56 protein-coding genes, 2 tRNA genes and 1 riboswitch (2 of these 59 running past the window's edge) are annotated in these 56,118 nt (G+C 60.0%); of the genes, 27 read left to right on the top strand and 31 right to left on the bottom strand.

Annotated features, from left to right (window positions below; all coding sequences use genetic code 11):
* A protein-coding gene (locus ACM64M_RS03675; protein WP_416227274.1) for a hypothetical protein crosses the window boundary here: on the bottom strand, positions 1-284 show its 5' portion. 130 nt of this gene lie to the left of the window's left edge; only the first 284 of its 414 coding nucleotides appear in the window; it begins with the start codon at positions 282-284; the stop codon falls past the left edge of the window.
* A gap of 156 nt (positions 285-440) precedes the next feature.
* On the opposite strand from ACM64M_RS03675, the gene ACM64M_RS03670 reads away from it, so the two are divergent.
* The 6 genes from ACM64M_RS03670 to mmsB are packed head-to-tail and all read left to right on the top strand — an operon-like array spanning position 441 to position 5,138.
* Positions 441-1,586, top strand: coding sequence for an acyl-CoA dehydrogenase family protein (locus ACM64M_RS03670; RefSeq protein WP_416227273.1), 1,146 nt, complete (start codon positions 441-443; stop codon positions 1,584-1,586).
* Positions 1,583-2,029 (top strand): hypothetical protein, encoded by a 447-nt coding sequence (locus ACM64M_RS03665; RefSeq protein ID WP_416227272.1) that lies wholly within the window; start codon positions 1,583-1,585, stop codon positions 2,027-2,029. The genes ACM64M_RS03670 and ACM64M_RS03665 overlap by 4 nt, the downstream gene beginning before the upstream one ends.
* Positions 2,026-2,427 carry a VOC family protein gene (locus ACM64M_RS03660; protein WP_416227271.1) on the top strand — a complete coding sequence of 134 codons (402 nt, stop codon included), beginning with the start codon at positions 2,026-2,028 and terminating at the stop codon, positions 2,425-2,427. The genes ACM64M_RS03665 and ACM64M_RS03660 overlap by 4 nt, the downstream gene beginning before the upstream one ends.
* Positions 2,424-3,479 carry an enoyl-CoA hydratase/isomerase family protein gene (locus ACM64M_RS03655; RefSeq protein WP_416227270.1) on the top strand — a complete coding sequence of 352 codons (1,056 nt, stop codon included), beginning with the start codon at positions 2,424-2,426 and terminating at the stop codon, positions 3,477-3,479. The genes ACM64M_RS03660 and ACM64M_RS03655 overlap by 4 nt, the downstream gene beginning before the upstream one ends.
* Entirely contained in the window at positions 3,476-4,270 is a 795-nt protein-coding gene (locus tag ACM64M_RS03650; RefSeq protein WP_416227269.1) for an enoyl-CoA hydratase-related protein, read from the top strand. Before ACM64M_RS03655 ends, ACM64M_RS03650 begins: the two co-directional genes overlap by 4 nt.
* A gap of 1 nt (position 4,271) precedes the next feature.
* Positions 4,272-5,138 carry a 3-hydroxyisobutyrate dehydrogenase gene (gene mmsB, locus ACM64M_RS03645; RefSeq protein ID WP_416227268.1) on the top strand — a complete coding sequence of 289 codons (867 nt, stop codon included), beginning with the start codon at positions 4,272-4,274 and terminating at the stop codon, positions 5,136-5,138.
* Here the strand turns inward: mmsB and ACM64M_RS03640 are convergent.
* A complete protein-coding gene (locus ACM64M_RS03640; RefSeq protein ID WP_416227267.1) occupies positions 5,125-5,850 on the bottom strand; it encodes a hypothetical protein in 726 nt (241 codons plus the stop codon). The two genes, mmsB and ACM64M_RS03640, sit on opposite strands and share 14 nt — an antisense overlap.
* A 93-nt stretch (positions 5,851-5,943) precedes the next feature.
* On the opposite strand from ACM64M_RS03640, the gene ACM64M_RS03635 reads away from it, so the two are divergent.
* Together ACM64M_RS03635 and ACM64M_RS03630 are read left to right on the top strand one after the other, a co-directional pair.
* Positions 5,944-6,756, top strand: a complete 813-nt coding sequence (locus tag ACM64M_RS03635; protein ID WP_416227266.1) for a hypothetical protein — start codon at positions 5,944-5,946, stop codon at positions 6,754-6,756.
* A 21-nt stretch (positions 6,757-6,777) separates the two neighbouring features.
* The gene (locus tag ACM64M_RS03630; protein ID WP_416227265.1) at positions 6,778-8,094 is read left to right on the top strand and encodes a lipopolysaccharide biosynthesis protein; all 1,317 of its coding nucleotides are present in this window, start codon (positions 6,778-6,780) and stop codon (positions 8,092-8,094) included.
* Here the strand turns inward: ACM64M_RS03630 and gcvPB are convergent.
* From gcvPB to ACM64M_RS03555, 15 genes are all read right to left on the bottom strand, one after another.
* Positions 8,091-9,674: an aminomethyl-transferring glycine dehydrogenase subunit GcvPB gene (gene gcvPB, locus ACM64M_RS03625; RefSeq protein ID WP_416227264.1), complete on the bottom strand. Its 1,584-nt coding sequence runs from the start codon at positions 9,672-9,674 to the stop codon at positions 8,091-8,093. The two genes, ACM64M_RS03630 and gcvPB, sit on opposite strands and share 4 nt — an antisense overlap.
* Positions 9,671-11,047 carry an aminomethyl-transferring glycine dehydrogenase subunit GcvPA gene (gene gcvPA, locus ACM64M_RS03620; RefSeq protein WP_416227263.1) on the bottom strand — a complete coding sequence of 459 codons (1,377 nt, stop codon included), beginning with the start codon at positions 11,045-11,047 and terminating at the stop codon, positions 9,671-9,673. Before gcvPA ends, gcvPB begins: the two co-directional genes overlap by 4 nt.
* Before the next feature lie 48 nt (positions 11,048-11,095).
* Positions 11,096-11,467, bottom strand: coding sequence for a glycine cleavage system protein GcvH (gcvH, locus tag ACM64M_RS03615; RefSeq protein WP_416227262.1), 372 nt, complete (start codon positions 11,465-11,467; stop codon positions 11,096-11,098).
* 4 nt (positions 11,468-11,471) lie between these two features.
* Positions 11,472-12,620 (bottom strand): glycine cleavage system aminomethyltransferase GcvT, encoded by a 1,149-nt coding sequence (gcvT, locus tag ACM64M_RS03610; protein WP_416227261.1) that lies wholly within the window; start codon positions 12,618-12,620, stop codon positions 11,472-11,474.
* Between the two features lie 188 nt (positions 12,621-12,808).
* Positions 12,809-12,909, bottom strand: a riboswitch (glycine riboswitch).
* A gap of 110 nt (positions 12,910-13,019) precedes the next feature.
* Positions 13,020-13,388, bottom strand: coding sequence for a hypothetical protein (locus tag ACM64M_RS03605; RefSeq protein WP_416227260.1), 369 nt, complete (start codon positions 13,386-13,388; stop codon positions 13,020-13,022).
* A gap of 13 nt (positions 13,389-13,401) precedes the next feature.
* Entirely contained in the window at positions 13,402-14,187 is a 786-nt protein-coding gene (locus ACM64M_RS03600; RefSeq protein ID WP_416227259.1) for a hypothetical protein, read from the bottom strand.
* 8 nt (positions 14,188-14,195) lie between these two features.
* On the bottom strand, positions 14,196-14,837 hold the full coding sequence (locus ACM64M_RS03595) for a hypothetical protein (protein ID WP_416227258.1): 642 nt from the start codon (positions 14,835-14,837) through the stop codon (positions 14,196-14,198).
* Between the two features lie 127 nt (positions 14,838-14,964).
* A complete protein-coding gene (locus ACM64M_RS03590; RefSeq protein WP_416227257.1) occupies positions 14,965-17,025 on the bottom strand; it encodes a beta strand repeat-containing protein in 2,061 nt (686 codons plus the stop codon).
* Positions 17,026-17,140: 115 nt separating this feature from the next.
* Positions 17,141-18,196, bottom strand: a complete 1,056-nt coding sequence (locus ACM64M_RS03585; protein WP_416227256.1) for a hypothetical protein — start codon at positions 18,194-18,196, stop codon at positions 17,141-17,143.
* 396 nt (positions 18,197-18,592) lie between these two features.
* Entirely contained in the window at positions 18,593-19,561 is a 969-nt protein-coding gene (locus ACM64M_RS03580; RefSeq protein ID WP_416227255.1) for a CsgG/HfaB family protein, read from the bottom strand.
* A complete protein-coding gene (locus tag ACM64M_RS03575) occupies positions 19,561-19,983 on the bottom strand; it encodes a curli assembly protein CsgF (protein WP_416227254.1) in 423 nt (140 codons plus the stop codon). Before ACM64M_RS03575 ends, ACM64M_RS03580 begins: the two co-directional genes overlap by 1 nt.
* Before the next feature lie 267 nt (positions 19,984-20,250).
* Positions 20,251-22,920, bottom strand: coding sequence for a methionine synthase (gene metH / locus ACM64M_RS03570; protein ID WP_416227253.1), 2,670 nt, complete (start codon positions 22,918-22,920; stop codon positions 20,251-20,253).
* Between the two features lie 39 nt (positions 22,921-22,959).
* A complete protein-coding gene (locus ACM64M_RS03565; RefSeq protein WP_416227252.1) occupies positions 22,960-24,003 on the bottom strand; it encodes a homocysteine S-methyltransferase family protein in 1,044 nt (347 codons plus the stop codon).
* Positions 24,000-24,929, bottom strand: a complete 930-nt coding sequence (gene metF, locus ACM64M_RS03560) for a methylenetetrahydrofolate reductase [NAD(P)H] (RefSeq protein WP_416227251.1) — start codon at positions 24,927-24,929, stop codon at positions 24,000-24,002. Before metF ends, ACM64M_RS03565 begins: the two co-directional genes overlap by 4 nt.
* Positions 24,926-25,939: an ArsR/SmtB family transcription factor gene (locus tag ACM64M_RS03555; protein WP_416227250.1), complete on the bottom strand. Its 1,014-nt coding sequence runs from the start codon at positions 25,937-25,939 to the stop codon at positions 24,926-24,928. The genes metF and ACM64M_RS03555 overlap by 4 nt, the downstream gene beginning before the upstream one ends.
* 117 nt (positions 25,940-26,056) lie before the next feature.
* Here ACM64M_RS03555 and ACM64M_RS03550 point away from each other — a divergent pair, with 117 nt between their 5' ends.
* From ACM64M_RS03550 to ACM64M_RS03535, 4 genes are read left to right on the top strand one after another with little or no spacing between them, the layout of a single operon-like run.
* Positions 26,057-27,964 (top strand): beta-galactosidase, encoded by a 1,908-nt coding sequence (locus ACM64M_RS03550; protein ID WP_416227249.1) that lies wholly within the window; start codon positions 26,057-26,059, stop codon positions 27,962-27,964.
* Positions 27,961-29,040 (top strand): Gfo/Idh/MocA family protein, encoded by a 1,080-nt coding sequence (locus ACM64M_RS03545; protein ID WP_416227248.1) that lies wholly within the window; start codon positions 27,961-27,963, stop codon positions 29,038-29,040. The genes ACM64M_RS03550 and ACM64M_RS03545 overlap by 4 nt, the downstream gene beginning before the upstream one ends.
* Before the next feature lies 1 nt (position 29,041).
* Positions 29,042-29,998, top strand: a complete 957-nt coding sequence (locus tag ACM64M_RS03540; RefSeq protein WP_416227247.1) for an aldo/keto reductase — start codon at positions 29,042-29,044, stop codon at positions 29,996-29,998.
* Positions 29,991-30,914, top strand: a complete 924-nt coding sequence (locus ACM64M_RS03535) for a TauD/TfdA family dioxygenase (RefSeq protein ID WP_416227246.1) — start codon at positions 29,991-29,993, stop codon at positions 30,912-30,914. Before ACM64M_RS03540 ends, ACM64M_RS03535 begins: the two co-directional genes overlap by 8 nt.
* Here the strand turns inward: ACM64M_RS03535 and ACM64M_RS03530 are convergent.
* From ACM64M_RS03530 to ACM64M_RS03515, 4 genes are all read right to left on the bottom strand, one after another.
* A complete protein-coding gene (locus tag ACM64M_RS03530) occupies positions 30,911-32,620 on the bottom strand; it encodes a solute:sodium symporter family transporter (RefSeq protein WP_416227245.1) in 1,710 nt (569 codons plus the stop codon). The two genes, ACM64M_RS03535 and ACM64M_RS03530, sit on opposite strands and share 4 nt — an antisense overlap.
* Entirely contained in the window at positions 32,617-33,585 is a 969-nt protein-coding gene (locus tag ACM64M_RS03525; protein WP_416227244.1) for an NAD(P)H-binding protein, read from the bottom strand. Before ACM64M_RS03525 ends, ACM64M_RS03530 begins: the two co-directional genes overlap by 4 nt.
* 78 nt (positions 33,586-33,663) lie before the next feature.
* Positions 33,664-33,739, bottom strand: a tRNA-Thr gene (locus tag ACM64M_RS03520).
* A gap of 27 nt (positions 33,740-33,766) precedes the next feature.
* A tRNA-Cys gene (locus tag ACM64M_RS03515) sits at positions 33,767-33,840 on the bottom strand.
* Positions 33,841-34,012: 172 nt separating this feature from the next.
* Between ACM64M_RS03515 and ACM64M_RS03510 the strand changes: the two genes are divergently transcribed.
* The gene (locus ACM64M_RS03510) at positions 34,013-34,792 is read left to right on the top strand and encodes an acyl-CoA thioesterase (RefSeq protein WP_416227243.1); all 780 of its coding nucleotides are present in this window, start codon (positions 34,013-34,015) and stop codon (positions 34,790-34,792) included.
* Positions 34,793-34,795: 3 nt separating this feature from the next.
* On the opposite strand, the gene ACM64M_RS03505 is transcribed toward ACM64M_RS03510, so the two are convergent.
* From ACM64M_RS03505 to ACM64M_RS03475, 7 genes are all read right to left on the bottom strand, one after another.
* Entirely contained in the window at positions 34,796-35,617 is an 822-nt protein-coding gene (locus ACM64M_RS03505) for a crotonase/enoyl-CoA hydratase family protein (RefSeq protein WP_416227242.1), read from the bottom strand.
* 107 nt (positions 35,618-35,724) lie between these two features.
* Positions 35,725-36,117, bottom strand: coding sequence for a winged helix-turn-helix domain-containing protein (locus tag ACM64M_RS03500; RefSeq protein WP_416227241.1), 393 nt, complete (start codon positions 36,115-36,117; stop codon positions 35,725-35,727).
* Complete coding sequence (locus ACM64M_RS03495; protein ID WP_416227240.1) at positions 36,114-36,536, bottom strand: JAB domain-containing protein; 423 nt, start codon at positions 36,534-36,536, stop codon at positions 36,114-36,116. The genes ACM64M_RS03500 and ACM64M_RS03495 overlap by 4 nt, the downstream gene beginning before the upstream one ends.
* A complete protein-coding gene (locus ACM64M_RS03490; RefSeq protein ID WP_416227239.1) occupies positions 36,533-37,102 on the bottom strand; it encodes a hypothetical protein in 570 nt (189 codons plus the stop codon). The genes ACM64M_RS03495 and ACM64M_RS03490 overlap by 4 nt, the downstream gene beginning before the upstream one ends.
* Before the next feature lie 10 nt (positions 37,103-37,112).
* Positions 37,113-37,460, bottom strand: coding sequence for a hypothetical protein (locus ACM64M_RS03485; protein WP_416227238.1), 348 nt, complete (start codon positions 37,458-37,460; stop codon positions 37,113-37,115).
* A 31-nt stretch (positions 37,461-37,491) separates the two neighbouring features.
* On the bottom strand, positions 37,492-38,091 hold the full coding sequence (locus ACM64M_RS03480; protein ID WP_416227237.1) for a helix-turn-helix transcriptional regulator: 600 nt from the start codon (positions 38,089-38,091) through the stop codon (positions 37,492-37,494).
* Between the two features lie 122 nt (positions 38,092-38,213).
* Positions 38,214-39,413: an LL-diaminopimelate aminotransferase gene (locus tag ACM64M_RS03475; protein WP_416227236.1), complete on the bottom strand. Its 1,200-nt coding sequence runs from the start codon at positions 39,411-39,413 to the stop codon at positions 38,214-38,216.
* A gap of 265 nt (positions 39,414-39,678) precedes the next feature.
* On the opposite strand from ACM64M_RS03475, the gene ACM64M_RS03470 reads away from it, so the two are divergent.
* From ACM64M_RS03470 to ACM64M_RS03440, 7 genes are all read left to right on the top strand, one after another.
* Positions 39,679-41,580, top strand: a complete 1,902-nt coding sequence (locus ACM64M_RS03470) for a PHA/PHB synthase family protein (RefSeq protein WP_416227235.1) — start codon at positions 39,679-39,681, stop codon at positions 41,578-41,580.
* A 322-nt stretch (positions 41,581-41,902) separates the two neighbouring features.
* On the top strand, positions 41,903-42,574 hold the full coding sequence (locus ACM64M_RS03465; protein WP_416227234.1) for a phasin family protein: 672 nt from the start codon (positions 41,903-41,905) through the stop codon (positions 42,572-42,574).
* A gap of 290 nt (positions 42,575-42,864) precedes the next feature.
* Entirely contained in the window at positions 42,865-43,206 is a 342-nt protein-coding gene (gene clpS / locus ACM64M_RS03460) for an ATP-dependent Clp protease adapter ClpS (protein WP_416227360.1), read from the top strand.
* Positions 43,185-43,712, top strand: a complete 528-nt coding sequence (locus tag ACM64M_RS03455; protein ID WP_416227233.1) for a DUF427 domain-containing protein — start codon at positions 43,185-43,187, stop codon at positions 43,710-43,712. Before clpS ends, ACM64M_RS03455 begins: the two co-directional genes overlap by 22 nt.
* Before the next feature lie 103 nt (positions 43,713-43,815).
* On the top strand, positions 43,816-45,054 hold the full coding sequence (locus ACM64M_RS03450; RefSeq protein WP_416227359.1) for an LptF/LptG family permease: 1,239 nt from the start codon (positions 43,816-43,818) through the stop codon (positions 45,052-45,054).
* Positions 45,055-45,085: 31 nt separating this feature from the next.
* On the top strand, positions 45,086-46,183 hold the full coding sequence (gene lptG / locus ACM64M_RS03445) for an LPS export ABC transporter permease LptG (protein WP_416227232.1): 1,098 nt from the start codon (positions 45,086-45,088) through the stop codon (positions 46,181-46,183).
* Positions 46,180-46,716, top strand: coding sequence for a GNAT family N-acetyltransferase (locus ACM64M_RS03440; protein WP_416227231.1), 537 nt, complete (start codon positions 46,180-46,182; stop codon positions 46,714-46,716). Before lptG ends, ACM64M_RS03440 begins: the two co-directional genes overlap by 4 nt.
* On the opposite strand, the gene ACM64M_RS03435 is transcribed toward ACM64M_RS03440, so the two are convergent.
* Positions 46,713-47,813, bottom strand: coding sequence for a fatty acid desaturase family protein (locus ACM64M_RS03435; protein ID WP_416227230.1), 1,101 nt, complete (start codon positions 47,811-47,813; stop codon positions 46,713-46,715). The genes ACM64M_RS03440 and ACM64M_RS03435 overlap by 4 nt on opposite strands.
* Positions 47,814-47,987: 174 nt before the next feature.
* On the opposite strand from ACM64M_RS03435, the gene ACM64M_RS03430 reads away from it, so the two are divergent.
* The 3 genes from ACM64M_RS03430 (at position 47,988) to ACM64M_RS03420 (ending at position 50,702) form a co-directional block, all read left to right on the top strand.
* Positions 47,988-49,163 (top strand): N-acetyltransferase, encoded by a 1,176-nt coding sequence (locus ACM64M_RS03430; RefSeq protein WP_416227229.1) that lies wholly within the window; start codon positions 47,988-47,990, stop codon positions 49,161-49,163.
* 48 nt (positions 49,164-49,211) lie between these two features.
* Positions 49,212-49,628 (top strand): response regulator transcription factor, encoded by a 417-nt coding sequence (locus ACM64M_RS03425; protein WP_416227228.1) that lies wholly within the window; start codon positions 49,212-49,214, stop codon positions 49,626-49,628.
* A 273-nt stretch (positions 49,629-49,901) separates the two neighbouring features.
* Positions 49,902-50,702: a response regulator gene (locus ACM64M_RS03420; RefSeq protein ID WP_416227227.1), complete on the top strand. Its 801-nt coding sequence runs from the start codon at positions 49,902-49,904 to the stop codon at positions 50,700-50,702.
* A 4-nt stretch (positions 50,703-50,706) separates the two neighbouring features.
* Here ACM64M_RS03420 and ACM64M_RS03415 read toward each other — a convergent pair whose 3' ends face one another.
* Positions 50,707-52,395 carry a CHASE domain-containing protein gene (locus ACM64M_RS03415; protein ID WP_416227226.1) on the bottom strand — a complete coding sequence of 563 codons (1,689 nt, stop codon included), beginning with the start codon at positions 52,393-52,395 and terminating at the stop codon, positions 50,707-50,709.
* A 249-nt stretch (positions 52,396-52,644) separates the two neighbouring features.
* On the opposite strand from ACM64M_RS03415, the gene ACM64M_RS03410 reads away from it, so the two are divergent.
* From ACM64M_RS03410 to ACM64M_RS03400, 3 genes are all read left to right on the top strand, one after another.
* Complete coding sequence (locus ACM64M_RS03410) at positions 52,645-52,857, top strand: NepR family anti-sigma factor (RefSeq protein ID WP_416227225.1); 213 nt, start codon at positions 52,645-52,647, stop codon at positions 52,855-52,857.
* Entirely contained in the window at positions 52,854-53,480 is a 627-nt protein-coding gene (locus tag ACM64M_RS03405) for a sigma-70 family RNA polymerase sigma factor (protein WP_416227358.1), read from the top strand. The genes ACM64M_RS03410 and ACM64M_RS03405 overlap by 4 nt, the downstream gene beginning before the upstream one ends.
* Positions 53,481-53,558: 78 nt before the next feature.
* Entirely contained in the window at positions 53,559-54,734 is a 1,176-nt protein-coding gene (locus ACM64M_RS03400) for an AI-2E family transporter (RefSeq protein ID WP_416227224.1), read from the top strand.
* Here ACM64M_RS03400 and ACM64M_RS03395 read toward each other — a convergent pair.
* Positions 54,731-55,990: a dicarboxylate/amino acid:cation symporter gene (locus ACM64M_RS03395; protein WP_416227223.1), complete on the bottom strand. Its 1,260-nt coding sequence runs from the start codon at positions 55,988-55,990 to the stop codon at positions 54,731-54,733. The two genes, ACM64M_RS03400 and ACM64M_RS03395, sit on opposite strands and share 4 nt — an antisense overlap.
* Before the next feature lie 116 nt (positions 55,991-56,106).
* On the opposite strand from ACM64M_RS03395, the gene glmM reads away from it, so the two are divergent.
* Positions 56,107-56,118, top strand: partial view of a phosphoglucosamine mutase gene (glmM, locus tag ACM64M_RS03390; RefSeq protein ID WP_416227222.1) — the start only. The gene runs 1,326 nt beyond the window's last position; 12 of the gene's 1,338 nt are visible here — the first part of the coding sequence; its start codon is at positions 56,107-56,109; its stop codon lies off the right edge, out of view.

Here is a 56,118-nt window from a genome sequence, read left to right as displayed (position 1 = left end):
GCGTCGCTATCGGCAACCAGAACCGCTGGCAGCGCAATGCCGTGACCAGGAAAAGCGGCGGCAAAATCATCCTTGTGATGAATCACAATGTCCATCGGCAGACTGTCGAGAAATCGCCGCCATTCGCCCCGCATCGACACCGCGCCATAGGTGATCGCGCATAGCGAGCAGGGATAGCTCGATGGAAATATCTGCTTGTGCACCGCATGCATCAACGCATTGATGATGCCGCTGTCGGCATTGTAAACCAGCACAAGGCGCGGACGGGTTACGGGCGAATCCATGATCATAGCGATAGATACGCGATTGCTCGCGATTCGGTTACGTCTTTTCGGCAGTTCCGGCGCATTCCGGCGAAACTGCCCAAGGGTCAGGACCTAACAAACAAAGCAGGCCGCGCGCCCTTTTCTAAGCTTCTCAACCCGGTTAGAGCATTGCCCATGACCGGACAATTTTCTCTCACCGAGGATCAGCTTGCGATCCAGGAAATGGCGCAGCGTTTCACCGCCGATAACATCACGCCGCATGCCGGGGAGTGGGACGAGAAGCACATTTTTCCCATCGACACGATCAAACGCTCCGCAGAGCTGGGCTTTGGCGCGATCTATGTGTCGGAGGAATCGGGTGGGATCGGGCTAGGACGGCTTGAGGCTGCGCTGATCATGGAGGCGATGGCCTATGGCTGCCCCTCCACCTCCGCTTTCATCTCGATCCACAACATGGCCGCTTGGATGATCGACCGCTTCGGTTCACAGACCGTGAAGGACAAATATCTCCCCGATCTCATCGGCATGGAAAAGATTGCCAGCTATTGCCTGACCGAGCCATCAAGCGGATCGGACGCCGCAGCGCTCAAAACCACGGCAAAGCGGGACGGTGATCATTACGTACTGAACGGCACCAAACAGTTTATTTCGGGCGCTGGCTCGAACGAAATCTACGTCGCAATGGTCCGCACGGGGGAGGATGGGCCCAAGGGCATCACCTGCATGGTGATCGAAAAGGACATGCCCGGCGTTTCCTTTGGCGCGAATGAGAAAAAACTCGGCTGGCATTCGCAGCCGACCGCACAGCTTATCCTTGAGGATGTCCGCGTCCCTGCCGAAAATATCGTCGGCGGCGAAGGCGAAGGGTTTCGCATTGCGATGATGGGGCTCGACGGCGGACGGTTGAACATCGGCGCCTGTTCGCTGGGCGGGGCGCAAAGGTGCCTTGACGAAGCGATCCGTTACACCAAGGAACGCAGCCAGTTTGGCAAGGCTGTGGCCGATTTCCAGAACACCCAGTTCACGCTGGCCGACATGGCAACCGATCTGGAGGCCGCGCGCGCGCTGCTTTATCTGGCCGCAGTCAAAGTGACCGAGAACGCGCCCGACAAGACCCGCTTTTCTGCTATGGCCAAGCGGCTGGCGACCGACAACGGCTCCTCGATCGTAGACCGCGCGCTGCAATTGCACGGCGGCTATGGTTATCTGCAGGACTACCCGATCGAACGTTTCTGGCGCGATCTGCGCGTCCATTCGATCCTCGAAGGCACCAATCAGATCATGCGCATGGTCGTGGGCCGGGATTTGTTGCGCCAGTGAGGCTGCTCACGGTACTTGGAGGTTATGCCTTTGCTGCTGTGTTCGGGACAATCGTCACGCTGGTGGGCCTCGCCTTCTACTTCAACGTGCATTTCATCCATCTTGATTGGCTCGCCCAAACTTCCTTTTTGGTGTTCATAGTTGCCCTATTGTTGGGTGTTATTCCCGCCATCCCAGTCTTGGTCTTTTCCGAAATCCAAAGCCTTTTCGGTTCGGCCTGGGTTCGACACTGGTTCGTCTACACACTGACAGGAGCAGTTTGGGGGTCCATGTTGCTGATATTCTTCAGCCATTGGAACGACTTCAGCCATTGGAGCGAATTGCTAGAACCTTTGATTCTTGTAGTTTCAACCTCAGCTGCTGGGTTTGGATACTGGCTATTTGCTTGGAAGTTGTTTCCTCCAAAGAGTTTTGGCTCTCGGCAACGTCATATCGCGTCATGACTACGGAAGCCCTCGGCATGATCGCGCTCGTCGTGCCGGATTACGACGCGGCCATCGCCTTTTATGTCGGCGCGCTCGGGTTTGATCTGATCGAGGACTGCGACATGGGGTCGGGGAAACGCTGGGTCGTTGTCGCGCCGTCGGGCGGCGGTACAAGGCTGCTGATTGCCAAGGCTGTCGATAATGCCCAGCGCGCCGCAATCGGCAATCAGACTGGCGGGCGGGTGGCGTTTTTCCTCCAAACCGATAGCTTCACCGATTGCCATAACCGCTTTACGGCAGCAGGGGTGACTTTCCATGAAGAACCCCGCCACGAACCCTATGGCACAGTTGCGGTGTTCAGCGATCCGTTTGGCAATCGCTGGGACCTGATCGAACCGAAAGACACGGCCCTATGACCGACGACGTTCTCACCCGCACCAACGGCCCCATCGGGCATATCAGCCTCAACCGGCCCAAGGCGCTCCACGCACTGACGCTGGAGATGTGCCACACAATGTCAGCCGCTCTCATGGAGTGGGAAAAGGATGACGCAATCGAGGCGATCATCCTCGATCACGATGACGGACGCGGTTTTTGCGCAGGCGGCGATATCGCTTTTTTGCGGGATTCAGCGCTCAATGATGGCGGGGTTTCGGGCCGCAAATTCTTTCACGACGAATATCAATTGAACCACCAGATGTTCACCTATCCCAAGCCAATTGTCGCCTTCATGGACGGCATCACCATGGGCGGCGGGGTCGGCATTTCGCTGCCCGCAAAGTTTCGGGTGGCGACAGAAAACACCCGTTTCGCCATGCCCGAAACCGGGATAGGCCTGTTCCCCGATGTCGGCGGCGGCTGGTATCTTTCGCGGATCGGCGGACGGATCGGGCAATTTCTGGCGCTGACCGGCGCGCGGCTTGAAGGGGCAGAGGCGCTGTGGACCGGCCTCGCCACGCATTACGTGCCCAGCACCATGATCGATGATCTGAAGGCGCGCATCGCCGAACGGCCGGGACGCATCGCGGGCATTCTGTCCGAACCGGTCGGCACACCGCCCGATGCCCGGATCAAGAACAACGCGGACAAGATCGCCAAACATTTCTCCTCCGACCGCTATGAAGACATCCTCGCCAGCCTCGAAACAGCCATCGCGGACGGCGACGAATGGGCGCAAAAGGAACGCGACACGCTTGGCACCAAAAGCCCGCAAACCTGCAAGGTGGCGCTGCGCCAGTTGGCGATAAGCGCGGGGCTGAGTGATTTTGCCGAGAATATGCGGATGGAATATCGCATTGCGTCGCGCGTGCTGACCCGCCCCGATTTCGCCGAAGGGGTGCGCGCGGTCATCACCGACAAGACCCACGATCCCAAATGGAACCCGGCAACGCCCGAGGATGTGACCGAAGAGCTGCTCGACGCGATCTTCGCGCCGCTCCCGTCAAAGGAAGAATGGAAATCGCTATGACCTACGAAACGATCACCGTCGAAACCGACGCGCGCGGGACCAAGGGGGTCACGCTGATGACGATCAACCGACCGCAGGCGCTGAACGCGCTCAACAGCCAGGTTCTTGCAGACCTTACTTGCGCTTTCGCAGGGTATCAGGCTGACGACACTCAGCTGTGCGCGGTGCTGACCGGTTCGGGAGAAAAGGCATTCGCCGCAGGTGCCGATATCAAGGAGATGAGCGAGAAGGCCGCGGCCGATTTCTATCTCGACGATTTCTTTTCGCCGTGGACCAGCGAGATCGTGAAAAAGACCCGCAAGCCGTGGATCGCAGCGGTCAACGGCTTTGCGCTGGGCGGCGGGTGCGAGCTAGCGATGATGGCGGATTTCATCATCGCATCCGACAATGCGAAATTCGGCCAGCCGGAAATCAAGCTGGGCGTGGCGCCGGGCATGGGCGGATCGCAGCGCCTGACCCGCGCCATCGGCAAGTCGAAGTCGATGGAAATGTGCCTGACGGGCCGGATGATGAGCGCCGAGGAAGCCGAACGATCGAACCTGATCGTGCGCGCGGTGCCGCAAGCGAACCTCATCACCGAAGTGCTGAAAACCGCCGCGACCATCGCGTCCATGCCGCCAATGGCTACAATCGCGAACAAGGAAATGGTGAATTCAGCGTTCGAGATGACGCTGGATCAGGGCCTGATCGTCGAACGCCGCATCTTCCAGATCCTCACCGCGAGCGAGGACAAGGCCGAGGGCATGGCTGCGTTTATCGAGAAGCGCGAAGGGCAGTGGAAGGGGCGCTGATATGAAAATCGCATTTATCGGTCTTGGCAACATGGGCGGCGGGATGGCCGCGAACCTTGTGAAAGCGGGCCATGATGTGCGCGCCTTCGACCTTAGCGATGCCGCTTTGACCGCAGCGAAGGCCGCTGGCTGCACAACATTCACCGCCGCAGCGGAAGCTTGCGCGGAAGCGGAAGCTGTCGTCTCGATGCTGCCAAACGGCGCAATCGTTAAATCGGTCTATGAAAGCGATGTCATCGGCACTGCTCCTGCCGGAGCGGTGCTGCTCGATTGTTCGACCATCGACGTTGCCACCGCCAAAGACGTCATCAAAAAGGCCGAAGCCGCAGGATACGCCATGGTCGATGCGCCCGTCTCAGGCGGGATCGCGGCGGCGAATGGCGGGACGCTGACCTTTATGGTGGGCGGGTCTGAACCGGCCTTTACGCGGGCCGAACCGGTCCTTGCCGCAATGGGCAAGGCGGTGATCCACGCAGGCGATGCAGGCGCGGGTCAGACCGCCAAGATATGCAACAACATGCTGCTCGCCATCACCATGATCGGCACCGCAGAGGCCATGACGATGGCGCAGAAGCTGGGTCTTGATCCGCAGAAATTCTACGAAATCAGCTCGCAAAGCTCGGGCTACAACTGGTCGCTCAATGCCTATACGCCGATGCCGGGTGTGGGCGTCGAAAGCCCGGCGGACAAGGATTACCAGGGCGGCTTTGCAACCGCGCTGATGCTCAAGGACTTGCGGCTTGCAATGGAAGCTTCGGGCAATGTCGATGCCACGACGGTACTGGGCGCCAAGGCCGCGCAGATTTACGAGGAATTTGCCAAGGAGAATGGCAATCTCGATTTCTCTGCGATTATCAAGACGCTCTGATCGCCGCGATTATCTGCGTGAGCCATTTGCGCGGGCCCTGACGCTGGCCGATATTGGCGACGAATTCCTGCCCGCGCGCCGCGCTCTTTAATCTCCCCCCGTCCAGCCAACGGTCGGCACGGCCGTGGTAGCTTAGCTCGCCCTGCCTCAACCATTCGGGCCTCGCCCACAGGCTTGGCGGGCCGCCCGGAACGGTCAGCCGCAGGGCATCGCTCGCACGGCCAGCGGTGCATCCCTCACCGCGCCAGATCACGTCATTGTGGCTATGCATGGCCAGTGCATGCGGATGCGCCAGTTCCACCAGATCGGCCGGCGCTCCTGCAGCGAGCGGAATCTCATCGTCTACGCGCAGATAGCCGAAAATGCGGTGATGCCTCTCGCCGGTATATTCATCGGCGAACAGACCGAAGAACACAAAAGCATCGCCGACCCCGACGCCCTGCCGTTCCAGATGGGTCTGCGCCGCCCCGCATTGGCCGAAAAGGCAGGTGCCATCAGGTCGAAACATCGGATCGTGGTGGCAGAGATCGTCCGCCCCAATCCGCTCCCTGCTGGCCCGCGCTGCGTGATCGCCCAGCCCCAGATCGCGGTACGTTGTTCGGCTCGCCGCACCTGCCGGGATTGGCAGGCTGATCGGGCGACCATCCACAATCGGCGAAGGGCCGCCGCCTGCGCTGCTGTCAAAGCCCTTGCGAGAAAAGATGATGCGCATCGCCCTCCCCTTTTGACCCTCGCCAGATAGTTTAACAAGCTTCGCCCATCGCGGCTTTGCGCAAGGCGCAGATTGGCGCTAAGGGCGCGGGCGATGGATCACGATACAAAAGTCACCGCACTTATCATGGCGGGCAAGCGTTCGGGGGTGCTCGACCCCCTAGCCGAACAAGCAGGTGTTTCACAGAAGGCGGTTGTGCCGGTCAATGGCGTGCCCATGGTCGAACGCGTGGCGCGGCAGGTTGCGGACTGCCCCAATGTCGGGGCCATCCGGATCGTCGCGCATGAACCCGATGAAATCGCCGCGCTGCCCGGCATTGCTGCCTTGATCAGCGCAGGTCGGTTGAGTTTTGCTGAAGGCAAATTCAATCTGGTCGACAGCGTGTTTTCCGGCGCCGACGAGGCGCAGTTCCCCCTGCTCATCACCACAGCCGACAATTGTCTGGTCACCGGGGAAGGATACGCCGAGTTCATCGACAAATGCCTGGCGGCTGGCGCTGGTGCGGCGGCGGGTCTGGCGCTCAAGGAGAACGTGCAACTGGCCGATCCGGTCGGTCAAAAGCGCTTCTACAAGTTCCGCGACGGTGAATTTTCCAATTGCAACATGTACTGGATCGGCGATGAAAAGGCGCTGAATGCTGCGGAAATCATGCGTGAAGGCGGGCAGTTCGTGAAATTCCCAAGCCGCATCATCAAGGCGTTTGGCTTCCTCAATCTGATCCGTTTCCGGCTAGGCACGGCGTCGAAGGAAAAACTGTTCGCGCAGGTTTCGCGGCGATTTGGTTTCAAGCTGGTGGCGGTCGAATTGTCGGATGGGCATTATGCCATCGATGTCGATAATCAGCGCACTCTGGATGTGACCACGCGCATTTTGCAGCGACGAGAGGGTGAAGCTGTCGCCGGGTAACCGGCAGCAGTCCCTCGCCCGATGAAGCGGCTCTTCTCCAATATCGGCTGGCTGCTGGGCGGGCGCGGCTTTAACGCGGTGATGAGCCTCGTCTATCTGTATCTTGCCACGCACACTCTGGGGCTGGAGCAGTTCGGCTATTTCGCACTGATCGTTGCGCTGGGTCAGGCGATCACCGGGTTTGCCAATTTCCAGACATGGCAGTTCATCGTGCGCTGGGGAGCGAATGGGGAAGGTGACGAGCCAGCGCGAGACTCAGAAAATCTGCGCGAAGCCACCGGTTTTGCCATTGCTCTCGACATGCTGTCGATTGCTTTGGGGACCGCGCTCGCGGCGATTGTTACGTTCACCGCTCATCTGTGGCTGCCCTTGCCCGCCGATCTGCTGTGGCTCACCTTTGGCTATTGCGTGGTTTCCTTGGCAGCAATCCGGGCTACGCCGACGGGGCTGCTGCGCCTGCATTTCAAATTCGCCACGGCAACTGCGGCAGAGGCGGTGCAGCCAGCCATTCGCACCGCAGGAGCGGCGCTTGCGGTCGTCTTCATGCCGAGTGTGATGGGTTTTATCCTCGCCTGGGCCGCGTCGGAAGTCGCGGTTGCCATCGCCCTGTGGGTGGCGGCCGGTCGAACCCAGCGGATTGATCTCAGCGCGCTGAGTTTTCGCCGGATACCTGAAAAACATCCTGAAGCATGGTCGTTCGTATGGTCGACCAATATGTCGGGCAGCCTGAATATTGCGGGCAAGCAGGTCATCATCCTGCTGGTAGGGACATTTGGCGGTGCCGCGCTGGCGGGCGGCTTCCGCGTCGCTGCGCAATTGGGTCAGGCGCTGGTTTCGCTGGCGCAAACCGTGTCCAAGGCGATCTTTCCAGAACTGGTTCATGCCAAAGAAAACGCGCTCACCATGGCGCGGCGCATGGCGAATATTGCTGTTGTAGCAGGCGTGATCGCAGTGCTGGTCGCGCTGTTTGGCGGGCGCTGGGCATTGGCCGCGATTGCGGAGGATGATTTCAGCGCCTTCTATTGGGCGATGGTTATCCTGTCGATCGCAGGCGCGGTTGAACTGGTCGGCGCTAGCCTTGAATCGTTGCTGGTTTCAGCCGGGCGCGCAGGCACAGCCTTTGCAGTTCGCGCTGTTCCCACAGTGCTGGCGCTGGTGCTGCTCGACGCGGCGATCGACTGGAACGGGGCAAAGGGCGCCGCGTTCGCGGTGCTGGGATCCAGCTCGCTGGCGGTTCTGGGATTTTACGTGGCGATCCTGAACATGCAGGAAATCCGCATTACACTTGGATCAGAAGACGAAACTGGCGAGCCTGCAACTCCGCCTTCCCTCCCCTAGAGCGGTTCGGACCACACCAGCTTGGGCTTTCGCGCGGCAGCAGTTTCATCAAGCCTGCGGCGCGGCGCGTAATAGGGCGCCTGCTTAAGGCTCTGATCGCCCGCCAACGCGCGCTCTGCCACGGATCGGAACGCTGTGATGAACTGGTCGATGCTGGCCTTGCTCTCAGTCTCGGTCGGCTCGACCAACATCGCCCCGTGGATCACCAATGGGAAATACACTGTCATCGGATGATAGCCTTCGTCGATTAGCCCCTTGGCCAGATCGAGCGTGGTCAGGTCCCCGCCGAAATCCTTGTCGCCGAACAGCGCTTCATGCATGCAAGGCCCGCTATCTGCGAACGGCGCGTGGAGCACATCTTCGAGGCTGCGCAGGATGTAATTGGCGTTGAGCACAGCATCCTCGGCAACCTGTTTCAGTCCGTCTGCACCGTGGCTGAGCATATAGGTGAGCGCGCGGGTAAACATGCCCATCTGGCCGTGGAATGCAGTCATCCGGCCAAACGCCTGTCCGCGCGTTGCCTCGCGCTGTTCTTCTTCGACCAGATCGAAAGTGCCGTCTTCATATTTGCGCACAAACGGCAGCGGTGCGAACGGTGCAAGCGCCTCCGAAAAAACCACCGGACCGGACCCGGGTCCGCCGCCGCCATGCGGGGTGGAGAAAGTCTTGTGCAGATTGATATGCATCGCATCGACGCCCAGATCTCCGGGGCGGACTCGGCCAACGATGGCGTTGAAGTTGGCGCCGTCGCAATAGACATAAGCTCCCGCTGCGTGGACCGCATCGGCGATGGTGCGGAAATCCTTTTCAAACAGACCGCAGGTGTTGGGGTTGGTGATCATCACCGCCGCCACATCGCATTTGTCCGGTCCGCCGAGCGCCAGTCGTGCCTTGATCTTGTCAACATCGACGCGCCCCTCGGCGGTTGCCGGAATATCCTCCACCCGGTAACCGGCAAAGGCCGCCGTGGCCGGGTTGGTGCCATGTGCGCTTTCGGGGACCAGCACGACTTGGCGGGCATCGCCGCGCGCGGTGTGCGCCGCGCGGATTGCCAGAATGCCGCACAATTCGCCATGCGCGCCGGCCTTGGGGCTCATTGCGACCGACGGCATCCCAGTGAGGGTGCAAAGCCATTGTCCGAGCTCATAAATGACTTCCAATGCACCCTGAACGCTGCTTTGCGGGGCAAGCGGGTGGATGTCGGCAAAACCGGGAAGCCGCGCGACCTTTTCATTGAGGCGCGGATTGTGTTTCATCGTGCAACTGCCCAGCGGGAAAAAGCCAAGATCGATCCCGTAATTCTGGCGGCTGAGACGGGTATAATGACGCACCGTTTCCGGCTCCGTCAAACCCACCAGGCCGATCGGGTCAGACCGCTCCAGCCCGGCAAACCGATTTGAGGCCGCCGGGTCGATTTCGGGTAGGTCGACGCCGGTCGTTTCTGCATGGCCGATTTCGAACAGCAATGGCTCTTCCAGCATCAGACCGCGATTGCCGGTGGTGGTTGGCGGGCCATTGTGAAGCCCGTCTTCGCTAACCTGCATTTGCGGCTTCCATCCTGATTTGTTGGGCGCATTCATTGTGCAGGCTCCTTTACCAGAGCTTCAAGTTCAACCGCGAGGGTCTCGATGTCTTCCTCGGTCGTGGTCTCGGTCACTGCAACCAGCAAGGCATGCTCCAGCGCCCTTACCCCCGGATACAGCCGCCCCAGCGACACCCCGCCCAACACGCCCCGGTCAGCAAGATCGCGCACGATCTCGCGCGCCGGTTTGCCGTCCAGCATCAAGGTAAATTCGTTGAAAAAGGCATGGTTGAGCAGCCTCACCCCCGGCACCTTGGCCAGCCGGTCCGCTGCGATACAGGCAAGACGGTGGTTTTCTGCCGCCAGTTCGCGCAAGCCGCGTTCCCCGAGCAGCGTCATGTGAACGCTGAATGCCAGCGCGCAAAGACCCGAATTGGTGCAGATGTTGCTGGTCGCTTTCTCGCGACGAATATGCTGTTCGCGGGTGGAAAGCGTCAGGACAAAGCCGCGCTTGCCCTCAGCGTCCACCGTCTCCCCGCACAGCCGGCCGGGCATCTGGCGCACGTGTTTGGGATCGCGCACCGCAAACAGACCGAGATACGGCCCGCCGAACTGCAGGCCGACGCCAATCGACTGCCCTTCGCCAACGACAATATCTGCGCCCATTTCACCCGGCGACAGACACGCGCCCAGCGCCACTGGTTCTGTGTTTACCACCACCAGCAGCGCGCCCTTGGCATGAGCGGCCGCAGCGACCTCTTCAAGGTTGCTGACCCGGCCAAGGATGTCGGGATATTGCACCACCACGCAGGCGGTGTCGTCATCAATGCGGGCGATCAGGCCGCTTAAATCGGGCTCAGCCTGAATCGCGGGCTGCGCGTCTGCGATCGTGTCGCCAGTGAACTGCGCCATAGTCTTGACCACTTGCGCATAATGCGGGTGCAGCGCGCCCGAGAGCACTGCGCGATTGCGCTTCGTCACGCGGGTTGCCATCGCCACCGCTTCCCAGCAGGCGGTCGAGCCATCATAGAGCGAGGCGTTGGCCACCGCACAGCCATACAGCCGCGCAACCTGCGTTTGAAATTCAAACAGCATCTGCAGCGTGCCCTGCGCAATTTCAGGCTGATACGGAGTATAGGCAGTCAGAAACTCGCCGCGCTGAATCACCGCATCGACGCTGGCGGGTACATGGTGGCGATAGGCCCCCGCCCCAAGGAAGAAAGGCACCTCGCCAGCGACGAGGTTCTTTGCCGCGCGCGCTTTCATATGCCGTTCAACCGCCATCTCGCTCGCATGCATCGGCAGGTCACGGATCGGTCCATCAAGCTGCGCCACTTCGGGCACATCAACAAACAGATCGTCAATCGAGGCAGCTCCGATCTTCGCCAACATATCGGCGCGGTCGGTATCTGTGAGAGGGAGGTAACGCATCAGGTCTGGCTTTCCTTTCCCCTCCCGCAGGAGAGAGGGGAGTGAACTTTAAAGATTGTCGACGAATTCCTTGTAGGCTGCCTCGTCCATCAGCCCTTCAAGCTCGCCCGGATCGCCAATGGTCATGCGGTAAAACCAGCCGTCTTCTTCGGGTGATGAATTAACCAACGCAGGCTCTTCTTCGAGTAAGTCGTTGATCTCGGTTACTTCCCCAGTGATCGGCGAGTATACATCGCTTGCCGCCTTGACGCTTTCAACCACCGCTGCATCGCCGCCCATGTCAAGCGTTGCGCCCACTTCGGGCAATTCAACAAAGACAATGTCGCCCAGCTGCTCCTGAGCGTAATCGGTGATCCCGACGGTGGCGCTGTCACCCTCTACGTCGATCCATTCGTGTTCATCGGTAAAATAACGCGGCATTGGTTCAACTCCCCCTGAAATAGCGATGCGGGACAAACGGCATGGGTGAAACTGTGGCAGCGAGGCGGCGCCCGCGCACTTCCACTTCGAGTGCGGTACCGGGCGCGGCGTGTTGTGAGGCAACATACGCCATTGCAATCGGTGCGCCGAGGGTGGGCGAAAATCCGCCGCTGGTGACGGTGCCGATCTGGTCCCCGCCCGCAAACACCAGCGCACCTTCCCGCGCGGGCAGGCGGCCATCGAGTTTGAGCCCGACCCAGCGCCGCGCGGTGCCTTCATTTATCTCACGGATGATCCGGTCCGCGCCTGGAAATCCGCCTTCGGTCCGCCGGCGCTTGTTGATGCCGAAGATCAGGCCCGCTTCGATGGGCGAAGTTTCGGGCGAGAGGTCATGCCCATAAAGCGGCAGGCCCGCTTCGAGCCGCAGCGAATCGCGCGCGCCCAGACCTATCGGCTTCACTTCAGGCTCACCGCACAGCAGCGCGGCGATGGTCTCAGCCGCAGCGGCGGGAAGCGAAATCTCGAACCCATCCTCGCCCGTATAGCCCGCACGCGCAATGGTGACGTCGTGCCCGGCGATGGTGAAGCGGCCAAAGCGCATGAAGGTCAGCGCCGACAATTGATATTCGCCCTGCGCATGGCGGGCGAGCGCGTCAGCCGCCTTGGGCCCCTGCAAGGCCAGCAATGCCTGTTCATCGAGGTGATTAAGCGTGATGTCGTCGCTCAACGCTTCCCTTAGCGTGCCGATGTCGTCCCACTTGGTTGCGCCATTCACCACCAGATAGAGCGCATCAGGCCAGCGTGAGACCATCAGGTCATCAAGCACGCCGCCACTTGCGTCGAGCAACAACGAATAGCGTTGCTGGCCAAGTTTCAGCGTCGACAGATCGATCGGCAGCACCGCCTCGACCGCGGCGTCTAGACCCGGACCAGACAGCAGCAACTGCCCCATGTGGCTGACGTCAAACAACCCCGCGCTGGTGCGTGTCCAATTGTGTTCAGCGACGATGCCTTCGTATTGGATCGGCATTTCATAACCGGCGAACGCGACCATGCGCGCGCCCTGCGCCCGGTGCCATGCATCGAGGGGGAGCGCATCCAAGGGGAGCGCTTCGAGCGCGGTATCGTCTGCCTGTTGGTCGTCGTCGTTCAAAATATCGGTCTCCGAACAGCCGAAAAACGGCCCAAAAAGCAAGGCATCGCCCCAAGGTGAAGCGAAATTCCTGCCCCCTCTGTCCGGGAAACCTGAGAGCTTAGCCGCGCATCCAGACAGATGCGCCGCATTCCCCTTCGGTGGTGACCGCGCGCATCATTCGCCGATCACTCTTTCCAGAGTGCCTATGCCGTTTCGCGGTCCGTTTGCCTGAGAGTTTCCGGGGCGGTTGCTCCTTCGGCGCCGCGCCTGGATTTTGGACCAGACCAGTCTCTCCCGCGAAAGACGCCGGAATCGCTTCCGGCAGGCAGATCTATGTTGCGGATGCGAAATGGCGCGTCAATCGCGCGCGCGGTTCCGATGAAAATAATTCTGCGCAAGAAATGCGCGTCGGCGCAATCAGGCCTCGCTGCAATCGCCCGCAGTCAAGGTGTAACGCGGACCACTGCCCTCGATCACCTCCACGGTCGCGCACCACGTGTCTGTCACATTGGTGGACAGCCGCGAAAGGACATGCCGGTCGCCTGCGGAAATGCTGGTGTTGCCGCGGTGGCGCGCGTTTGAATCGCCGACAAGTTCGACCGCATATTCAACCTGCTGGGCAATCGCTGACTGCGCGATCAATTGAATTTCCACGCTGCCGTCTTGTTCGAGCACGTTCAGCGCCAGCGCGCGTGGCGGCTCTGCTCCGCCCGCGCCCGCCGCGTTGCCTGCGGCTATCGCAAAAGCCGGGGTGAGGAAAGCCAGTCGTTTCACAAAATCGCGCATGACCGCCGCCATCCTAATTTCCGCCGAGTTGCTGGACGATCGCATTCACGATGCCTTGCGTTTCCGGCGACAATTCGCCGGTGGGATCACCCTCCGCCGAGGTAGCCTGAGCATCGCTTAACGCAGCATTGCCGAGCGCGACCGAGGCGATCACCTGATTGGAAAAATCGTCCGATTGGCCAGCGTTGCGGGCGAGCCGGGCGATGGCCGCCTCCAGCGTGGCGAGCCGCGAATTGTCCAGACCGCCGCCGAGCAGACTGTCCTCAGCAGAGGGGCCTGCGTCATCGCGCGCAAATTCAGCTGAGCGGGTTTCGATCCGCTGCGCGCACAGCGCCTGAATCGCGGGAATTTGCTGAGCGGAATCGCAAATGTCGGTCCCCTCAACCGCGTCGAGCAGCACCTGCCGTTCGGCATCGCTCAATTGCGCGAGCGCCTGCGCGGTGCCGGGGTCGGTCAGCTGGGTGACCGGCTGATTGCCCTCTCTGTCCGGGGAAACCTGTGCAAAGGTGTCGTTGCTGCCGGTCGGAAGGCGGGCTTCGACCTGCTCTTGCCGCGCGGCGCGGGCGCGAGCCTCGGCGACGCTTTGCGGGGTGATTTCATCGGGGAAATAGACTTTGGAACGCGCATCAACCGGCTGCTGCGGAGCCGCTACCTCCGGGGTCCGGGCGCTGTCCGGGGCCTGTTCGACAAACGCGGTCTCGCTCAGCGGCACGTCATGCGGATTGTCCTGCGCGGCAAGCTGGGCAGGCAGCGCCAGCAGCGCTCCGGCCAATATGGCGCGATTTGCACCCCTATTCATGGCCGCGATCAGTTGGAGCCCCCGGTCACCACCGAACCGGCACCCGTTTGCAGGATGAACATCTGCTGGTTTCCGGTCTGCTCGACCACGGTGCCAGACAGGCTGGAGCCTTGCTGCACCCATTCGAGCCGATTGCCGCCGTTCAGCTGCGTAGCGATCATGAGATTGTCCGAGCCATCCTGTGTGAGACGCGCCTGATTATCATCGCCGTCCTGCACCAAGGCAATCGAATTGTTAGACCCGTTCTGCACGATTTCGGCGGCCGATCCGGCCAATCCGCTGTTATTCTGCGACAGCAGCACCGAATTATCGTCGCCCGTCTGTGTGAGGGCGGCTATGTTGCCCGCCGCTCCCGTCTGTTCGATCGTGCCCGAATTGCCGTTGCCGGTCTGCGTCAGCGCCGCAATATGCGCGCCGTCGCCGGTTTGATTGATGTCGGCGATATTGCCGTCGCCGTCCTGCGTCAGCTCGGCGGTTTGGCCATTTGCGCTCTGATTAAGGTCAACCCGGTTGCCGCTGCCAATCTGGTCGACAAAGACGTCGTCCGATCCGGTCGCAGGTGCCTCTATGGGAGTGAAAACCTGCGCAGCCAGCGGTGCGGCTGTGCCCAGGACGAGAAGCAATGCGCCATTGAGGATTGTCTTGTTCATGCTTGCTCACTCGTTCGTTCTGTAATTCTGTTGCACTAGGTCTTGGTTTGCAGGGCTTACCGTGACCCGCAGATGAATACGCCGGGCGAGCATTACGCCCGCCCGGCCATTATTCACTCAGTGGTGTTTATGGGTTGCCCTGACGGACCATTGCCATGTTCATATTACCGGTCTGATCAACCGTCGAACCGCTTCCATCAAACTGGCGGACATCGGCCGTGTTCGACGTGCCATCCTGAACAATAAGGCTGGTGTTGTCGTCGCCAATCTGACGCACCAGAGCATTGTTCAGACCGCCAGCCAGTTCAAAGTTCTGGAGAACAGTGCTGGTGTTGCCAGTGCCATTCTGACGGACATCGGCATCGTTGTCGTCACCGCCCAAGGCAGCTCCGTCAACGAAACCTTGATCGATATCGCTCACGTTCTCGCCGCCCAACTGGCGAACCATCGCAAAGTTGCCGATGCTGTCTTGGAAGACGCTTGAGGCTCCGTCGACACCAACGGCATTCTGCACAACGTTTGCTTCGTTGCCGCTGCTTGCGGTTCCTTCGCTTCCCTGCGCAATGATGCTTTGGTAGCCTTCACCGATCTGCCGGACGAAAGCGATCTGACTGTCGCCGCCCTGCGTGATCGTCGATTCAAAGTCAGAACCGTTCTGGATGCTTTCCGCATCGTTGTTGGTCGACGACAGAGCACCGAAGAGAAGGCTGTCGCCCTGCTCGATCAGCGAGGTGTTGCCAGCCCCGCCGGTCTGCGTGATGTCTGCAACATTAAGAGTATCAGCGCCGCCTGCGACACCGTCGCCCGTCTGGGTGATGGTTGCGACCGAATCGTCAACCGTCGCCGACTGGGTAATGGTCGCCGTATCAGCACGGGCAGTGCCCGATTGGGTGATTGAAGCGGTGCTGGTGAGGCCAACACTGTTCACGCCGCGCTGAGAGATGGTGGCAAGGTTGTCATCTTCACCGGTCTGCGAAATCATGGCGATGTTGTCATTGCCGCGCTGGAACACCGAAGCGTCGATCAGGTTGCCGCCCAGATTGGCGTTGCTGTCTTGGGTGACGGTGGACTCATTGTTGTCACCGGCCTGATTGATATCAACATCAGCATCGGCGACGCCTTCCTGATTGACGGTCGAGGTGTTGAACGAACCGTTCTGGAAAACGGTCACATCCTGACGGACGCCGCCATTGGCCGGGCCCTGATTGACGAATGAGTCGTTATCCGTGCCGCGCTGTTCAACACTCACCACGTTCGAGAAACCGCCATCGAGGATGATCGAGGAATCGTTCCGCTCACCGCGCTGATCAAGGGTTACGTTCAGGCTGCGCGAACGCAACTCGACAATGGATGTTCCATCATCGCCGGACTGAAGCACAGTCACGTTTCCATTGGCGCCGTTGCCGTTGAAAAACGTTACGTCAGAATCGTTGTTGTCGCCCGACTGATTGACAGTCGCGGTGCCGCCAACATCGCCGCCTGCGATGAATTCGACGAGAGAATCATTGCTGAATCCAGTCTGGTCAATATCGGCAGTCTGGGCACGGGTCGAAGTGTTCGTATAATTCTGCGTAACAACCGAAACGTGATCGTCGCCAGTCTGATCCACCGTTGCGGTCAGCGCTCCAGGGGCGACATTGGTACCGTTCATGGACTGAGTAACGGTCGATTCGCTGAGCCCGTCCTGAGTCACCATGGCGGTAACCGCGCCTGCTGCCGAGGTGGACTGTTGGATTAGCGAGGTTGCGCCATTGCTCTGCACGACGTCGGCGTCGAGGTCGCCCGTCGTTGCGCCTCCAGCACTCTGGATAATGCCAGATTCATTGCCGTCGAAATTCTGCGAAACGTCAGCAGTCACCAGACCGGCCGAATCCCCGATGGATTCTTGCACCAGATTGGAAATGTTCAAATTGCCCTGCTGGTTCACAATCGCAGAAGGATCGCCGATGTCGACGCCGTCATCGGTCTGCTCAACGCCCGAGAGGTTGCCATTGCCGTTCTGGGTGACATCGACAGCAATGCCGGTGCCGTCCTGAATGATCTCGGAATCGTTGCCAGAGCCGGTCTGGTCGACATCGGTTGCTAGGCCGCTGCCGGTTTGATCAACGGTCGAAACGTTCTGAGCGAAGGCCGGTGCGGCCACCGACAGCGCGAGGATCGATGCGCCTGTTAGGATTGTCTTTTTCATTTTAAATTCTCCGTGAATGATATGTCGTGCGACTCATTCGGATTGTCTTTCGGGGTCTTGCGCCCCTTTGAATTGGTGCCGGGCGAACATCATGCTCGCCCGGCCTGCGGTCGGTTTAAAGGTTGGGGTCGATGCCCTGCGTGATGTTGGCGATGTTGTTGTCGCCGGTCTGCGTGACGGTCGAAGTGCTGCCATCAAACTGCGCAATGTCGGCCATGTTGCTTGACCCTTCCTGCGTCACGGTGCTGATGTTGCCATCGCCATCTTGCAGGACGATCGCAACGTTAAGCGAACCCGCGACCAGCGCGCTCTGGGTGATCGTGCTTTCGTTGCCGACACCCGCCTGACCGACCTGAGCAAAGTTGTCATCGCCGCCAGCAAAAAGTCCCTGGCTGATAATGCTGGAATTGCCCGTTCCGGCGAACTGAACAACGTCCGCCACGTTGTTTGTGCTGTTCTGCGACACCTGAGCGATGCCAGTGTTACCAAATTGCTCAACAGTAGCAGTGCTGTCAGAACCCGAAACGGTGCCCTGTTCGACTTCAGCAAGGTTGCCCGAGCCAGCCTGAACAACTTGGGTATCCTGCGTTGGGCCGCCCTGAATGACAACAGCAGTGTTGTCATCGCCTTCCTGATCGATCGTGGCGGTCGACCCGTCAGTACCGACAACGACACCCGTGGTCAGCGTTGCAACGCTTGTATCGCCCTGCGAAATGCCGGCGCCGTTACCGATGCCGCCGTTTTGGTTGATCGTCGCAGTTGAAGCAAGCGCGTCGCTCTGGATGATCTCGCCGCTGCTATCGACAGTATCGACTAGCTGATTGATCGTGGCGGTGCTGCCATCGCTGGTGCCGATCTGTTGGATAAAGGCGAACGAGCCGACATTGGGGTCCAGCAGATCGCTGCCCGACCCTTCCTGAAGCACGATTGCGGTGTTGGAACCGCTGCCCGATTGCAAAATGTCGGAGGTGTTGTCGTCATTGGCCTGTTCGACATCGGCATTGTTTCCGTCGCCGTCCTGCTCAATCGTGCTGACGTTGGAACCGGTCTGCGTGACGTCGGCGATGTTGGCATTGCCGGTCTGCGTGATGTCCGAAGTGCTCTGCGCAAAAGCAGGCCCTACGGCGGCCAATGCGACGAAAGATACGCCGGTAAGGATGATCTTTTTCATGGAGTGAGTTCCTCTTGCTTGGGGTTCAGTTCAGTTGATTGGAATTGCGACATGCAAGGCTTTTCGCCTCGTCTTTGTGTCGGGCGGAAAATTCTGAAGATCTGCGAATGGCGGCAGCGCGGAAAGTCAAACGCGCATCACTGCTGACGCACCCACCCAGACGAGCCGGTGCCGAAGCAGCCATTGATACGCAGTCATACATATTGCCTCACCTGCTCTTACAGGCGATAACCACAGGGCGAACCGGGTGCCAAAAAGGCATCCGGGCGATGAGGTAATCGCCGTCTTCTTAACACGCTTTGGAGTTGTGGCTCCGCTGCGTGCTTCTATTTGCGACCCGCGATGTGTGCCCGTGTTATGATTATTCGGCGCACACCCTCTTGAAACTCTTGTCGGCTAAGACCCTTCGTCTTCGCCGCTCTCACTTTCGACCACAGTCAGTGCCGTCAATGAACCAGCACGGCGAACAGCCTCTTGCACGTCGCGCGCTTCGTAAATTCCGTCTCGTTCTGCCCGGTAAGTTGACATCAAAGCCTCGGTCGCCTGCATATCGGCAAAGCGCCACAGGCCCAGATCAACCCCTTCGAGCACGAGGCCGTAAACCGCCTTTTCGATGGCCTGCTGCAAGGCGACCTGATCGGGTTCGTTCGAGGTGATGCCCCATTCGGCTTCGAGCAATTCGCGGAACGCCACGAACCGATAGGCGCTGGCACCAATGGCCTGACTGGCGATGGTCTTGGACGCCTGAACATTGGTAAGCACCTCGCCCGTGCGAACCGAGACAGCGCGCAGATATACAGTCACCGTGTCCTGACGATATTCGGTGCGCGCGCCAATGCCGAGAAACGCGGCGCCAGCACCGCCCGTGACCGTGTTGCTGTCATAGCCGACAATCCCGCCTTCCAGCAGCACACCTGCGAACAACAATGCGGGCAATGCGTTGGGGTCGACATCCTCTTCACCCAGATAGCGCCGCCGCATTTCGCCAATGATCTGGCGTTCTTTAAGGAGGTTATCTAGCCGCTCACGCTCGACCACGGTAAACCATTGCCGGTTGCCCGCATCCTGCAACGCCTTGGCCAGGATCGATCCCGCCCCTTGCGTCACCGCGCGCGACAATGTCTGGCCGGTACTGGACGGACGGAACTGGCCCGTCTGGTCAGTGAAACCATAGACCGCAATCGCCACCTGCCGCTGCGGCGGGGGCAATTGATGCAGCAAGCCCTGAGTCTGCGTCTGCTTGGGAAAATAAGCGAGGCTGGTCTGTTCGGGCAATGTATCGCGCCCGCTCTGACCGACGCTCATGCAGCCACCCAGCCCGAGCGACAGCGCGGCAATCATTCCGATCTTAGCGAAAGCCCGCATCAATTCACCTCGATGAAGAGCGGGATAACGATCCGGGTTTCTTCGCCGGTGTTGTCATCGCGGATAATCAAGGTGACTTCATCAAGCGAACGGAAGAACTCGATCGTCTGACCGCCAAACGTGATCGTTCCCTGTTCCTGAGGGTTGTCACCAAAGATCGCATCGACAATTTGCGAAGAAAGCGCCGAAAGCAGGCGCGATTCAAGCTGACGAGCGAAAATGCTCGATTGGCTGTTGCGGTCCGCGGCATCGGGATCGGTGGTTTTGTTCTGAGCATTGGCGATGCCCAGAATATGATTGGAATTAAACGGGTTCCCGCCAAAAGTCGGGCTAATCGGTTCGTGCACCAAATCCTGCGCAAGCACCGGATTGGCGGCCAATCCGCATCCTAGTGCCACCGCAAACGCTAGATAGCGTGTCATTCCTAATCCCCCCTGCCTTCTCAGGCAGCCCTAACCAAACTCAGTGAATTAACTTTTCACCCTAACGGAATCGGCAAGCGATTCGGAAAACTTAATAACACGTTGAGAATGTTTGGCCAGCAATTCCGGGCATTTCGTGGCGTCAGGCAGGGCTCAGCAAGGTTCGCAAGCGTAAGAAATCTGAAGCCACCCGCCGCTAAAAATGGTTAATGTCAATCTAGGTATGGTTACGAATTTTGGCCGAGTTGATCGTCGATTCTGTAACGATCAGAGATTGGGACGCAGCCAGCGTTCGGCGACCGCCATATCGACACCTCTGCGCGCGGCATAATCTTCGAGCTGGTCTCGGCCGATCTTTGCCACGCCGAAATATTGCGATTCCGGATGTCCGAAGTAAAATCCGCTTACCGCCGATGTCGGCCACATGGCAAAGCTTTCCGTCAGGCTCAGGCCAGTGTTCGCCTCCGCATCCAGCAGATCGAACAGGATCGGTTTGAGCGAATGGTCCGGGCAAGCCGGATAACCGGGTGCCGGGCGGATGCCGCGGTATTCTTCCTTGATCAGCGCCTGATTGGTCAATTGCTCACCCGGCGCATAGCCCCAAAGATCGGTCCGAACATGCTTGTGCAGCGCTTCGGCAAAGGCTTCGGCAAAGCGGTCGGCCAGCGCTTTCAATAGAATGTCGGAATAATCGTCCTTGTCCGCCTGAAACCGCGCCGAATGTGCATCGATCCCGTGAATGCCGACCGCAAACCCGCCGATCCAGTCGCCATTGGGGTCGATGAAATCGGCAAGGCACATATTGGCACGACCCCCGTCCTTTACCGCGCGGCTTTTCTTTATCTGTTGGCGCAGGAACGGCAGCCGCACATGCTCTTCGCGGGCAACCCGGTGGATTGTCACATCGTCCCCATCGCGTGCGCAGGGCCACAGCCCGCATACGCCGCGCGCGGTCAGCCATTGCTCGTCGATAATCCGGTCGAGCATCGCATCGGCATCCGCTTTCAGGCTGCGCGCGCTTTCGCCCACCACTTCATCATCTAGGATCGCCGGGTAATTGCCGTGCAATTCCCAAGCCCGGAAAAACGGGGTCCAGTCGATATAGTCGCGCAGATCCGCCAGAGACCAATCATCGAACACATGCACCCCGGGTTGCAAGGGCGGTGCGGGCTTGTCTGAAAGGTAGGCATCGTAATAATTCGCCCGCGCTTCCTCGATCGTCATCAACTGTTTTTCCGCCTTGCCCGCGCGCGCATCGCGGACATGGGTGTATTCATTGGCGACCTCATCGACGAATCCGTCGCGCTGAGTGTCTGACAACAGTTTGGAGGCAACCCCGACCGCACGGCTGGCGTCGAGCACATGGATCACCGGACCATCGTAGGCCGGGTCAATGCGGAGCGCGGTGTGGACCTTGCTGGTGGTTGCTCCGCCGATCAGCAGCGGCATAGTCATCCCGGCGCGTTTCATTTCCTCTGCCACTGTCACCATTTCATCAAGGCTGGGAGTGATCAGTCCCGATAGTCCGATCATGTCCGCCTTCTTATCATTGGCCGCGGCAAGGATCGCGGACCACGGCACCATCACGCCAAGGTCGATCACGTCATAGCCATTGCATTGCAGCACCACGCCGACAATGTTCTTGCCGATATCGTGAACATCGCCCTTGACCGTGGCCATGATGATCTTGCCCTTGGACCGGCGCTCGGCCTCGGGCAGCAGGTCTTTTTCAGCCTCGATAAAGGGGATGAGATGGGCGACCGCCTTTTTCATCACCCGCGCCGACTTGACCACTTGCGGCAGGAACATCTTGCCGCTGCCGAACAGGTCACCGACAACATTCATCCCGTCCATCAACGGGCCTTCGATAACTTCGATGGGCCGTCCGCCTGATGCTGCCAGCGCGGCGCGCGCTTCTTCGGTGTCAGCGACGACATGCGCGTCGATGCCCTTTACCAACGCATGTTCAAGCCGCCTTGTGACGTTCCAGCCGCGCCATTCCTCGGCTGCCCTTTCGTCGGCAACGCTCTTGCCCTTATAACTTTCGGCAAGGTCTATCAGCCGCTCGGTCGCGGAATCGAAAGCGCTGTCCGCTGGCAGAGGCCGCATCAGGATCACATCCTCGCAAGCCTCGCGCAGAGTAGGGTCAATCTGATCGTAAACGTCCAACTGCCCGGCGTTGACAATCGCCATGTCGAGCCCGGCAGGGATCGCGTGATACAGGAACACCGAATGCATCGCGCGGCGCACGGTTTCATTGCCGCGAAAGCTGAAGGAGAGGTTGGAGAGCCCGCCGCTCGTCTTGGCGTGGGGGCACTGCGCCTTGATCTCGCGCACCGCTTCGATGAAGTCCAAACCGTAGCGGTCGTGTTCTTCAATCCCGGTGGCGACGGCGAATATGTTGGGGTCAAAGATGATGTCTTCAGCCGGAAATCCTTCGGCCACCAACAGATCATAAGCGCGCTTGCAGATAGCGATCTTGCGCTCTTTCGTGTCGGCTTGGCCGACCTCGTCAAACGCCATGACCACCACCGCCGCGCCGTAAGCCATGCACAGCCGCGCGTGTTCAAGGAACTGAGCCTCGCCTTCTTTCATGCTGATCGAATTGACGATCGGTTTGCCCGAAACGCATTTCAACCCGGCCTCGATCACGCTCCATTTGGAACTGTCGACCATCACCGGAACGCGGGCAATGTCAGGTTCGGCCGCGATCAGTTTGAGAAAGGTCGTCATGGCATACTCGGCATCGAGCAGACCTTCGTCCATATTGACGTCGATGATTTGCGCGCCGTTTTCGACCTGGTTTCGCGCGACCTCGACCGCGGCGGCATAATCGCCTGCCATGATGAGTTTCTTGAACGCGGCAGAGCCGGTGACATTGGTGCGTTCGCCGATGTTGATAAAGCGCGCAGAAGAGGAAGCGGTTGGCTGGGTCATTGTCTCAATTTCTATTGCCCGCTCGCAGGGGAGGGAGATTCACGCGGCAACAAATGCCTCAAGCCCTGCAAGCCGCATGGCTGCATCGGGTCTTGGCACGGCGCGCGGTTTGAAGCCCGCCACCGCATCGGCAATTGCCTTGATATGTTCGGGCGATGAACCGCAGCATCCGCCCAGAATATTAGCGTGTCCGTTCGCGGCCCATTGCTGAACCAGACCAGCGGTGGTGCCGGGCAATTCATCATACTCGCCCAGTTCGTTGGGCAGGCCAGCGTTGGGATAGACCATCAACAGCGTATCAGCGATGGCAGATAGCACCTGCACATGTGGGCGCAATTGATCCGCGCCAAAGCTGCAATTGAGGCCAATCGTTACCGGCTTTGCGTGGCGCAGTGCGTACCAGAACGCCTCTACCGTATGGCCCGAAAGATTGCGGCCCGAAAGATCGGTGAGCGTCATCGAGATCATCACCGGAACCTCCCGCCCCAGATCGGTTTCGAGCTGCTTTACCGCCATCACCCCGGCTTTGGCGTTGAGCGTGTCGAAAACGGTTTCGATCAGGATGAAATCCACCCCGCCCTCGATCAAGGCAGCGGCCTGTTCCTTGTAAACCGCGACCAGTTCATCGAAACTGATCTCACGGAAACCGGGATCTTCGACATCGGGGCTTAGCGAGAGCGTCTTGTTGGTGGGGCCGATGGCGCCTGCGACAAAGCGGGGCCTGCCGTCCCGCGCCGCATATTCATCGGCCAGCGCGCGGGCGATCCTGCCGCTGGCAATATTGATCGCGGCGACCTTATCCTCCGCCGCGTAATCGGCCTGACTGATGCTATTGGCAGAAAAGGTGTTGGTCGAAATGACGTCTGACCCGGCGTCAAGATAGGCACGAGTGATGTCCTTGATCACATCCGGGCGGGTCAGCGCAAGTATATCATTATTGCCCTTTTGATCGGCGGGCAGACCCAAATCCCCGGCATAGTCCGCTTCCGTCAACTTGCGGTTCTGGATCTGCGTTCCGAAAGCCCCGTCAAAGATCAGGACGCGGTCGCTTGCTGCCGCGTTCAAAGCCTCGCGCGCGTTCATGCGGGTTCTCCAACGGGCCGCTTGCCCAGCATATGACAGATCGCATAGGCCAGTTCAGGCCGGTTGAGCGTGTAGAAATGCAGATCGCGCACACCGCCGGCATACAGCCGGCGGCACAGTTCCGCAGCGACGGTTGCGGCTACCAGCTGACGCGCGGCTGGCTTGGCATCGAGGCCTTCGAACAGGCCGTCCATCCATTGCGGGATCTGCGCACCGCAAGCGCCGGCAAACTTGCGGGCCTGTGCGACATTGGTGACCGGCAGGATACCGGGCAGCACCGGCTGTTCGATCCCACTCTTTGCCAGCTCGTCGCGGAATCGGAAAAAGGTGTCGGGGGAGAAGAAGAACTGGCTGATCGCCCGCGTCGCACCCGCGTCCAATTTTCGTTTGAGATTGTCGATATCGGACTGCGGACAAACGGCGTCGGGGTGGGTTTCGGGATAGGCAGCGACAGAAATCTCGAAATCGGCGATCTCTTTCAGCCCGCGTACCAGTTCGGCAGCGCTGGCATAGCCTTGCGGATGCGGCACGAAAGGTGCGCCGGGTTCGCCAGCATCGCCGCGCAGCGCAACGATGTGGCGCACGCCCGCTTCCCAGTATTGTTCGGCGACTTCGCGGATTTCCGCCTTGGAAGCGCCGACACAGGTGAGATGCGCGGCGGCGGGGAGCGAAGCTTCGGCGATGATCCGCGCAACGGTCGCATGGGTGCGCTCGCGGGTCGAACCGCCAGCGCCATAGGTGACTGAGACGAAGCTGGGGCCAAGCGGTTTCAATTGCTGCACCGCGTCCCACAATTGCTCTTCCATCTTTTCGCTTTTGGGCGGGAAGAATTCAAAACTGACCGCTACATCGCCCGGCAATCCGGAGAAAAGCGGGGTGTCGATCGCGGTGCGATGTTCGTGCAGCTGGTCGAGCGTCGGGGTCATGAGATCGTTTCTTTGACAGCTTTGGTGACGGATATCTTGGCGGCATTAGACGGCGTCGCGACAGGCATTCGAGCGGCGATCCAAATGTTCACAACCAATTCCCCGCCCGCCAGCGCAATTGTCGTTCCCGGTTCGAATCCGCTGGCCAGCAGCAATTCGCGCATCTGCACCTCGGAAAAACCCAGCCGGGCGTGCTGATGGCGGTCGCGCAATTCTTCATGATCATGCGCGGCAAAGTCGATCACTGCGATCCGCCCTCCGCCGCGCAAGACGCGAGCAGCCTCACCCAGCGGAACAGCGGGGTCTTGCGCGAAATGGAGCACCTGATGCAGCAGCACGGTGTCGAATATCGCATCGGCAAACGGGAGATCGGAAAAATCGCCCTGCACCAGCTCTATCTGCGCGGTTGGCAGATGTTGCAATTTCGCCCGCGCAACGCGCAGCATTTCGAGGTTCTTGTCCAGCGCCACAATCCGGTCCGCATCACCTGCGAACAATTCGGCCATCCGGCCCGTGCCGGTCCCGATGTCGAGAACATGGCCCAGCGGCGCTTCGCTCAGCGCCCGCGCAAGGTGTTCCTCGACCTGCACATCGGGTGTGTGGAGCGCGCGCAGATCGTCCCATTCACCCGCGTGGCGAGCAAAATATTCCTCGGCATTGGTTTCCCTCGCCTTGCGGATTGCGGCCAGCTTGCGACGGTCATCTGCGCAGATCCCGGCAAAATCCGGGCTTTCTCGCTCGGCTGTCGCCAGCAATTGATCGAGCGCATCAAGAATGGGAGCCGCAGTTCCGCTGCCGCTTGCCGCGCGCAGGAACACCCAGCTGCCTTCACGCCGCCTTTCGGCAAGGCCTGCGTCGCACAATATGCCGACATGGCGCGAGACGCGCGGCTGGCTTTGGCCCAGCACCTGTGCCAATTCACCGACCGCCAGCTCCATTGCAGAAAGCAGCCGCATAGTGCGCAGCCGCGTCGGGTCGGCCAATGCTTTGAAGATCGTGTCGATCACCATCGACAAAGCATATAAAGATATTTTTATATGTGTAAATGCCTTGCTCAGCCTGCGCGTGCTGGCTCTGCCGTCCTTGCACGGGTAGGAACCGTAGCGATAGATCGAAAGGCCCATAGAGTGAAACTCGGCTGTTGTTACTACCCTGAACATTGGCCTGAGGAAATATGGGCCGAAGACGCCCGCCAGATGGCCGAAATGGGCCTGTCGCTGGTGCGGATCGGGGAATTTGCGTGGAGCCGGATCGAACCTGAACCGGGGCGCTATGATTGGGCCTGGCTCGACCGCGCGATTGAGACGCTAGCGGCAGCGGGGCTGCAGGTGATTCTCGGCACGCCCACGGCAACTCCGCCCAAATGGCTGGTCGACCGCATGCCCGACATGATCGCTGTGGGCGCCGATGGCCGCCCGCGCGGGTTTGGATCGCGGCGACATTATTGTTTCAGCCACGAAGGCTATCGCAAGGAGTGCCGCCGGATCGTAACCGCTCTGGCCGAGCGCTATGGCGAGCATCCGGCAATCGTGATGTGGCAGACCGACAATGAATACGGCTGTCACGACACGGTGCTGAGCTTCTCCGAAGCAGCCGCCGCGCGGTTCCGCGAATGGTGCGCCGTGCGATATGGCGATGTTGCGGCGCTCAACACCGCGTGGGGCAATGTGTTCTGGTCGATGGAATACCGATCGTTCGCGGAGGTCGATCCGCCAAATCTTACCGTCACCGAGGCGAACCCCGCACATTGGCTCGATTACCGGCGTTTCGCATCGGACGAAGTCGCAAGCTTCAACCGCGATCAGGTCGAGATATTGCGCGCGCATTCAGCGGGACGCCCGATCACCCACAATTTCATGGGTTTCTTTACCGAGTTCAACCACCACGATGTCGGGCGCGATCTCGATGTGGTGACATGGGACAGCTATCCGCTGGGCTTCCTCGAACAGTTCTGGTTTTCCGATGAGGAAAAGCGCGACTATCTGCGGCAGGGCCATCCTGATATCGCCGCGTTTCACCACGACCTTTACCGTGGCTGCTCCAACGGACGCTGGGGGGTGATGGAACAGCAGCCGGGGCCGGTGAACTGGGCGCGGTTCAACCCTGCTCCTCTACCGGGTATGGTGGCGCTGTGGACGCTGGAGGCTATGGCGCACGGGGCAGAGTTCACGAGCTATTTTCGCTGGCGTCAAGCTCCGTTTGCGCAGGAGCAGATGCATGCGGGGCTCCTGTGCCCTGACAGCAGCGAGGCCGAGGCCGCCGACGAGGTGCGCGCTGCCACAGCAACGATGGCCCAGATTGGCGAACAAGCGACCGAACAGGCGTCGGTCGCGCTGGTATTTTCCTACGAGGCGGCGTGGGTCTGCGGTATCCAGCCGCAGGGGCAAAGTTTCCGCTACCTCGAGCTGGTCTATGAATGGTATTCGGCGCTTCGGCGGCAGGGGCTCAACGTCGATATCGTCCCTGAAAGCCAACACCTTGTCGGCTACCGGGCGATATTCGTTCCAAGCTTGCCGATCATGCGCGCCGACTTCGTCGAGCACCTCGCGGAACTGGATTGCCCGGTGCTGATCGGCCCACGTTCGGGCAGCAAGACCCACACGTTCAGCATTCCCGAAGGCCTCGCGCCCGGCGCATTGCGCCAGATTTTACCGATCACGGTCGAACGGGTCGAAAGCCTGCGCGATGGCGTGGCCGAGAATGGGGACGGTTTCGCCATTGCGCGATGGATCGAACAGGTCGCCAGCGATCTCGTCCCCGAGGTCGCACTGCTGGACGGACGCGGAGTGGTCTATCGCAATCACAATCTCCGCTATTGCGCGGGCTGGCCCGATCGCGCCCTGCTCGACCGGCTGTTAAAATGTATGGCAGGCGAAGCAGGCATTGACCTTATTCCTCTACCCAAAGGCCTGCGTATCCGACGCACCGCCACCCATCTGTTCGCCTTCAACTATTCTGCCCAGCCGGTCCGTTTCGATCTATCCGGCGAAGTGATTGACCCCGCAGGCGTTTCGATTACGGCGCTGGTTTCATGAACGAACGACGCACCTATGCGATCATCGGCTGCGGCATGATGGGCCGCGAACATATGCGCAATCTCGCGCTGGTTCCCGGTGCGGAGCTGATTGCCATCTGCGATCCCGATGCCGGATCATTGAAGGCCGCGCAGCAACAGGCCGAAATCCTAAACCAGAGTGTCCGCCTGTTCGATGACAGCGCCGCGATGCTGGCCGCAGCAAAGCCCGATGCGGTGATTGTCGCTTCGCCCAATTTCACCCATTTTGATGTGGTCCAGCCGGTGATGGAGACTGGCTGTGCGGTGCTGCTGGAAAAGCCAATGTGCACAGAACCTGCCGATGCACGCGCATTGGCAGAGGCGGCGAGCGTCTATCCCGGCCTGTTCTGGGTTGGACTGGAATATCGCTACATGCCGCCCGTCACGCGCTTTGCCGAGCGCGTTCATGCGCGCGAAGCGGGCGACATCAAGATGCTGGCGATCCGCGAACACCGTTTCCCCTTCCTGGTGAAGGTCGGTGACTGGAACCGCTTCAACCGCAACACCGGCGGCACTCTGGTGGAGAAATGCTGCCATTTCTTTGATCTGATGCGGCACATTCTGCGCGATGAGCCGGTGCGCATATTCGCCAGCGGGGCGCAGGACGTAAACCACCTTGATGAGCTTTACGGCGGCGAAGTCCCCGACATCATCGACAACGCATTCGTGCTGGTCGATTTTGCCGGGGGAGCGCGCGCGGTGCTCGATCTGTGCATGTTCGCCGAAGGATCGCAGCAGCAAGAGGAAATCAGCGCCGTCGGCCCGCTTGGCAAGCTGGAGGTCAAATTGCCCGCCGCCGAGATTATCTGGTCTCCGCGCGATCGATCGGGTGCGGTGATTGAACCCGTCGCCACCCCGCAGGATGCGCTGGACGCAGGCAGCCATCACGGCGCGAGCTATTTTCAGCTCAGTCATTTTCACCGCGCGCTGGTGAACGGAACGCGCGCGCAGGTCGATGCGCGCGACGGTTATCGCTCTGTCGTGATGGGCGCGGCGGCGCAGCAGAGTATTGCAACCGGCCAGCCGGTCGATATTCGTTTTGACGAAGAGGACTGACATGCTCACCGAAATGCCGCGCATCGGCTTTGGCCTTTGGAAAATCCCGCAAGAGGACACCGCCGCCAGCGTGGTTGATGCTGTGCGCGCCGGATACCGCCATTTCGACAGCGCTGCCGACTATGCCAATGAGGCAGAAACCGGCCGAGGTCTGGCAAACGTTATCGCTGAGGGATTGGTCAAACGGGAGGAACTGTGGATCACTTCCAAACTGTGGAACACTTTCCACGCACCCGAACATGTCGAGGAGGCGTGCCGCAAAACCTTGGGTGATCTCAGGCTCGACTATCTCGATCTCTACCTGATCCACTTTCCTATCGCGCTCGAATATGTACCGATCGAGGCCCGCTATCCGCCCGAATGGTTGCACGATCCCGATGCCGCTGAGCCGGTGATGAAGCCAGCCCCCGTTCCGCTCCATCAGACGTGGGCGGCGATGGAGGCGCTGGTGGAGCAAGGTCTCGTCAAGCGCATCGGTGTTTGCAATTACAATTCCGCGCTGATCCATGATCTGATGAGCTATGCGCGGATCAAACCGGCAATGCTCCAGATCGAGGCGCATCCCTATCTCACGCAGGAAAAGCTGATCCGCTGCGCGCGCGTTTACGGGATCGACGTGACGGCGTTTTCGCCTTTGGGGGCGCAAAGCTATTTCGAACTCGGCATGGCCGACGCGGGCGAGAGCTTGCTCGGTGCGGCTCCGGTCTTGGTCGCCGCGCAGTCGCACGGCAGAACGCCAGCGCAGGTCCTGCTGCGCTGGGGCGTGCAGCGCGGGACGGCTGTGATCCCCAAGACCTCCAAGCCTGAACGCATGCGCGAGAACCTCGATTTTGATGGCTTCGAATTGAGCGCGGCCGAAATGGCTGCCATTTCTGCGCTCAATCAGAACCGCCGCTTTAACGATCCCGGCGTCTTTGCCGAAGCGGCCTTTGGAGCCTTCCACCCGATCTATGACTGATATGAGAACCCGCGAGTTTCCGCGCACCATTCCCGGCAGCGGCGACCTAGCCGCGTTCCTTGTCACCAACAAAGGAACAGTGGACGCCGCATTGGCTGACGCGGGCGCCTTATTGTTCCGGGGATTTGATGTCCCTGATCCGCACGCTTTCGATGCAGCGATCGAAGGCTATGGAGAGCCGGGTTTCACCTACGAAGACTCGCTTTCGAACGCGGTGCGCACCAATGTCACCCCCCGCGTCTTCACTGCCAACGAAGCCCCGCCCACGACCGAGATTTTCCTGCACCATGAAATGGCGCAGACCCCGCTCTATCCGTCAAAACTGTTTTTCTATTGCGAGATCGCACCTGAAAAAGGCGGCGCGACACCGCTGTGCCGTTCGGACTGGGTGCTTGATCGGCTTGCATTGGCAGCACCCGATTTCGTTACCCGTTTGGAAGCCGAAGGCGTGCGCTACACCAATGTCATGCCGGGCGATGACGATGCCGGATCAGGTCAGGGCCGCAGCTGGCGCAGCACCTTGAGCGCCACCGACAAGGCAGGGGCAGAGGCACGGCTTCGCGAACTGGGCTATGACTGGCAGTGGCGCGACGACGGGAGCCTGCGTGCAACGACGCCGGTGCTCGATGCAGTCAGGATGCTGCCAGATGAAAGGCGCACCTTCTTCAACCAGCTGATCGCTGCATTCAGGGGTTGGGCCGACAGCCGCAACGATCCGAACCGCGCGATCACCTTTGGATCAGGCATACCGATCACGGCTGGGGACATGGCACCTGCCATCGCGATTGCCGATGATCTGACCTATGATCTGCAATGGCAGGCGGGCGATGTGGCGCTGGTGGACAACTTCCTTGTCATGCATGGCCGCCGCCCGTTCAAAGGCAAACGCCGCGTGCTCGCCAGCCTGATCGCTTAAGCCACTTTGCGCCGTCTGCTTAGTGCAGCGGCCCATTGCACCGCATTGCCCGCTACCAGCGCCCCGATCAGGACCGCAAACATCGCGCCCGGCCCGTCTGGCGAAGCGACACCAATTGGCGAGAACACCAGATAGATTGCGACCACGCTGCTTGCCAAAGTCACCGCGAGCGGTCGCGCATAGGGCCACGGGGTCAGATCGACCTGCTGGTTGCGGGTGAATTGCCAAGGGGTTTCGCGCGGGCGCAGCCAGCCGCAGACCAGCATGATGGCAACCTCAATCACGAACAGAATCGCATATTGGTGGAGGAAATGCAGCGTCGCCTCTTCTGCAAAGACAAACCGGAGCAAGCCGTAGGCGGTGACATGAAAGACGATCACGATTTTTGCGCCAAGTGCTGGAACACGCGCGGTGAACAGCCCGACGATCACGATCACGACGGTCGGAATGTTGTAGAATCCGGTGAAGATGCGGATGATCTGCCACAACCCGTCTTCAGCAAAATAGAGCAGCGGCGCAGCGGCGAATGAAAGCAGCGCAATCACCACGCTGGCAATCTTGGCCACCCGCACCAGTTCTGCATCGCCCGCCTTGTTCCCGCGCGCAGGTCCATAAACATCGAGCGCGAATAAGGTTGCCGCGCTGTTGAGCAGCGAATTAAACGAAGAAAACACCGCCCCCAAAAGCACTGCGAGGAAAAAGCCGGACATATAGACCGGCAGAACGTCGCGGATCAGCCGCGGGTAAGCTTCATCAATGCTGCCCAATCCCGGACCGTAGAGATGGAACGCGATCACTCCGGGGAGCATCATCATGAACGGCACCATGATCTTGAAAAATCCCGAAAACAGCACGCCCTTTTGCCCCTCGGCAAGACTTTGTGCGCCCAGCGTCCGCTGGATCACATATTGATTTGTGCACCAGTAAAACAAATTTGCGAACACCATTCCGGTGAACAACGTGCCGAACGGCGTGGGCGCATTTGCATCGCCAATTGCGCTCAGCTTTTCCGGGTGCTCCGTACCGAGCCGTGTCAGGCCCGCACCAAAATCACCATCGCCCAAAGCGATCAAACCAAACACCGGAACCGCAACGCCGATAATCAGAAGGCCCACCCCGTTGAGCGTGTCCGACACCGCGACTGCGCGCAGCCCGCCAAATATCGCATATATGGCCCCGATCACGCCGACGGTCACAACGGTCGCGGACAGCGCCGGAAAATACTCAAGCCCCGTCAAACCCGGCACGTCGAACAGCAACAGCACCGCAACCGATCCCGAATAAAGCACGCTGGGGATCGTCACACATCCGTATCCGAGCATGAACAGCACCACCGACATCCGCCGCACTTGCGGATCAAACCGGTCACCCAGAAATTGCGGCAATGTGGTAAAGGCACCGGCGAGATATTTGGGCAGAAATATCAGCGCCATCGCAATCGTGGCAATAGCCGCGGTGACTTCCCAGCCCATGCTCGACATATTGTAACCATAGGCCGAACCGTTAAGGCCGATCAGCTGCTCCGCCGAAAGATTGGTCAGCAACAACGATCCTGCAATAAAGGTCGCTCCTAGCCCGCGCCCTGCCAGGAAATAGCCATCGCTGGTGCCGGCCACACCGCGCGATTTCAGCCAGCTGATCCAGCCGACCAGCGCCATGAAGAACACGCAGCTTGCGAGCGTGAAGATCAGTTGAGGATTGCTCATTGGTTATTGCCCGTCGCGGCCTTCGACAGCATCGCGCGGTAGTGGTCGATCAACCTGTCGTCGCCAAATTCCGGCGTCGCCTCGGCGCTGTACTCACCGGTTACCGGGTCGAGCACAAGCATGCTCTCGGTCGCATAATAGCGTGCGATCCGCGCGAATTCGGCTTTCTCGGCAAACCAGTCTGAAACGCGCGCACCGAGGGACAGCACCGCCGCAGCACCAGTGAACATTCCCACCGGGACAGAGCGAAACTGCGGCGTCCTGCCCGCTGCTTCAAACAGCAATTCACCCTGCTGTTTCATCGTGATCGCTGGGCCCGGTCCGCCAATCGGGAGCGTCTGGCCGCGCCGCTCTCTGCGCCGCACACAGTCCGCGATAAACCGCGCCAGATCGGCATCACTGATCGGTTTGCAGCGAGTCAGTTCGCCATTGCCGAACACCAAAAACGGCTTTCCCCGCGCGACCCGCGCGACTTGACCTGAAAGCGATTTGAAGAACGCCGTGGGGCGGACAATCGTGTGTTCGATGGGCGCGGATTTCAGCTCGCTTTCAAAGGCCAGCTTGGCATGCTGAAACGCCAGCAACGGGCGCTGCACACAGATCGCTGATAACAGAATGAAATGATCTGCCTCGGCCCCCACCGCCGCGTTCAGCAGATTGAGGTTGGCCGAATAATCAACCGCCAGCGCATCCTTGGGCGAACCACTGCGCGAAGCGATGCACGATATCACGGTCTGCGGTCGCAGATCGTGCAGGATCGCCGCGAGCGCTGCGGCATCGGAAAGACGGGCCGTGCGGATCTCTGCCCCTGACAAATGCGGCGAAAGCTCGCTTTCGGGCCGAAGCAAAGCAGTGACAATGTGCCCGTCCGCCACCAGCCGATGCACCACCGCGCTGCCAATCGTGCCGCTGGCGCCGGCGACACAAATTCGTTTGGCTACTGCGCTGCTGCTGTCCCCGCTCACGCCAGCGACAGTAGCAGCGCGCAAGCGCAGCGCAAACTTTGGCTCCGGCAGGGGATCAGAATATTGCGAGGCAAGGCCTGGTGCCGCTTACGTGACTCGAACACGTGACCCCATCATTACGAATGATGTGCTCTACCAACTGAGCTAAAGCGGCATTGCAGCGCAATGTTTGCGCAAAGAGTGGAGGCCCGAGCCGGAATCGAACCGGCGTGCAAGGATTTGCAGTCCTCTGCGTAACCACTCCGCCATCGGGCCGAGCCGCCCCTTTACAGAGCGGAGCGCGCGCACTAGCGATTCGCCGCGATAAAGGCAATGAAGCTTTCGCATCGGCTCGGCATCGGCATCGGCTGCCCGTGACCCTATCCAATCCGCTACCTTACGCGACGTCAATCTGGACCTCGTCCGCGGCACCGGGCAAACGGGTTGGATGACTATTGCCAGCTTGCTCGAACCAATCACCGGAATGCCCGGACCTGCCCGACTGGACCAAGCCGCCGACTGGATGCAAGGGCGCACCCTCTATGGCGGCGCATCGGCTCTCGTCGCATTCACCATGGCGCAGCGAGCGTTCCCCGACCTGCCCCCGCTGCGCGCCGCACAGGTGGGCTTTGTCGCGCCGCTCGGCGAAGAGATCGAATTGTCGGCCGAGATTGTGCGTCAGGGCCGCAATGTGACGCAGGTGCGCAGCGAAATTCACAGCGGCGGCTCGCTTGCGCTGACGGCGTTCTGGCTGTTTGCGGCGGAGCGAGAGGCGAATGCGATCCGTCCTGCCGATACTGTCGAGGACTGGCCCGGTGCGCCAGGCGACAACGCGCCCGCAATGGCTGGTCAAGGGCCCAGTTTTATCGAACGCAACTTTGAAATCCGCCATGCACAGGACAAGGACAAAGATCACGGCGCGACTATCCGGCGCTGGGCGCGATTGACCGAAGATCACAATCTGGATCCGGTGAGCAAACTGGTGCTGATGGGCGATGTCATGCCGCCCGGCGCAATGCGGATCATGCAACGGGTGGGTCCGATCAGCTCGATCAACTGGTCCTTCAACGTGCTTGAACCTGAAACACGCTCTGACAGCGGATGGTATCTTGCGGAAAACGCCAGCCAACATGCCGGGGCGGGCTATTCATCCGAACGACTGAGAATGTGGGACGTGGACGGACGTCAGGTGCTTGACGGCCTGCAATGCGTCGCTGTGTTTGGTTAGGTTCTAAGCGACATCTTCGAATTTGGGAGCGCGTTTCTGCATTCCCGCCATCACCGCTTCCATTTGGTTGGGGGTGCGCATGACGGAGTGCTGTTCGATGCTTTCCTCCATCAGAATGGCATCAGTGCCGCGTTCGTGCATCGCGGCGGACAGCCGCTTTGCCGCGCGGATGGCGTGCGGATTGCGATTGGCAATATCGCGGGCGATGGCGGTGGCGCGCGCCAACGGGTCGGCATCGACATAGGTCGCAAGACCCAGCCCCTGCGCCTCCTCGCCCGAAAATTCACGGTTGGTGTAGACCAGTTCGCGCAGCAAATCGTCGCGCACCAGCCCGCGCCATAACGCATAGCCGCCCATATCGGGCACCAGCCCCCATTTCATCTCCATAATTGCCATGCGCGTGTCCGGATGAGCAATGCGAATATCGGCTCCGCTGGCAATCTGCAGCCCGCCGCCGAAACACACGCCGTGCAGCGCGGCGATAACAGGCACCGGCAATTTGCGCCATTGCGTGGCTACCTGCTGAAACTTGTTGGAATTGCCATAGGTCCGCTCAGTCAATTCCGGGTCGTCGGCGCCCGGCGTGCGGGCAAAGCTGGCGGTGTCGAGTCCGGCGCAAAACGCGCGGCCTTCCCCCGAGAGGACCACTACACGCAGACCTTTTGTGCGGTGGAGGATCGAGCCCGCTTCGATGATGCGTTCGAACATTTCCGGGTCGAGCGCGTTCATTTTGTCGCCGCGAGTGAAACGCACTTGCGCGACGCCGTCCTCTCCCAGCAGGATGGAAACGCGATCGTTGGCAGGCATCAATTGGGTGTCGGACATGCAGATACTTTCAGGCTGAAACGCAAGATGGAACGGAAACTGGCGCAAGCAGCAGCGCGAGTCCAGCCGCCATCTGCGGCTGAGACGAGGCGCAAGTATGAGAGCGGCTACTCCGTGCCGCTTTTGATCCTGAAACTGCCAGGGTTGGCGGGCGCATCGAGGTAATAGCCGCCTTCAGGATGCGTTGCGAGGATCGAGGACAGGCCGAACGGTCCAAGTTTGCTGCGCACCCGCGCGACATGCACCGCGACGCTGTTGGTCTCTGGCTCATAATCAATGCGCCAGACATCAGCGAGCAATTCCCGGCGGCTCATCCGCTGACCGGGCTGCTGCGCCAGCCGCCAGAGCAATTCGAATTCGCGCGGATGAAAACCCAACCAGCGATCGTCCACTCGACCGTCGCGGTGAAACAGATCGAGCGTCACATCGCCTGCCTCTCGAAAGCGCGGGATCAACGTATCGTCATCGGGATACATCGGGGTAGCCGCAATGGAGTTCATAACTTGCCTCCGGCCCGCATCGAATAGACGGCGTCATGCGTGAAAATCAGATGGTCGAGCAATTCGATATCCAGCGCCTTGGCCACGGCCTTTAGCCGGCTGGTTGCATCAATATCGATCTGGCTGGGGCGGCAATGGCCGGAAGGGTGGTTGTGGGCGATCAATATACCCTGTGCGTCATGCGACAATGCTCTGCCCAGCACTTCGCGCATCCGCAGCGACAGGCGGTCTATGCCCCCATTGCCCATCGGCGCATCGCCGAGATAGGAATTGTGCCGATCAAGAAACACTGCGTGAAATCGCTCCGCATTGCTATGCGGATCAAGCACCATGGCGCGCAGGAAATCGACCATCGCGCGCTGACGGCCCACGGGGGCCATTGCGGGCATCGCCCGTCTGGCGGTCGCGGCTTCGATCATTTGAGATTATCTCTCCACGATGTCTGGAGGTTGCCCACAGCGCTCGCAGCAAGCCCGGTGCGGCCTGAAGCTGAGCTGAAATTATCGGGGGTCTGGCTGAACCGCCAATCGCGGTAAGCGCCGCATTTGCGTTTGCGAGCGATGTGCCGCGCGACACCGATGCCGAGAAAGATGAGCTGAAACCAGCCCGGAACCGCAACCATCAAGGCATAGGTCACCGGCGAAACCGAGTCCGCCATGCCGCGCGCCAGATGCGCCGTCATGGCCAGCACCTGCATCCCGGCAATCCACAAGGGATAATTGCGATTTGCATAAAGCGCGACTGCGATGAACGCCGCACCCGCAAGAACATCAGTAGTAGCCAGAAACCAATCGACGTTAGCGAGTTGATACCCTGTCCCCACCAGCGACCGATACACCCGTCCGGCAAATTCAAACAATATCAGCCATATTACCGCAATTGCTCGCTCTGGGCCGCGGCCCCACAGGAGCGCAGCGCCGCACACGGCAAACGCGAGCACATCCTGCAAGACTGCGCGGTATTCAGAGGCGAGCAATTCAAACATGCGATGCAGGTCAGGCGAGTGCAGGCACAGCTTCGGCAGAGACCTGTCCATCGGCAATCGCCGAATCGGGGATAACTGTCGGAATATCGTCGCCGCCCATGGTTTCGCGGGCAATCTGGCTCAGTTCGTCATGCACGCGAAGCAAGTTGGTGGACATCGCCATCGCCTGAGCTTCGGCTTGGTTAAGACGCATCAGCGCGCGTTGGCCAGTGTGGACTTCGACGCCGGGGTTCTGGCGGGCGGCGAGCATAGCCTGCTTCAGCCGGGCAAAGGCGATCATCGATTCATCGGCAAGCGCTTCGGCTTCGCGGATCAGTTTTTTCAGGTTGTGGGCGTCATTCAGCATACGGTCGGTCATTGGGGTTCTCCGAAAGCCTCCCCTACGCTCTTCAGGAGAAGCCTTGTTGGTTCACCGGGACGGTTGCACGTCCATCCAACGCCTCGCTGATCGTTACCGCTGCCGTCACGGTCAGGACCACGGCGGCCAGAAAGCCGAACGCGATCCCCACGATAGCCACAAGGCGAAACCAGACAGCGTGTTCACCGTCGAGCACCCGGGGAACAACCCGAGGTTCGCCCGGGCGCAGCCATGGTGCCTGGGCTTCCAGCGGCAAAACATCGCTCATCACGAGTTTGCCCGGGTCGTTGCCCTGCGGCTCATCCATGGTTTTGATGAATTCGGGCACCTGATTTTTGCTGTATGCAGGTTCGCTATAGGTCTTTACGTTCAGGCCATAGTATTCATTTTGTTCGATTTTATTGTCATCTTCGGCCACGCGCTCTTCAGGATTTTCGGCGCGATGACGCTCCACCAGTTCGCCCAGATTTTCTGCATCATAGATATTCTTAAGGGCGCGGATATGCTGATTCACGCGGGTTTCGGACACGCCAAGCTCGCGCGCGATCACCTTGATCGGAACGCGCCGATCAATTCGATCCATCACAGCTTGCTGCCGCTGGGTCAGCGGCCGCGGCCCTGTGGAAGACATTGCTTTCCTCCATCCAATACGTACCCTGCATTAACCAATGCACGGTCTCAAGTTTTGCTCCGGGATATTACCACTCGCTACGGTATATTACCAAGTGACCCGGATTATTCCTCAATTATGCCTTAAGCCGCAGAGCTATTGACGCCCATCGACGAAAGGTAGCGTTTGATGTTTCGCGCTGCCTGCCTCAACCTTTGTTCATTCTCGACCATTGCAATGCGCACATACCCTTCGCCTTTTTCGCCATAGCCTACGCCCGGTGCCACAGCGACTTGCGCCTCGGTCAGCAATTGCTTTGAAAATTCAAGGCTTCCCATTCCGAGCAATGCAGGCGGAAGCGGGGCCCAGGCAAACATCGAAGCGGCCGGAGGAGGCACTTCCCATCCAGCCCTGCCAAAGGCCTCAACCATCACATCGCGGCGTTTGCGATACAGGTTGCGGTTGGTTTCGACTATGTCCTGAGGGCCGTTCAGCGCCGCGCAGGCTGCCGCTTGAATAGGCGTAAAGGCGCCGTAGTCCAGATAGGACTTCACCCTAGTCAGCGCCGCGATCAGCTGTTTGTTGCCCACGGCAAAGCCCATCCGCCAGCCCGCCATGGAATAGGTTTTGCTCATGCTGGTAAATTCGACGGCGACATCCTTCGCCCCTGCGACCTGCATTATCGACGGAGTGGGATTACCATCAAAATACAGCTCGGAATAGGCGAGGTCCGATAGCACCCAGACCTTGTTTTCGCGCGCCCAGGCGACCAGTCTTTCATAGAAAGCCAGATCAACCGTTTCCGCCGTCGGATTGGAAGGATAACTCACCACCAGCACACTGGGCCGCGGCACGGTGAAGTTCATCGCGCGTTCGAGCGACAACCAATATTCCTCGTCCGGCGTCGTTGGCACAGACCGGATTGTCGCGCCGGCGATGATGAACCCGAACGTGTGGATTGGATAAGAAGGATTAGGCGCGAGCACCACATCACCAGGCGCGGTGATGGCAGTGGCAAGGCTGCCGAGCCCCTCTTTCGAGCCCATGGTCACAACCACTTCGCTTTCCGGATCAAGATCGACCCCGAACCGGCGGCCGTAATAATTCGCCTGAGCCTTGCGCAATCCCGGAATGCCCTTGGACTGCGAATAGCCATGCGCATCGGGCTTTGCCGCGACTTCGCACAATTTGTCGATCACATGCTGGGGCGGCGGCTGATCGGGATTGCCCATGCCCAGATCGATAATGTCCTGCCCCGATTTGCGCGCGGCGTGCCGCATCGCATTGACCTCTGCAATGACATAGGGCGGGAGCCGCTTCATGCGGTAGAATTGTTCTTCCATGGCGATCCTTGGCCTGTTTTGATGTTTCTGGTTCGGCGGACCAATCGCAAGTCTAAGCCAATAACGGTCGATGTGAAGGGCCGTTTGGGTTAGACATTGTGTAAGACTGCAATTGAGACCGGGCGAAGACAGATGGGATTCGGTTATGCCCTGTCTGAAACGCTGGAGGAACCGCGAAATCATGGCTGGCACAGACAAAAAAGATCAAGGCACGGCGTCGGACGCTACGCATGGGACAAGAAATTCTTTTGCGGGGGCGGCACCGATGGCGTCCTTCTTTGAAATGCAGGGCAAGGCGATGCGCGACCTTTTCGCTCAGGCGCTGCCCGGCGGGGGTGGCGGCACGATGGAAGGCGCAGGCGGATTGTCAGCGCTGCTTCCCAAAGGGATCGAGGCGGGCGAACTGGGCGAATGGGCCAAGGCCAGCACCGAAATGCAGCAAATGTGGCTGGAGTTTATGGCGCATCAGGCACAATCCTCCGCCGGAAAGGTGATGCAGGCGAAGAACCTGCTCGACCCTGCTCAATGGCTGATGATCTCGCAAACCATGCTGAAACAATTTCCGCAAGGCGCGATTGAAGCACAGACGCGGCTGGCGCAGGATTCGCTGCAATTGTGGAAAGGCGTGTTTGAAAGCGCCCTTGGAAATCTTGCCGGGTCCGGCGGGCAGGAAGCGAAAGAAACCGCCGCCTTGCCCCGCTCGGATCGGCGGTTTGCCGACCCCGCCTGGCGCGAACAGCCTGCCTTTGTGCTGCTGCACCAGACCTATCTGATGCTGACCGAGTATTTTCAGCAAGCGGCGGCATCAATGGACGGGATCGACAGCGAAAAGAAGAAGCAGCTGCAATTCGCCATCAGCGCGTTGTCCGAAGCGATGAGCCCCGACAATTTCCTGCTCACCAATCCGGTGGTGATGAAACGCACGGTGGAAACCAAGGGGCAAAATCTGGTGCGCGGGATGCAGCATCTGATCACCGATCTGAAACGCGGGCAACTGACCCATACCGATCCCAACGCCTTTACGCTGGGCGAGAATTTGGCCGCGACACCGGGCAAGGTAGTGCACGAAACTCCGCTTTTCCAACTGCTGCAATACAGCCCATCGACCAGCGACGTCTATGCGGCGCCGCTGGTGATCTTTCCCCCATGGATCAACCGTTTCTATATCCTCGACCTGACGCCCAAAAAGAGCTTCATCAAATGGGCGGTGGATCAGGGCTTCACCGTGTTTGTCGTCAGCTGGAAGTCCGCCGATGCGAGCATGGGCGATGTCGTGTGGGACGATTATATCCGCAGCCAGATCGAGGCAATCGATCACATCCGTGATCGATTAAACGTGCCGGATGTCCACGCAATCGGTTATTGCGTGGCGGGCACGACGCTGGCGGCAACACTGGCAATTCTGGCGCGACGCGGGGAGGCGGACAAGGTAAGGACCGCGACGTTCTTTACCGCGCAGGTGGATTTCGAACGCAGCGGCGATCTCAAACATTTCATCGACGACAGCCAGCTTGAAATGATCGACCAACTTTCACCCGAGGGCTATCTCGATGGGCGCTATCTTGCGGCGACGTTCAACGCGCTCAGAGGCAAGGATCTGATCTGGAATTACGTCGTCAACAATTATCTGCTCGGCGAAGATTACCCCGCGTTTGATCTGCTGCATTGGAACGGCGACGTCACCAACCTGCCCTCGAAATGGCACAATGAATATCTGCGCGACCTTTACCGCGACAACAAGCTGGTGGTGCCGGACGCATTGATGGCGGACGGGACCCCGATCGACCTGACGCTGGTCAAGACCCCCAGCTATATTCAGGCCGGGCGCGAGGATCACATCGCGCCTGCTGAAAGTGTGTGGCGGATCACCGATCATTTTGCCGGGCCGCTCGAATTCCTGCTCGCGGGCTCAGGCCATATTGCCGGGGTGGTGAACCCGCCGGCTGCGGGCAAATATCAATATTGGACTGGGGACAGCAAAGCGCCTTCGCTTGGGGCCTTTGTTGAAAGCGCTGAGGAACATCCGGGCAGCTGGTGGCCGCATTGGCTAGCGTGGCTTGATGGTCAGGCACCCGAACGCGTGCCTGCGACCGGCAAGCGCAAGCCCGGCGGGCGCGGCGATAGGGTGCTGGACGATGCCCCCGGAAGCTATGTAAAAACCCGCTAATATCCAAAAACATTTGGCGCTGACGTCCGATTGATGCCCAATTCTGTTTGCTATTCAGGGGTTTGAGCGTCTTATTGTGCAGTGCACAAAAATCCTTGACTTCGCATCTGCAATCGCTATTTTGTGCAGTGCAACATGAAGCGAGGACATTATGGCAGACGCCAAAACCCAGACCGAACCGACCAAGGTAAAAATCGACGCTGCTGCTGAAAAAGCTTATGCTGATGCCGCTGCGAAAAAGCCCGCCGCGCCTGCGACCGTTGAAAAGGTTGCCGCCGCTGTTGAAGCTGACGCTCCCAAAGCTGCGCCCTCGGCAGCAGCTGTGAAGAAGGCCGTGGCTGCTCCGGCAAAGAAGGCTGCTCCGGCAACGAAGGTCGCTGCTGCAAAGCCGGCCGCTAAGAAAACTCCTGCTGCAAAAAAGCCAGCCGCGAAAAAGGCACCGGCAATTGCAGCCAAGAAGGCCGCACCCAAAGCAGCCCCGAAAACCGCAACCCCGAAATCTTCTCCCAAGACCACCACGGGCAATCCCGTCACCAAACTCAAGGATACTATCATGGCAACCGCACAGAACACCGATTTCACCGCCCAAGCCAAGGAACTGGCTGCCGACGTGCAAGAGCGCGCCAAGGCTGTCTATGCCAAGGCTGGCGAATTTGCTGGCGAAGCTGGCGAGTTCAACAAAGCCAACCTCGATGCTGTCGTCGAAAGCGGCAAGATCTTCTTCAGCGGCGCTCAGGAACTCGTCCGTGCCAACGTTGAAACCGGCAAGGTCGTTGTTGAAACCGTCACCGAAGACGTCAAGAAGGTCGCTTCGATCAAGTCGCCGACCGAACTGGTACAGCTGCAGGGCGAAATCGCTCGCCGCAACTTCGATGCTATCGTGTCTTACGGCTCGCAGCGCACCGAAGCTTGGGTGAAGCTCTACAACGACGCTTTTGCACCGATTTCGAACCGCGTCAGCGTCGCTGCTGAGAAGGTTTCGAAGGCTGCATAAGCTCTAAAGGAATTTCTAAGCCGGGCCTCTCCTCTCTCCCCAATCCCGGTTTATGAAAGCGCGCGAAAGCGCAGGAGCCGGATGGACCCCAAAAGGTCTGTCCGGCTCTTTCTTTGCATGAGGCATGCGTTAAGGGTTTGCGCCTTATGCGCGGCTGACGCATCTTGCGCTCGCACAAACGAATCCCATAATGGAACCCGATGGCCGACCTGATCCTTGACCCTGTTGACCCGATGCGTTCTGCCGATGGCCGCGCTGAATTGTTGAATCCGCTCTGCGGCAACGACGCGATCAAGAATGGCGATAACGACAAGGATGGCGGCAAAGATAGCGGCGACAGCGAAATCGGGATCGCCACAAAGACTCGCACACGGCCCAAGAAACCGAGCCAGTACAAGGTGCTGCTGCTGAATGATGATTACACCCCGATGGAATTCGTGGTGATGGTGCTGAAACGCTTTTTCAGCATGGATCTGGAACAGGCGACGCGGGTCATGTTGCACGTCCATCAAAAAGGCGTCGGCGTATGCGGGGTGTTTTCCTATGAAGTCGCCGAAACCAAGGTGAATCAGGTGATGGATTGCGCGCGGCAAAATCAGCACCCGCTGCAATGCACGCTCGAGAAGGCGTGAGCTTTCCGGGCAGTCATCCCCAACCCGAACTTGCCGAACCCGGACAGGAAAGCGTCTGGGATTACCCTCGCCCGGCAATTGCCGAACCAACCCCGCGCCGGATCGAGATCATCCACCGCGGCATTGGCCTTGCCGATAGCCGCAACGCGTGGCGAACGCTCGAAACCAGTCACCCGCCGACCTACTATATCCCGCCCAGCGACATTGCGATGGAATATCTGCGGCCCAATCCGCGCCGCACACTGTGCGAATGGAAGGGGCAAGCGCGCTATTTCGACATCGTAATGGGCGATCACCGGGTCGAGGCGGCGGCGTGGTACTATTCCGATCCCGCGCCCAGCTTTGCCCGGATCAAGGATTATCTGGCGTTCTATCCCGATCCGCTTGACCGGTGCTGTGTCGATGGTGAACAGGTCACACCGCAACCGGGCGGGTTCTATGGCGGCTGGATCAGTCGGTTCGAAGTCGGTCCCTTCAAAGGCGGCCCCGGTAGCCGGTTTTGGTGAAGCGTACCGACAAATCGCGCGCTTGAGGGCATGACGGCGGCATGATTTCGCGCTACGGACATTTCCCAAGGGCCAAACGCGGACAGCCAACGGACACAATGTGCTGAAATTCATTCCCAGTATTGACCGCTATATCCTTCGATTGGTGATCGTGCCGATGCTTGGGGTGTTCGCGCTCGCTGCGTCGCTGTTGCTGCTGGAAAAGATGCTGCGCCTGTTCGATTTCGTTGCGGTCGAAGGCGGGCCGATTGGCGTGGTGTTCAAGATGCTGGGCGCGCTGGTCCCCGAATATGCCAGTCTGGCGATCCCGCTTGGCCTGATGCTGGGCGTGCTGTTCGCATTCCGCAAACTGGCTGTTTCGAGCGAGCTTGACACTTTGCGCGGGGTGGGCCTGTCCTATTGGCGGTTGCTGCGGATGCCCTATGCCATCACGCTGGTCCTGGTTGCGGTCAATGTGGCGCTGGTGTTCTATATCCAGCCGGTCAGCCGCTATTATTACGAACAGATGGAATATGAACTGCGATCCGGCGCGCTGGGCGCTTCGATCAAGGTGGGCGAATTTACCACGCTGGCAGACCGCATGGCGCTGCGTATCGAACAAAGCGAGGATCAGGGGCAGCGGTTGGTCGGCATTTATGCGCGGGTTGCCAATGACCGCGATCAGGTGCTGACGATCAGCGCGCGCGAGGGGGCGTTCATGGCCACCTCCGACGATCCCGATACGATCATCCTGCGCCTGACCGAAGGAACAATCATTCAGGACACCGGCAGCGAAACCCCGCGCGTTCTGTCCTTCAGCCGCCACGACTTGCCGATTGACCTGCCCGCGATCGAGGAATTTCGCGCAAGGGGCGATGCCAGCCGCGAATATATCCTGCCCGAATTGCTAAGCATCGGGTGGAGCGAGAACGGCAACAAGGCAGAGCGCGATGCCAGCCAGGCGACCTTTAATTACCGCATGGTCGAAGTGGTGATGATGCTGCTGCTGCCGTTGCTCGCCGTGGCGCTGGCGATCCCGCCCAAACGATCAACCAGCGCGCTGGGTGTGTTCGTGTCTATCGTTATGGTGGTCGCCTATCACAAGGTGAACCAATATGGCGAAGACGTGGCGACGCTGGGCCGGATCGACCCCATCCTTGCCCTGTGGGGGCCGTTCCTGATCTTCGCTGCGTTGATCCTGTGGATGTATTACCGCACTGCGCATGTGCCCGGTGGGCAGGCGCTGGGCGCGCTCGAGACCCTGTTTGCCAAACTTTCCAAGCAGATTGGCAAGCTTTTCGCGCGGCGCAAGCCGCCCTCGATGATCGCCGAACACGACCCGCAAATGGCACCGGCACAATAGGCCGCGACGCAGATCTGAGGCGCCCCACCCCATGCAGCTTGATTTCTTTCCCTCGCGGACGCTGACGCTCTACCTGGCGAAAACGTTTGTGCTGCGCATTTTTGCGGTGCTGGTGATGCTGGTGCTGGTGCTATTGGCGCTCGATCTGCTGGGTTCGACCGGCAAGATTCTGGAACCTGCGGGCAACGATCAAGGCGACATCCTGCGCTATGCCAGCCTGCGCATTCCGCAGCTTATATCGCAGTTCCTGCCTTATTCGGTGCTGCTGGCGACGCTCATCACGCTGGTGACTCTCAACCAGAACAGCGAAGTGGTGGCGATGAAGGCGGCAGGGCTATCGGCGCATCAAGTGCTTTCTCCGCTGCTGCTAACCGCTGCAATAATCGCGGTCATCAGCTTTGGCTTTAATGAACGGGTGGTCACCCGTTCGACCTCCGCGTTAAAGGCTTGGGAGGCGGCGGATTACGGGGATATTCCCGCCACATCCGGGGTGCGCGCCAATGTCTATCTGACCGACGGCAAGAATATTCTTTCGGCATCGACATTGATCGGGTCGGGGGAGACAATCGAATTAGACAATGTGACGTGGGATGCGCGCGGACCCGGCGGGATCGTGACCGAGCAAATCCGCGCCACCAGCGCGACCTATGCCGCGCCCGGCTGGCGGCTGGAAAACCCCCGGAGCTTTGATGTCGGCAGCGCCGAAATCACGCGGCTGGACACCATAGTGGTCGGCGAAAATCTGACCCCGGCGCAGATCGACTTGCAAGCCATCGACGTGGATGGGCAGAGTTTCTGGGAGCTGTCGGAGACGATTGACGCGCTGGACACGGTGGGCCGCCGCACCACCGAAATGCGGGCCAAGTGGTGGCACCGGATTTCTGGCCCGCTGTCGGCCTTGCTCATGCCCTTGCTGGGATCGGTCGCGGCGTTTGGCCTTGCGCGGTCGGGGCAATTGTTCGTGCGCGCAATCATCGGCATGGCGCTGGGCTTTGCCTATTTCGTGGTGGACAATGCCGCACTGGCAATGGGCAGCTTTGGCGGATACCCGCCTTTTCTCGCCGCATGGGCGCCGTTTTTCCTGTTCCTGTTGGTCGGTGAGACGGTGCTCATCCGCACCGAAGAATGAAGCGCCCTTTAGCCAGAACCGATTGGTCGCTCAGGCTCGCCAAACCCGAAGATGCCGAAGCCATGCCAGCGATAGAGCGTGCGGCGGCAGAACTGTTTGTTGGCGATCCTGATCTGGCAAACTTCGATCCTGATGACACCTGGGCCCCGCACGAACTCCAAAAGATGATCCGCAAGGGCCATTGCCTGGTCGCCTTTGCAGAGGGTCAGATGGCGGGTTTCCTCGTCAATGAGCCGTTCCGGCGCGAACTGCATATTTGGGAAATGGACGTTCATCCCCGGTTTCAGCGTTGCGGAATCGGCGCAGGCCTGCTGCGCGCCTGTATGATCGACGCCCGCAATGCAGGCTTTCGCGCAGTGACGCTCACCACGTTTCGAGATTTGCCGTGGAATGGTCCGTTTTACGCTAAGCTAGGTTTTGACGAAGTGACCGCGCTTGATGCGCATCCGCGTCTGGCCGGGGAATTGGCCAATGAAGCGGATGATGGACTGCCCATCGACCGCCGCTGCGCAATGATCTGTTTTCTGGATTAGCGGGCCATCATCGTGCTGCGCGCAATCCGCCAGACCAACACCAACATTCCCGGATGGTTTGCGCCTTCGTAGGTTGACCCCGTGCCAAGCTCGCGCGCCAGTCGGCGGTGCGCCTCTGGCAGGTCATGATAGGGCATCGACGGCATCAGATGATGCAGCGCGTGATAGCGCAGCCCTACCGGAGCCCAGATTTCCGCTGCGATCCCCGGCGGGGGCACGTTAACACTGTCGAGAAACTGCGCGGTGACCGTCATCGGCTCACCTTCATTCTCCCACAGATGCGCGACCAAAGTGCGCAACTGGTTGAGCAACGCGGTGATCGACACAATCGCCAGCGCTATCAGAAACGGTCGCCAGCCGAGCGCGAATATGCTCGCAATCACTGCGATGGCCCACAGGCTTGCGCCGACCTCTTGCCAGAGCACCCGTTTGGCAAAACTCCCCTCGGGCGTTTTGCGGCGGAAATCGGGGTTGATCGACAGCGCCGAAAACCGTTCCCAAGTATAACGACGCACGGCCGGGAACAGCGCGCCGAGCGGGACCAGCACCGCAAACCGCACGATCAGCGCGGCGGGCGCGAGCAATCCGGCGATTACAAACAGTGGCAGGCTCCATGGCTTCATCAGCGCCAGCGGGAGATATTCAGGGTCCTCTATCGTGCCGTATTGGGTGCGTTTGTGATGGATCACATGCACGCCTTCATACATGAAACTGGGGGTCAGCAGCGGAATCCCGACCAAAAGGTTCCAGCCGGTGCGAAATCCGGGGAGCGCATCGCGGTGAATATGCGTCAATTCATGGATGAACATCAGCGACCGATACAGCGCCAGAGAGGCGACCACGGCGGCGGCCAGAGCCAGCGCCAGATTGTCGGTCAGGATTGCGGTCGCAATTCCGCCATACCCGATCGCGGTCGAACCCAGCATGTCGGCCCAATAGATCGCGCCTTTCGCCTCCCCGAGATCCTTTGTCAGGTCGCGCGCGGCGCGCAGCATATCCTTGTCATCCACGCTTTGAAAATCGGCGCGCACTGCCCGCGGTAATGCCGCAGGTTCGGAAACGGGTGCAGGATGAGCGATCGGTTTGTGCATGGTCATGACTATAATCTGTTCGCCTTGGGCTTTACCCCAATTTGGGCGCTGCGGGCAAACGCGCGTTTACGGATAGAGTGATCGAGTGGCTTGCGCGTCTGGCCGCATCAAGACACAGACGCTTTGACATTGAACAATCTGGCCCCTGCGATGGGGTTAATAAAATACGAGGCAAGCCAAGTGGCAGATGCAAAGATAAGCATTGAAGCGGTTACAGGCAAGCAGGGGGCGGATAAGCAAGGGAGGGCCCGCTTCGTTGATCTGGGCCGCGAATTTGCCGCGCGGCTGGACCATGCGGTGCCGCAATTGCGCAGCGAGCAACTCGAACTGGTCGATCCGGAAAAGAATCCGTTTTTCGGCCATGCCCGCGCGCAATTGTTCATCGCCCATTGCGGCGGCAGGCCGGTAGGCCGCATTTCCGCGCATATTGACGAACTCGCGCTGCAAATGCCGACGCGGCAGGGTTTTGGTCCCGGCACCGGAATGTTTGGATATTTCGATGCGGAAAACGGCGCAGTCGCAGCCGCGTTGATCGACGCGGCTGAAGACTGGCTGCGCGCAGAGGGCATGACCCGCGCAGTCGGGCCGATTTCAATGTCGATCTGGGAAGAACCCGGCCTTTTGGTCAAGGGCCACGATCACTCGCCGGTCATCATGATGGGCCACCATCCTGCCCATTACGCCGCTTGGATCGAACAGGCCGGCTATACTCTCGCTAAGACCTTGTTCACCTACGATCTTGACATCAGCAAGGAATTTCCGCCGCTGATCCAGCGGATCGTCAAATCGGGTGAGGGCAACGCACGAATCACCATTCGGACCGTGCGCAAGAAAGACTGGGACGCGGAAGCCGCGATAATCCTCGCCATCCTCAACGACGCATGGTCGGGCAATTGGGGCTTTGTGCCGCTCACATCAGAAGAGGTCGCCTATACGGGCAAGAAACTGAAACCGATCATCCACGAACCCATCAACATGATCGCAGAAGTCGATGGGCGGCCGGTCGCCTTCATGTTGACATTCCCCGACATCAACTACGTTTTGGCACGCACCGGGGGGAAGCTGTTTCCGTTCGGCTGGTTCCATCTGCTGCGCTGGCTTCGCAAACCGACGCGATCGGACATGCGCGTGCCCTTGATGGGGGTGCTAAAGGAATTTCAGAACTCGCGCATGGCCAGCCAGCTGGCGTTTATGATGATCAGCGCGATCCGCAGGAACGCATCCACTCATTATCAATCCCAGCGCGGTGAGCTTGGCTGGATCCTTGAAGATAATCAGGGGATGGTCGCCATCGCCGATGCCATCGAAAGCGGGGTAAACCGCGAATATGCGATCTATCAAAAGCCGCTCAAATAGTTTGGTAAGTGTCTTGATTAGGCCGGCGCGCAGGCGCATTTTGCAGGCATGTCCGGCATCACCCTGCGCAAGCGATCGCTCCCTGCAAAAGTCATCGTCGTCGAAGACGATCCGGTGCTGGGCCTGTCGATCGAACAGACGCTGATCGACAATGGCTTTGCCAATGTGACCATTTGCCCGACCGCCTCTTGCACTTTGGGAAAGCTGCGCTCGGGATCGTATGATGCGGTGGTGCTGGATGTGCATCTCGCCGATAGCGACGAAGGCTGGGGGATAGCGGAGCTGGTCAATGCGCTGGGTGACGACAATGTCCGGATCGTTTTTCAAACCGGTTCGCCCGATGACATTCCTGCGCATATCCGCCAGCTTGGACCGGTGCTGACCAAGCCTTACGATCCGCAAGAGTTGGTCGCCGCGCTGAGGCAGCGACCGCGCGCCGGATTGCTCGCGCTGCTAAGGCGCTGAGTGCGCCAGGCCCGTGACCATCCGGGAAAGGGCGAACCCACGAAAAAGGCCTTCACTTGGGAAAGTGAAGGCCTTCGGGATCGTATCACCGCCCGATGGACGGGAGGGGGGTCTTGGCGGTGATAATCCTATAATTCACGGGCGGCAAAGCCGTTCCCGTACAATGCAATTTTTTGCTCGCAGCCTGACTTCGGCGCCTGCAAGACTTGCGTTTCGTGTCCAGAAACAACAGGGGAAGATCAAACAGCACCCGTCCCCATGCAGGAGATTTCAATGTCACTGGGTCAGCATGTCGCGGAAAACCTTCCGTTCCTGCGCCGATATGCGCGCGCCCTTACCGGGTCGCAGCAAACCGGCGATGCCTTTGTGCGCGCCACGCTGGAGGCGGTGCTGGCGGATGAGGAACTGAAAAGCACGCTCGATGGCGGCCGTATCCCGCTCTACCGCGCTTTCAACAGCGTCTGGTCCAGCGCCTTTCTTGACATTGGCGCAGCGGGCGATGGGGCCGCGCAAATCGGCGAACACGAAGCGGGCGCGCAGGCGCGGCTGGGCGCGATCACCCCGCTGAACCGCCAGGCGCTGTTGCTCACTACGCTCGAAGACTTCACTGCGGCGCAAGCAGCGCAGATCATGGAGCTTGAACCGCATCAGGTTGAAACTCTGGTCGCAGAAGCGGTCAGCGAGATCGACAGCGAACAGGCGACATCGGTGCTGATCATCGAGGATGAGCCGCTGATTTCGATGCAACTTGAAGATCTGGTGAGCGCGCTGGGACACGAGATTTGCGGCACCGCTGCAACCCGCAAACAGGCGATGGAGATCGTTGCGGAAAAGCGCCCCGGCCTGGTGCTCGCCGATATTCAGTTGGCCGATGGATCGTCAGGGCTTGATGCAGTGGACGATATTCTGGCGATCGGCAGCGTGCCGGTGATCTTCATCACCGCCTATCCCGAACGGCTGCTGACCGGCGACCGGCCAGAGCCGACCTATCTGGTGACCAAGCCGTTTCAGGAAAAGACCGTGCGCACCGCTATCAGCCAGGCGTTGTTCTTTGGATCAAGCCGCCCACTGTGATGCGCTATCCGGCGGGTGCTGCGCGCATCTGAAACTCGCTGCGCCGCCGGACCGGGACGCCGAGCAGGCAATATACGCCCTCGGGCCGGAAATCGAGCTCGACCCGGTGTTTGAGTTCATGCGCAACGATCTTTTCGATCAGCTCGGTGCCAAACCCGCGTTCGCGCAATTGTTCCACCGGTGGGCCGCCAACCTCGCTCCATTCGACCACCGCCAACGTGTCCGACTGCAAACGCCAGCGCACGCTGACCTTGCCCCCGGTCACGCTCAACGCCCCGTATTTCGCGGCATTGGTGGCCAATTCATGGATCGCCAGGCCAAACGACAGCGCATCATTGGGGGCCAGCTCAACCGGCGGACCTTCGACGATCAGCCGCGTGCCATCGCTATCGACAAAATGCTGCATCTCGGCATGGACCACATCAGCGATGGCGGTTGTGCCCCAATCGCTGTCGGTGAGCAGGTCATGCGTCGCTGACAGCGCCCTGATGCGCCCTTCGAGACTGTCCGCGAACCCATCAAGATCCCTTGACCGGCGGCGGGTCAGCGACAGGATCGACAGGACATTGGCCAGCGTGTTCTTGACCCGGTGATTGAGTTCGCGGCTGAGTGAATTGCGGATCGATTGCTGTTCTTCGTAAAACGCCAACCGTGCCTCATCCTCGATCGCCTGCTTGGCTAGCAACCGCAGGATCAGCATCAGCAGACTGGCGAGCGCCAGCCCGGCGATCAGTGTAACCATAGACAGCGGGTCAAGCGCAGATCGCTGAGCCGAATCGAACACCAGCACAAAATCGCGATTGGCGATCCTGACCGGCTGTTCGAACCGGTCCGTGCCAGCATCTCCAAGCGAACGCGAGGCAAGCAGATTTTCGGGAGCCTCTCCGCGATCATACAACCGCACGCCCAGATCTGCGGGCGGCGCGCGTTCAATCGCACCTTCCAGAAATTGCGCCGCGTCAAACGAGCTGAAGACATAGCCTGCAAGCACCCGTTCCTGCGACTGCGAACCGGGCACTGGTTTGTAAACCGGCATGAAAATCGCAAACCCCGGCGCTCCGCTGGCCTCCTCCTGTGCCAGCACAATCTTGCCCGAAGCGGTCGGCATCACAGTGCGCTTGGCCTCGTGCATGGCGGCGGCGCGAACCGGTTCTGAATACATGTCAAAGCCCAGCGCGCGCCGGTTGCGGCTGGTGTCTGGAGAAAAATAGGTGACCGGCGCGGCGCGCTGCGCCGGTTTGAGCGTGGCGGGCCGGATCGCCGGAAAATCGGGCTGTGCGGCACGCACCCGGCGCAGAAAGGCATCGGCATCGCTTGTCTCGATCACTGTCAGCCAGCCGATTCCTTCGGCTCCGCGATAATTCTGATCGAGCCGCAATTCCGCGACGAATTGGCGAAAGGTTTGCGGGCTGACTTCGTCAATCGTGGCAAACAGTGCCGCCCCGGCGCGCAGATAGGACGAGAAATTATTGCCGCGCCGGTCAAGTGCGGAGGCGACCGACTGGGCATATTCGCGCACCTCGGCGCGTGTGCGCTGCTGCGCATTGCTTTCGATGGCATAGACGCTGAGCGCGGTGATCGCGACAATGGCAAGGAACAGCGCGGCGGGTATCGCGCGCGGGTATCTGACCAGCCATGTCCGCGCGCGCGCTTTGGTCCCGGTCCGCGCCCGAGGCGAAGCCTGCGCCGCCAAAGGGGCAGATGGGCGTTCGCTTTTCGCCGCAAATTCGCTTTTGTCTTTGATTGTGAGCCTCCCGGCGCAAGATCCGCAACAATCATGCACCTGACCAAGGAACCAAATTCACCGCGCATCGTTCCCATGGCATGATTGCGCAAGAGCACATATGCGTAGGGTAAAAGCCGTTTAATGCGCGCGCATTGGACTTTCGCGAAACAATTGCCAAATATGCAACGCGAACTAGCGATGGGAACGGAACGGCCAATGGCCTCCAGCAAGAAACCGGATATTTCTGATCTGCGGGCCGGCGGTGCAGGCGCCGCCCCCGCTTGGGCGGTTGGTCTGAAACAACTTTACGACACCATCGTGGACGAACCGATCCCGGACGCCTTCAATGATCTGCTCGCCAGACTCGACCAACCCACTCCGTGCGATGATGGCGGCGACGCATCCCCCCGTGGCGGGGGAAAATCATAGTGGCAGAAGATCAATCACCGCCACCGCGCACCCCATCACAGAAATCTGATTTCAAACGGGAATTGACCGCGGTAATTCCGCATCTGCGCGCCTTTGCGCGGGGCCTGTGCGGGCGCCCCGACATGGCCGATGATCTGGTGCAGGAAACCATGCTGAAAGCGTGGGCAGCGCAGGACCGGTTCGAACCGGGCACCTCGATGCGCGCCTGGACCTTTGTGATCCTGCGCAACGCCTATCTCACCGATATGCGCCGCAACCGGTTTCGCGGTGAATATGATGAAGGCGTGGCAGAACGAATTCTGACCGCGCCCGCAGAACAGGAGGAACCGATCCACCTGTCCGATATGCACCGCGCTTTGCTGACCCTGCCGCCCGAACGGCGCGAGGCTTTGCTGCTGGTGGGGGCTGGCGGGTTCTCTTATGAAGAGGCAGCGGAAATCTGCGGCTGCGCTATCGGCACGATCAAGAGCCGGGTCGGGCGCGCGCGCGCCACGCTCAATTCGATGCTGGCCGATGGCGACATACCGCAACGTTCGATTGGCGATGCCGCCGCGCATCGGGCGATTCTCGAAGAGCTGGACGAGGTTTCTGCGGGCAGAGGAATTGCTGCAGCCAAAGGGTGAACCGTGTTATGACAGCGGGGCGCTTGGCGAAACCTCGCTGCGCTGCAATAACGGATAACCCAACCGCAGCGATCAACCATGAACCTACCTATGCCCGAAAATCAATCGCCCGGCGATAGCGCTCCCCGTCAGTTGGGGCGAGCGGCGCTGGCGGAGCAGGAATTGCGGCTGATGTCGGCGTTGGTCCTGTTGCTGGGTCTGGGGCTGTTTCTGGCGCTGCCATTTGTCCTGTCGATCGGATCGGTGGTGTTCCTGCCGCTGGTGACGGCGGTACTGCTGACGATCCTGCTGTCGCCGCTGGCCGATGGATTGGCGCGGTTCGGCCTGCCTAACGTGCTGGCTTCGCTGGGCGCATTGGCGGTGTTTCTGGGAGTTTTGCTGCTGGCGCTGGCGCTGATCCTGCAACCGGCGCTGGCGTTGTTCGACGCCATCCCCGAAATCGCCGGGCGGGTGGGTCAACGCTTTGGCGAATTGCGCGATGAATTTGCCTGGCTCGCGGTCGCCAATGAAGAATTGGCCCAGATCATGGGCGACACCGGTGCGCGCGAGGTCGTATTGGCAACGCCGAGCCTGCTCGAAGAAATCGCCTTTGCCACGCCCAGCGTTTTGCTGGAGGTGCTGATTATGTTCCTGATGGCGTTTTTCATGATCGAGGCGCGGGTGCGGATGCGGCGGCATTTGCTGTTTGACCGGGCCAGTTTCGGATCCAGCGTCAAGGCCGCGCGGGTCATGCGCGAAGTGCAGGACCGGGTCGCGGCCTACATCATGACGGTCGGCCTTATCAACGCCGGGATTGGCGTGGCAGTCGCGCTGGGCGCATGGGCGCTGGGCGTGGATGCGCCGATCATGTGGGGCGGTCTGGCGATGATCCTCAATTTCATCCCCTATGTTGGCCCGCTGGCGATGACCGCGCTGCTGGCGCTGTTCGGGATTGGCACGGCGGAGACAGTGTGGCTCGGCCTGATCCCGGCGGCGGCCTATGTCGGGCTGCATACGGTGGAGGCCAATGTCGTGACCCCGTCGATCCTAGGCGCGCGGTTCACCATGAGCCCGGTGATGATCCTGATCGCGCTGTCTTATTTCACCTGGATCTGGGGGGTGCCGGGGGCGTTGCTATCGGTGCCGATCCTGCTGACGCTGACCGCGCTGTTCGATCATATTGGCCGGCCCAACCTCGTCGGCTTTGTCTTTGGTGAGCCGCTGTTCACCGGCGATACGGCGCAGCACGCGCCAGACGACAGTCTGACCGGTTAATCCTGACTCCGGTCAACCGCGCTCAGCACCGCAACATTCATCGTCACATTGGCCAGCGTGCGCATGATATCGGGCAGCATCTCCACCGCGACGAGCAGCACCAACGGCTCTATCGGAACCCCCATGGCAAGCGCGATGGGGCCGATCGAAACCACGAAACTGATCGATCCGGGCAGGCTGACTGATCCCACGCTGATGATCAGCGCGACCATGATCCCGGCCATCGCCAGCGCCGGGGTAATCTCAATCCCCGCCAGCGCCGCAACATACAGCGCGACCGCCATATTCATCGCCGGACTGGTCGCGCGGAACACCGCCACCGCCAGCGGCAGCACGAATTCGCTGGTGCTCGATCGCAGCTGCAACCGGCTGGCGCTGTCGAGCATCGCGGGCAGGCTGGCAAGCGAGCTTTGCGTCGACACCGCCACCGCCTGCGCAGGAAGCAGCGCGGCGGCAAAGCGCAGCGGGTTGATTCCCCCCAACACCCACGCCAGCGCATAAGCCAGCAGCAGGACAAACGCGCCCATCGCCGAGACCACCAGAATGTAATGCGCCAGCGCCGCGAACGCCCCGCCCCCGCCGCGCAGGCCCACGCCAAACGCCAGCGCCAGCACGCCGACCGGCGCCAGCCACAGCACCCAGCCGATAATCAGCAGCATCGTGTTGGCCAGCGCGTGGAAGAACCCCAGCATCCGCTCGCCCTGCCCCTTTGGCAGGCGCGTGATCGCGGTCGCAAACAATGCAAAGAATATCGTGAGCGGCAGCATATTGGTTTCCGCCGCCGCCGCGATGATATTGGGCGCGAGCAGCGAACCGAGAAAGTCGAGAATGTCCGGCACTTCCTGCGCGCCCTGTGGCACTTCGGCGAGGAAAGCGCTGGCGCTCGCGGGGATTGGAGCAATGCTCAGCACCAAAGGCAACATGACTGCGGTGAACACACCGCCCGCGATCAACACGGCAAACACCAGCATCAGGAACCGCCGCGCAGCCGCGCCCGCGCGCGCCGCCTGCACCATTTGCGCGCAGCCCAGCACCAGCAATCCGGCAACCAGCGGAATGATCGTCATCTGCAAGGCGCGCAGCCAGATGGTGCCGATCAGCGCCGCGCCTTCGATCAGCCAGTCGGGCAGCCCAAAGCCCGATATGGCCGCGCCCAGCCCCAGCCCGGCGATCAGCGCGGCAAAGGTTGCAACCACCGGCAGCCTGATCGCCACCAGTTCAAACCCGCCCGCGTCACTCTTTCCAGAATCGTTCACCAATGCGGTTTCCTTTGCCGGGGCTCAGCCTGACCCTTGGCCCTTCCCTTCCGGCGATAACCGCGCCAGAAGCGCCTGACAAATGGTCGCAGACATTCACGAGGTTTGAAAAAGGCATGACACGCAAG

This window comes from Qipengyuania sp. ASV99 (assembly GCF_047872805.1).
Classification (GTDB): Bacteria; Pseudomonadota; Alphaproteobacteria; order Sphingomonadales; family Sphingomonadaceae; genus Erythrobacter.
The sequence above is the reverse complement of the archived record's forward strand: the minus strand, read 5'-3'. Positions and strand labels throughout refer to the sequence as shown.

Bases quoted from the DNA above. Each gene is read 5' to 3' on its own strand.
- ACM64M_RS03660 (WP_416227271.1), top strand. From the start codon at position 2,026: ATGACTACGGAAGCCCTCGGCATGATCGCGCTCGTCGTGCCGGATTAC.
- ACM64M_RS03500 (WP_416227241.1), bottom strand. From the start codon at position 36,117: ATGAACTCCATTGCGGCTACCCCGATGTATCCCGATGACGATACGTTG.
- ACM64M_RS03605 (WP_416227260.1), bottom strand. From the start codon at position 13,388: ATGCGCGATTTTGTGAAACGACTGGCTTTCCTCACCCCGGCTTTTGCG.
- ACM64M_RS03400 (WP_416227224.1), top strand. From the start codon at position 53,559: ATGAACCTACCTATGCCCGAAAATCAATCGCCCGGCGATAGCGCTCCC.
- ACM64M_RS03490 (WP_416227239.1), bottom strand. From the start codon at position 37,102: ATGTTTGAATTGCTCGCCTCTGAATACCGCGCAGTCTTGCAGGATGTG.
- ACM64M_RS03535 (WP_416227246.1), top strand. From the start codon at position 29,991: ATGACTGATATGAGAACCCGCGAGTTTCCGCGCACCATTCCCGGCAGC.
- ACM64M_RS03470 (WP_416227235.1), top strand. From the start codon at position 39,679: ATGGCGTCCTTCTTTGAAATGCAGGGCAAGGCGATGCGCGACCTTTTC.
- ACM64M_RS03600 (WP_416227259.1), bottom strand. From the start codon at position 14,187: ATGAATAGGGGTGCAAATCGCGCCATATTGGCCGGAGCGCTGCTGGCG.
- ACM64M_RS03630 (WP_416227265.1), top strand. From the start codon at position 6,778: ATGAAGCGGCTCTTCTCCAATATCGGCTGGCTGCTGGGCGGGCGCGGC.
- ACM64M_RS03590 (WP_416227257.1), bottom strand. From the start codon at position 17,025: ATGAAAAAGACAATCCTAACAGGCGCATCGATCCTCGCGCTGTCGGTG.
- ACM64M_RS03485 (WP_416227238.1), bottom strand. From the start codon at position 37,460: ATGACCGACCGTATGCTGAATGACGCCCACAACCTGAAAAAACTGATC.
- ACM64M_RS03505 (WP_416227242.1), bottom strand. From the start codon at position 35,617: ATGTCCGACACCCAATTGATGCCTGCCAACGATCGCGTTTCCATCCTG.
- ACM64M_RS03530 (WP_416227245.1), bottom strand. From the start codon at position 32,620: ATGAGCAATCCTCAACTGATCTTCACGCTCGCAAGCTGCGTGTTCTTC.
- ACM64M_RS03420 (WP_416227227.1), top strand. From the start codon at position 49,902: ATGTCACTGGGTCAGCATGTCGCGGAAAACCTTCCGTTCCTGCGCCGA.
- ACM64M_RS03480 (WP_416227237.1), bottom strand. From the start codon at position 38,091: ATGTCTTCCACAGGGCCGCGGCCGCTGACCCAGCGGCAGCAAGCTGTG.
- ACM64M_RS03540 (WP_416227247.1), top strand. From the start codon at position 29,042: ATGCTCACCGAAATGCCGCGCATCGGCTTTGGCCTTTGGAAAATCCCG.
- metH (WP_416227253.1), bottom strand. From the start codon at position 22,920: ATGACCCAGCCAACCGCTTCCTCTTCTGCGCGCTTTATCAACATCGGC.
- ACM64M_RS03510 (WP_416227243.1), top strand. From the start codon at position 34,013: ATGACTATTGCCAGCTTGCTCGAACCAATCACCGGAATGCCCGGACCT.
- ACM64M_RS03555 (WP_416227250.1), bottom strand. From the start codon at position 25,939: ATGGTGATCGACACGATCTTCAAAGCATTGGCCGACCCGACGCGGCTG.
- gcvH (WP_416227262.1), bottom strand. From the start codon at position 11,467: ATGCCGCGTTATTTTACCGATGAACACGAATGGATCGACGTAGAGGGT.
- ACM64M_RS03585 (WP_416227256.1), bottom strand. From the start codon at position 18,196: ATGAAAAAGATCATCCTTACCGGCGTATCTTTCGTCGCATTGGCCGCC.
- ACM64M_RS03595 (WP_416227258.1), bottom strand. From the start codon at position 14,837: ATGAACAAGACAATCCTCAATGGCGCATTGCTTCTCGTCCTGGGCACA.
- gcvPA (WP_416227263.1), bottom strand. From the start codon at position 11,047: ATGCGTTACCTCCCTCTCACAGATACCGACCGCGCCGATATGTTGGCG.
- ACM64M_RS03475 (WP_416227236.1), bottom strand. From the start codon at position 39,413: ATGGAAGAACAATTCTACCGCATGAAGCGGCTCCCGCCCTATGTCATT.
- ACM64M_RS03575 (WP_416227254.1), bottom strand. From the start codon at position 19,983: ATGACACGCTATCTAGCGTTTGCGGTGGCACTAGGATGCGGATTGGCC.
- ACM64M_RS03440 (WP_416227231.1), top strand. From the start codon at position 46,180: ATGAAGCGCCCTTTAGCCAGAACCGATTGGTCGCTCAGGCTCGCCAAA.
- lptG (WP_416227232.1), top strand. From the start codon at position 45,086: ATGCAGCTTGATTTCTTTCCCTCGCGGACGCTGACGCTCTACCTGGCG.
- ACM64M_RS03635 (WP_416227266.1), top strand. From the start codon at position 5,944: ATGGATCACGATACAAAAGTCACCGCACTTATCATGGCGGGCAAGCGT.
- ACM64M_RS03580 (WP_416227255.1), bottom strand. From the start codon at position 19,561: ATGCGGGCTTTCGCTAAGATCGGAATGATTGCCGCGCTGTCGCTCGGG.
- ACM64M_RS03425 (WP_416227228.1), top strand. From the start codon at position 49,212: ATGTCCGGCATCACCCTGCGCAAGCGATCGCTCCCTGCAAAAGTCATC.
- ACM64M_RS03655 (WP_416227270.1), top strand. From the start codon at position 2,424: ATGACCGACGACGTTCTCACCCGCACCAACGGCCCCATCGGGCATATC.
- metF (WP_416227251.1), bottom strand. From the start codon at position 24,929: ATGACCCCGACGCTCGACCAGCTGCACGAACATCGCACCGCGATCGAC.
- ACM64M_RS03545 (WP_416227248.1), top strand. From the start codon at position 27,961: ATGAACGAACGACGCACCTATGCGATCATCGGCTGCGGCATGATGGGC.
- mmsB (WP_416227268.1), top strand. From the start codon at position 4,272: ATGAAAATCGCATTTATCGGTCTTGGCAACATGGGCGGCGGGATGGCC.
- ACM64M_RS03670 (WP_416227273.1), top strand. From the start codon at position 441: ATGACCGGACAATTTTCTCTCACCGAGGATCAGCTTGCGATCCAGGAA.
- ACM64M_RS03565 (WP_416227252.1), bottom strand. From the start codon at position 24,003: ATGAACGCGCGCGAGGCTTTGAACGCGGCAGCAAGCGACCGCGTCCTG.
- ACM64M_RS03650 (WP_416227269.1), top strand. From the start codon at position 3,476: ATGACCTACGAAACGATCACCGTCGAAACCGACGCGCGCGGGACCAAG.
- ACM64M_RS03435 (WP_416227230.1), bottom strand. From the start codon at position 47,813: ATGACCATGCACAAACCGATCGCTCATCCTGCACCCGTTTCCGAACCT.
- ACM64M_RS03455 (WP_416227233.1), top strand. From the start codon at position 43,185: ATGCACGCTCGAGAAGGCGTGAGCTTTCCGGGCAGTCATCCCCAACCC.
- gcvPB (WP_416227264.1), bottom strand. From the start codon at position 9,674: ATGAATGCGCCCAACAAATCAGGATGGAAGCCGCAAATGCAGGTTAGC.
- ACM64M_RS03410 (WP_416227225.1), top strand. From the start codon at position 52,645: ATGGCCTCCAGCAAGAAACCGGATATTTCTGATCTGCGGGCCGGCGGT.
- ACM64M_RS03495 (WP_416227240.1), bottom strand. From the start codon at position 36,536: ATGATCGAAGCCGCGACCGCCAGACGGGCGATGCCCGCAATGGCCCCC.
- ACM64M_RS03640 (WP_416227267.1), bottom strand. From the start codon at position 5,850: ATGCGCATCATCTTTTCTCGCAAGGGCTTTGACAGCAGCGCAGGCGGC.